The sequence below is a fragment of the Cribrihabitans pelagius genome (genome assembly GCF_048820915.1).
In the GTDB taxonomy this organism is placed as follows: Bacteria; Pseudomonadota; Alphaproteobacteria; order Rhodobacterales; family Rhodobacteraceae; genus Cribrihabitans_A; species Cribrihabitans_A pelagius.
Genome location: NZ_JBMERR010000010.1, coordinates 113,685 through 163,892, shown reverse-complemented (window position 1 = coordinate 163,892; position 50,208 = coordinate 113,685). Strand labels below are relative to the sequence as shown.

The 50,208-nt window shown below is 66.4% G+C and carries 41 protein-coding genes and 1 tRNA gene (1 of these 42 cut by a window edge); 14 read left to right on the top strand and 28 right to left on the bottom strand.

The features are described 5' to 3' along the window. The 12 genes from ACOHX0_RS11125 to pcaQ all read right to left on the bottom strand — a co-directional run. On the bottom strand, positions 1 to 138 hold a 138-nt coding region (locus ACOHX0_RS11125; RefSeq protein WP_420676758.1), incomplete at its 3' end, for a transposase. Positions 139 to 185: 47 nt separating this feature from the next. Beyond that, positions 186 to 1,712 (bottom strand): site-specific integrase, encoded by a 1,527-nt coding sequence (locus ACOHX0_RS11120; protein WP_420676751.1) that lies wholly within the window; start codon positions 1,710 to 1,712, stop codon positions 186 to 188. Between the two features lie 6 nt (positions 1,713 to 1,718). Beyond that, positions 1,719 to 1,793 (bottom strand) — tRNA-Gln (locus ACOHX0_RS11115). Positions 1,794 to 2,062: 269 nt separating this feature from the next. After that, a complete protein-coding gene (locus ACOHX0_RS11110; protein ID WP_420676750.1) occupies positions 2,063 to 2,521 on the bottom strand; it encodes a hypothetical protein in 459 nt (152 codons plus the stop codon). Positions 2,522 to 2,790: 269 nt separating this feature from the next. Further along, the gene (locus tag ACOHX0_RS11105) at positions 2,791 to 4,446 is read right to left on the bottom strand and encodes a transcriptional regulator (RefSeq protein ID WP_420676749.1); all 1,656 of its coding nucleotides are present in this window, start codon (positions 4,444 to 4,446) and stop codon (positions 2,791 to 2,793) included. Positions 4,447 to 4,853: 407 nt separating this feature from the next. Beyond that, on the bottom strand, positions 4,854 to 6,020 hold the full coding sequence (locus ACOHX0_RS11100; protein ID WP_420676748.1) for an ABC transporter substrate-binding protein: 1,167 nt from the start codon (positions 6,018 to 6,020) through the stop codon (positions 4,854 to 4,856). 42 nt (positions 6,021 to 6,062) lie between these two features. After that, positions 6,063 to 7,967, bottom strand: a complete 1,905-nt coding sequence (locus ACOHX0_RS11095; protein WP_420676747.1) for an AMP-dependent synthetase/ligase — start codon at positions 7,965 to 7,967, stop codon at positions 6,063 to 6,065. A gap of 35 nt (positions 7,968 to 8,002) precedes the next feature. After that, on the bottom strand, positions 8,003 to 8,776 hold the full coding sequence (locus ACOHX0_RS11090; RefSeq protein ID WP_420676746.1) for an ABC transporter ATP-binding protein: 774 nt from the start codon (positions 8,774 to 8,776) through the stop codon (positions 8,003 to 8,005). Next, a complete protein-coding gene (locus ACOHX0_RS11085) occupies positions 8,776 to 9,543 on the bottom strand; it encodes an ABC transporter ATP-binding protein (protein WP_420676745.1) in 768 nt (255 codons plus the stop codon). Before ACOHX0_RS11085 ends, ACOHX0_RS11090 begins: the two co-directional genes overlap by 1 nt. Next, positions 9,540 to 10,625 (bottom strand): branched-chain amino acid ABC transporter permease, encoded by a 1,086-nt coding sequence (locus ACOHX0_RS11080; RefSeq protein WP_420676744.1) that lies wholly within the window; start codon positions 10,623 to 10,625, stop codon positions 9,540 to 9,542. The genes ACOHX0_RS11085 and ACOHX0_RS11080 overlap by 4 nt, the downstream gene beginning before the upstream one ends. 4 nt (positions 10,626 to 10,629) lie before the next feature. Further along, a complete protein-coding gene (locus ACOHX0_RS11075; RefSeq protein ID WP_420676757.1) occupies positions 10,630 to 11,505 on the bottom strand; it encodes a branched-chain amino acid ABC transporter permease in 876 nt (291 codons plus the stop codon). 248 nt (positions 11,506 to 11,753) lie between these two features. Then, entirely contained in the window at positions 11,754 to 12,680 is a 927-nt protein-coding gene (gene pcaQ / locus ACOHX0_RS11070; protein WP_420676743.1) for a pca operon transcription factor PcaQ, read from the bottom strand. Between the two features lie 81 nt (positions 12,681 to 12,761). Between pcaQ and pcaC the strand changes: the two genes are divergently transcribed. The 5 genes from pcaC (at position 12,762) to ACOHX0_RS11045 (ending at position 16,766) form a co-directional block, all read left to right on the top strand. Beyond that, positions 12,762 to 13,184 (top strand): 4-carboxymuconolactone decarboxylase, encoded by a 423-nt coding sequence (gene pcaC / locus ACOHX0_RS11065; protein ID WP_420676742.1) that lies wholly within the window; start codon positions 12,762 to 12,764, stop codon positions 13,182 to 13,184. Beyond that, positions 13,174 to 13,902: a protocatechuate 3,4-dioxygenase subunit beta gene (gene pcaH / locus ACOHX0_RS11060; RefSeq protein ID WP_420676741.1), complete on the top strand. Its 729-nt coding sequence runs from the start codon at positions 13,174 to 13,176 to the stop codon at positions 13,900 to 13,902. Before pcaC ends, pcaH begins: the two co-directional genes overlap by 11 nt. Then, positions 13,902 to 14,516, top strand: coding sequence for a protocatechuate 3,4-dioxygenase subunit alpha (gene pcaG, locus ACOHX0_RS11055; protein ID WP_420676740.1), 615 nt, complete (start codon positions 13,902 to 13,904; stop codon positions 14,514 to 14,516). Before pcaH ends, pcaG begins: the two co-directional genes overlap by 1 nt. A 13-nt stretch (positions 14,517 to 14,529) precedes the next feature. Next, on the top strand, positions 14,530 to 15,360 hold the full coding sequence (locus tag ACOHX0_RS11050) for a 3-oxoadipate:acetyl-CoA acetyltransferase (protein WP_420676739.1): 831 nt from the start codon (positions 14,530 to 14,532) through the stop codon (positions 15,358 to 15,360). Between the two features lie 290 nt (positions 15,361 to 15,650). Then, the gene (locus tag ACOHX0_RS11045; protein WP_420676738.1) at positions 15,651 to 16,766 is read left to right on the top strand and encodes an S-(hydroxymethyl)glutathione dehydrogenase/class III alcohol dehydrogenase; all 1,116 of its coding nucleotides are present in this window, start codon (positions 15,651 to 15,653) and stop codon (positions 16,764 to 16,766) included. A gap of 631 nt (positions 16,767 to 17,397) precedes the next feature. Here ACOHX0_RS11045 and ACOHX0_RS11040 read toward each other — a convergent pair. From ACOHX0_RS11040 to ACOHX0_RS11025, 4 genes are all read right to left on the bottom strand, one after another. After that, positions 17,398 to 18,915 carry a SpoVR family protein gene (locus tag ACOHX0_RS11040; protein ID WP_420676737.1) on the bottom strand — a complete coding sequence of 506 codons (1,518 nt, stop codon included), beginning with the start codon at positions 18,913 to 18,915 and terminating at the stop codon, positions 17,398 to 17,400. Further along, positions 18,902 to 20,239, bottom strand: coding sequence for a YeaH/YhbH family protein (locus ACOHX0_RS11035; RefSeq protein ID WP_420676736.1), 1,338 nt, complete (start codon positions 20,237 to 20,239; stop codon positions 18,902 to 18,904). The genes ACOHX0_RS11040 and ACOHX0_RS11035 overlap by 14 nt, the downstream gene beginning before the upstream one ends. A 19-nt stretch (positions 20,240 to 20,258) precedes the next feature. After that, the gene (locus ACOHX0_RS11030; protein WP_420676735.1) at positions 20,259 to 22,193 is read right to left on the bottom strand and encodes a PrkA family serine protein kinase; all 1,935 of its coding nucleotides are present in this window, start codon (positions 22,191 to 22,193) and stop codon (positions 20,259 to 20,261) included. A gap of 203 nt (positions 22,194 to 22,396) precedes the next feature. Beyond that, positions 22,397 to 22,702 carry a hypothetical protein gene (locus ACOHX0_RS11025; RefSeq protein ID WP_420676734.1) on the bottom strand — a complete coding sequence of 102 codons (306 nt, stop codon included), beginning with the start codon at positions 22,700 to 22,702 and terminating at the stop codon, positions 22,397 to 22,399. A 178-nt stretch (positions 22,703 to 22,880) separates the two neighbouring features. Between ACOHX0_RS11025 and ACOHX0_RS11020 the strand changes: the two genes are divergently transcribed. The 4 genes from ACOHX0_RS11020 (at position 22,881) to ACOHX0_RS11005 (ending at position 30,851) form a co-directional block, all read left to right on the top strand. Beyond that, on the top strand, positions 22,881 to 25,997 hold the full coding sequence (locus tag ACOHX0_RS11020; RefSeq protein WP_420676733.1) for an Ig-like domain-containing protein: 3,117 nt from the start codon (positions 22,881 to 22,883) through the stop codon (positions 25,995 to 25,997). Between the two features lie 86 nt (positions 25,998 to 26,083). Beyond that, the gene (locus tag ACOHX0_RS11015) at positions 26,084 to 27,373 is read left to right on the top strand and encodes a TolC family protein (RefSeq protein WP_420676732.1); all 1,290 of its coding nucleotides are present in this window, start codon (positions 26,084 to 26,086) and stop codon (positions 27,371 to 27,373) included. Next, a complete protein-coding gene (locus tag ACOHX0_RS11010; protein ID WP_420676731.1) occupies positions 27,370 to 29,676 on the top strand; it encodes an ATP-binding cassette domain-containing protein in 2,307 nt (768 codons plus the stop codon). The genes ACOHX0_RS11015 and ACOHX0_RS11010 overlap by 4 nt, the downstream gene beginning before the upstream one ends. Beyond that, a complete protein-coding gene (locus ACOHX0_RS11005; RefSeq protein WP_420676730.1) occupies positions 29,673 to 30,851 on the top strand; it encodes an HlyD family type I secretion periplasmic adaptor subunit in 1,179 nt (392 codons plus the stop codon). The genes ACOHX0_RS11010 and ACOHX0_RS11005 overlap by 4 nt, the downstream gene beginning before the upstream one ends. Before the next feature lie 106 nt (positions 30,852 to 30,957). Here ACOHX0_RS11005 and ACOHX0_RS11000 read toward each other — a convergent pair whose 3' ends face one another. Then, on the bottom strand, positions 30,958 to 31,671 hold the full coding sequence (locus ACOHX0_RS11000) for a trypsin-like serine peptidase (RefSeq protein WP_420676729.1): 714 nt from the start codon (positions 31,669 to 31,671) through the stop codon (positions 30,958 to 30,960). A 638-nt stretch (positions 31,672 to 32,309) separates the two neighbouring features. On the opposite strand from ACOHX0_RS11000, the gene ACOHX0_RS10995 reads away from it, so the two are divergent. The 3 genes from ACOHX0_RS10995 (at position 32,310) to ACOHX0_RS10985 (ending at position 36,687) form a co-directional block, all read left to right on the top strand. Beyond that, on the top strand, positions 32,310 to 34,715 hold the full coding sequence (locus ACOHX0_RS10995; protein WP_420676728.1) for a methyl-accepting chemotaxis protein: 2,406 nt from the start codon (positions 32,310 to 32,312) through the stop codon (positions 34,713 to 34,715). Positions 34,716 to 35,392: 677 nt separating this feature from the next. Further along, positions 35,393 to 36,085 carry a CDP-alcohol phosphatidyltransferase family protein gene (locus ACOHX0_RS10990; RefSeq protein WP_420676727.1) on the top strand — a complete coding sequence of 231 codons (693 nt, stop codon included), beginning with the start codon at positions 35,393 to 35,395 and terminating at the stop codon, positions 36,083 to 36,085. A gap of 248 nt (positions 36,086 to 36,333) precedes the next feature. Continuing rightward, the gene (locus tag ACOHX0_RS10985) at positions 36,334 to 36,687 is read left to right on the top strand and encodes a hypothetical protein (protein ID WP_420676726.1); all 354 of its coding nucleotides are present in this window, start codon (positions 36,334 to 36,336) and stop codon (positions 36,685 to 36,687) included. A gap of 13 nt (positions 36,688 to 36,700) precedes the next feature. Here the strand turns inward: ACOHX0_RS10985 and ACOHX0_RS10980 are convergent, their stop codons facing one another. The 7 genes from ACOHX0_RS10980 to ACOHX0_RS10950 form a co-directional block, all read right to left on the bottom strand. Then, entirely contained in the window at positions 36,701 to 37,723 is a 1,023-nt protein-coding gene (locus ACOHX0_RS10980) for a LysM peptidoglycan-binding domain-containing protein (RefSeq protein WP_420676725.1), read from the bottom strand. A 10-nt stretch (positions 37,724 to 37,733) separates the two neighbouring features. After that, on the bottom strand, positions 37,734 to 38,810 hold the full coding sequence (locus ACOHX0_RS10975) for a peptidoglycan-binding protein LysM (RefSeq protein WP_420676724.1): 1,077 nt from the start codon (positions 38,808 to 38,810) through the stop codon (positions 37,734 to 37,736). Between the two features lie 131 nt (positions 38,811 to 38,941). After that, positions 38,942 to 39,571, bottom strand: a complete 630-nt coding sequence (locus tag ACOHX0_RS10970) for a hypothetical protein (RefSeq protein WP_420676723.1) — start codon at positions 39,569 to 39,571, stop codon at positions 38,942 to 38,944. A gap of 232 nt (positions 39,572 to 39,803) precedes the next feature. Next, a complete protein-coding gene (gene ileS, locus ACOHX0_RS10965; protein WP_420676722.1) occupies positions 39,804 to 42,806 on the bottom strand; it encodes an isoleucine--tRNA ligase in 3,003 nt (1,000 codons plus the stop codon). A 303-nt stretch (positions 42,807 to 43,109) separates the two neighbouring features. Further along, positions 43,110 to 43,751, bottom strand: coding sequence for a calcium-binding protein (locus ACOHX0_RS10960; RefSeq protein WP_420676721.1), 642 nt, complete (start codon positions 43,749 to 43,751; stop codon positions 43,110 to 43,112). Between the two features lie 6 nt (positions 43,752 to 43,757). Continuing rightward, entirely contained in the window at positions 43,758 to 43,931 is a 174-nt protein-coding gene (locus ACOHX0_RS10955; protein ID WP_420676720.1) for a hypothetical protein, read from the bottom strand. Between the two features lie 55 nt (positions 43,932 to 43,986). After that, positions 43,987 to 44,409 (bottom strand): hypothetical protein, encoded by a 423-nt coding sequence (locus ACOHX0_RS10950; RefSeq protein ID WP_420676719.1) that lies wholly within the window; start codon positions 44,407 to 44,409, stop codon positions 43,987 to 43,989. 192 nt (positions 44,410 to 44,601) lie between these two features. Here ACOHX0_RS10950 and ACOHX0_RS10945 point away from each other — a divergent pair, with 192 nt between their 5' ends. Further along, positions 44,602 to 45,024 (top strand): group III truncated hemoglobin, encoded by a 423-nt coding sequence (locus ACOHX0_RS10945; RefSeq protein ID WP_420676718.1) that lies wholly within the window; start codon positions 44,602 to 44,604, stop codon positions 45,022 to 45,024. A gap of 108 nt (positions 45,025 to 45,132) precedes the next feature. Here the strand turns inward: ACOHX0_RS10945 and ACOHX0_RS10940 are convergent, their stop codons facing one another. The 3 genes from ACOHX0_RS10940 to ACOHX0_RS10930 are packed head-to-tail and all read right to left on the bottom strand — an operon-like array spanning position 45,133 to position 48,040. Then, entirely contained in the window at positions 45,133 to 46,137 is a 1,005-nt protein-coding gene (locus tag ACOHX0_RS10940; protein WP_420676717.1) for a YcjF family protein, read from the bottom strand. After that, complete coding sequence (locus ACOHX0_RS10935; RefSeq protein WP_420676716.1) at positions 46,134 to 46,625, bottom strand: GNAT family N-acetyltransferase; 492 nt, start codon at positions 46,623 to 46,625, stop codon at positions 46,134 to 46,136. Before ACOHX0_RS10935 ends, ACOHX0_RS10940 begins: the two co-directional genes overlap by 4 nt. Then, positions 46,625 to 48,040 (bottom strand): YcjX family GTP-binding protein, encoded by a 1,416-nt coding sequence (locus ACOHX0_RS10930; RefSeq protein ID WP_420676756.1) that lies wholly within the window; start codon positions 48,038 to 48,040, stop codon positions 46,625 to 46,627. Before ACOHX0_RS10930 ends, ACOHX0_RS10935 begins: the two co-directional genes overlap by 1 nt. Positions 48,041 to 48,235: 195 nt before the next feature. On the opposite strand from ACOHX0_RS10930, the gene truA reads away from it, so the two are divergent. Then, on the top strand, positions 48,236 to 49,003 hold the full coding sequence (gene truA / locus ACOHX0_RS10925) for a tRNA pseudouridine(38-40) synthase TruA (RefSeq protein WP_420676715.1): 768 nt from the start codon (positions 48,236 to 48,238) through the stop codon (positions 49,001 to 49,003). Between the two features lie 51 nt (positions 49,004 to 49,054). On the opposite strand, the gene ACOHX0_RS10920 is transcribed toward truA, so the two are convergent. Beyond that, a protein-coding gene (locus ACOHX0_RS10920) for an acyl-CoA dehydrogenase family protein (protein ID WP_420676714.1) crosses the window boundary here: on the bottom strand, positions 49,055 to 50,208 show its 3' portion. The gene runs 82 nt beyond the window's last position; 1,154 of the gene's 1,236 nt are visible here — the last part of the coding sequence; its start codon lies beyond the right edge, outside the window; it ends in the stop codon at positions 49,055 to 49,057.

Below are 50,208 nucleotides of genomic sequence, written 5' to 3'. Positions count from 1 at the left end.
GCGCAACCCATTGCGGTTGATGAAGATAATCCCACTCAAGACCCGACGGTCGTCAACGCGAGGCTTCCCGTGGGACTTTGGGAAGAAGGGTTTCAGACGGGCCATCTGCTCGTCGCTCAGCCAGAAACGGTCAGACATGTTCACCGCTCGTTTTGAGCACCGTGAATCACGCGGCCAAACGGAAATCAATGGGTCCTGAGCCTAATCCACTCGACCAGGCCCAACTCTAAGAGAACTTGCGGGATGGGAACCACGCGGCGGCTGGCCACTGTTTTCCCGTCTTGCTCAACGGTCCAAGCAAAGCGCAAGCAGAATACTCCATCGTCATGCCAGATCAGGTCACCAGCCTTCAGCTGGAGGACTTCGCTGAGGCGAGTTCCCATTGTCATGATGATCAACGGCACCCAGTAGATCGCGTCTCGAATTAACTTCTTCCCGGGCCGGGTGCGCCGGTTCTGACTGAAGCATCCCCTATAGATCGGTGACGTCAGCAGTTTCTTGAGGCGGATGCCGCTCCACCGGGAACGCGTTTTGGGGCGCGTCATGCGAAGGAAGAGTGGTTCCTGTTTTCTCAGCTCCTGGCTGAAGGATTTCATTTCTTGAGCGAGAGCCGAATAGGTGAGTACCTTGGTCTTTCCCGAGTAGCCAAGGCTGGTGGCTGCTGAACGAAGGATGTCATGAATTCGGTCGAGGTGACGTTCCAGGTTCGTTTGCGTCATGCGGATCGACAGCAAGTCTGGAAGCTTCGCAAGTTGTTGTCGCTCGCTGGCACCTGGGATTGCTCGGACCTTTACATAGCATTCAGCATCATGCGCATCTGCTGCAGCGATCAGCTCATGCTTTGATATGGAAATTCCTTCCTTTTCATGGCGGTTCTTTCCATGTTTTTGGCCATGGTCCCGCGGCAGGCGGTGAAGAAAGCGGCAGAAATCGACGATACGTCTTGCTGCTTGCTCAAGGGAGACGTTCCCAAAAAACTCCAACAGCAGCCCGCCGGTAGCGTCCAGTTTGCGGCGCATTTCTGCTGTCTTTCCTCGCTTTGCAATCTCTACGGCTGTGGTGATTGATACGAATGGCGGAATCTGTCCGTCCTTCGGAACAATCTGAAAGCGCTCGAAGAGCCCGGCTGCAACGGCCAGTGGATCCTCAAAGTCTTCCAGCACTGTTAGCTCTGCTTTCCAGGCAGCTTTCAGGGTTGTAGCAAATTGCCTCGCTGCTCCAGCATCCATCGGATTTACAGGCTGTTCTCCAATTTTTGCTGCGACTTCCTTTGCAAGCAGAATGGGCCGCGACAAGTCTCTTCCCCGCAGTTCGACTTGAAGGAGCTCCAGTTCGGCACTCAGGTGCAAGATTCGCTCTTCAGCATCGAAGGCTGGGTCAGACAAGTTGCCGAGTAATTGTTCGAAATGGCTTCGAACGATCTCCCGCGAAATGGCGTGGATGGCTTCTGGCGTAGCGGGTGCAGTAGGCTCGATGAAAATCTCTCTGTCTCCTTCCTCGGGCACCGGGGAGCAGGTCTCCAGTGCAGGTGTGGGAAGGACGTGAGTCTCGTTGCGCTCGGACAGAAACGAGTTTGAGAGCCGGTTTGATTGCTTTTTTGTTCGACCAGCAGGGCTGCGGTCCGTGTTAGCTGCGCGGCTATCGCGCAAAAGCAGCGCAACCGTGCCAGCATCGACTTGAAGCCGATCTACTGATTTTGTTGAGTTTTTCATGGAAAGTGGCTGGGGTGGTAGGATTCGAACCTACGGTACACGGTACCAAAAACCGCTGCCTTACCACTTGGCTACACCCCATCGGTGAGGCGCTGTCTAAAGTTTGTTTCGGAGGGGCGCAAGAGGGTTTTGGGAAAAAAATGCACTTCTTTTCGAATTGGCCGGCGGGGCGCTTCGGCGGGGCGCGGCAGGGCTGATCCCCCAGCCGGGGCTTGGCGGGTATTCGGCGCGAATTGAGGGGCTTAGGCAGTACGGTATGGGCCCGGCACCGGCCGGATGCGGGCGCGCTTGGAGGCGCTTTTCCGGCTCGGGGAACGGTCACTCCGGCGGTCGGGCCGTTTGGCGTCCGCCTAGCCGAAACCGGAGAGGCGGCGGGCGGCGTGCAGCGGCAGCGCGGCGCCCGCGGCGGCCGGGCGGTAGCCGCTCAGCGGGTCGAAGATGTGGCGGATGCGGCCGCCCTCGCGGCTCGCGGTCATCAGTACCGGGCGGCCGTTCACGGCCTCGGGACTGACGGTCACCGGCAGGGTTCCGGTCAGCCAGCCGCCATAACAGGGGGGCCGGTCCGGGCAACGGATCACGATTTCGAAGTAATCCAGCGCCGCCATCCGGAAGATGAGGTCCGGCGCCCCGTCCAGACAGCCGCCCAGATGCTCGACCGAGACCTCGGCGCCGATCAGGTTGCGCACGGAATAGCTCCAGCGGTGCATGAAGCCCTCAACCACATCGAGAATTTCCGGCGAGCGCTCCTCGGCCTGCATATCCGGCCCGTAGTCGGAAAAGCTGCGGTTAAACGCCAGGATCGAAGTCATGCGGCCTCCAGAGTCCGGGGTGATGCGGCGGCCTATCCGCCGGGCCGGGAGCGCGGGGCGGCCCAACCGTGAGTATTACCGCGCGCACCGCAGCGCGGCTTCGTAACCGGAAGGCGCGGCCTCCTCGCGCGGCACCGCTCGTAGATGGATGTCACATGCATCTGTTGCACCATGCCCCCCCGCTATGACGCAGGGTTCCGCGCGCAGACCCGCTCACCGAAGCCGCGCGGCCGCCGGCCGGGCTGCTGCGGGCTGGGCCGCTGCGGGGGTTACTCCGGCACGCCGGCGTCGCGCAAGGCCAAGGCCCAGTCGCGCCCGGCCGGGCTCATCGCGGCGGGGTTGTCGCGCTGGTACTGCGACAGGCAGAAGCCGGGTGCGGCCTCGAGCAGGGATTTCACCGTGTCGCGCGCCTCCGCGCCGCGACCCGACAACTGCAGCGCAATGGCCTTGGAGCGCAACGGCACCGGGAAGGCGCCCTTGGCCTCCAGCGAGCGGTCCGCCAGCTCAATAGTGCGGCCGTAGTTGCGGGCCGACAAGTTGGCCAACGCGGACATCGCATCGAAATAATAGCGCTGCGGCCCCAGAGGGGTCAGGCGGCAGGCGGCATCGGTCAGCTGCACCGCCTCCTCCGGCATGTCCTGATAGGCGCGGGTGGTGCCCTTCAGCAACAGCGCCAGCGCCTCATTCGGGTTGTCGCGCAAGGCGAGATCGTAGGAATCCTGCGCCGAGTCGAAATGGAACATCAGGTTGCTGGAGATCATCCCGTTCAGCGTATGCGCGAGCGAGAAGCCGGGCGCGGCGCGGATCGCGGCGGCGGCCATCTGGCTCGCCATGCGGCTGTCGTGCTCGCGGTCGCGCGACAGGCCCTTCTCCACCCGCATCACGTGCCAGAACCCCATCCAGGTGAGCGCCAGCGGATGCTCGGGCTCCCGCGCAAGCAGCCGGGTCAGCACCTCCTGCGCCTGCTGGTACTTGGCCGCGTCCATCTCCTGCATGAGGGAGATCGCAGCCATCAGCAGCGTGTGGCTGCCCAGGGCGGACAGCGGCTTGAAGCTGGCCAGGCGCACCGCCTCCGCAGCGGCGGTCTGACCGATTTGCTGGGTGGCGTTGCTGAGGATGGTGCTGCGCCCCTCCATCAGTCCGCTCAGCGAGCCTTCGAAGCTGCGCGACCAGATCACCTTCTCGCGCACCGCGTCGTGCAGGTCGATCTCGGCCCGGAAGCGACGGCCCTCGCTGCTGCTGATGACGGTGCCTGAAACCAGGTAATCGACACCCGCCGCCGCCGAGACATCTGCAGGACGGACGCTGGCCGGGTCGAACTGGCGCGAGGCGAGATAGGAGGTGACTGAGAAGGCCCAGCTGCGCGACAGGTGGCGGGACAGCTCCTCCGACATCAGTTCGCCCAGAGGCTCCGGCGCGCCGCCGGGCGTGCGCTGCGCAAACGGCAGCACCGCAATCGACGGCAGCAGCTTGTCCAGGATCACCCGCCCCGGCGCGCGGGCGGCGGCCCCGGCAGGCACTCGCGCGAATTCGGTGCGCGCCTGGCTCAGCCATTTGCCAAAGGCGGCTTCATGCGGCAGCTCGAAGCCTTCCATGAACTCCGCCCCCGAAGCGCAGCTGTCCAGCTCCACCCGCGACAGGTCCAGCGTCACCCGCTCCCGGTTGGCCGAGATCAGCCCGGCCGCCTCCCCGCCGAGGTGGCGGCGCAGCGTCGAAAGCGCGGTGCGCAGGCTGGCCTTGGCCTGCTCCGGCTGGGCCAGGCACCACAGGGTTTTTTCAAGGAAGGCCCGGGTCCGGATACCGCCATCGGCCGTGGATAAGAGTGCCATCAGCGCCTGATGTTTGGCGCCGAGAGGAATGCCCGAGCCGTCAGGGCGGAAGACGCCAAAAGCTCCAAAACGGCAAATCTTTAGAAGAATACTCATGCCAACCCCCGCTTAGCGAATATTGCACGTCATGATTACAACACCATTACGTCAGCTTGTATATAATTATTTTGCAATCTAAAGGCGAATAGAGGAACGATTTTTCAATGTGCACTTTCGATAGATTATCGACCCAATAATCCCCAAATGCTTGATCACTGAAGCCAGCCTAGGAAATTCGGCGGAGGGCCGCAATCCGCACAGCCGGCTGCCCCGGCTTCGCGCTGGACCTGTATCCGCAAAGCCCCACAAGACCCTTGCTCCGCGAAAGCGCGACGGCTTTTACAGGCGTGCGGCGCCAAAAACGTTGGATAAAGACAAGTTTCCCGGACACCGCCGGACGCAAACCCGCGCCCTGCTCTGCCGGGAGGTGAGCAGGCCGGCGGCCCGGCCTGCCAGAGCCGTAGTTACTGGCGGCTCAATTCCTTCCATTTCCCGTCTTCGACCACGGAAATGACGATATCGTCTGCACCGCGGTGATCATCGGCCCCATAGGTAATCTGGGTATCGGTTAGCGCGTCGAAATAATCGAGACTTTCCATCCCGGCGATAAAGCTTTCATGGGTAAGATCCGGCCCTGCCGCCTCCAGCGCGCGCACCAGCGTGTCCGCAGCGGAATAGCCCAGCATCGCAAAGCCGCCCGCGGGCTGGCCGAATTCGGCTTCGTAATCGGCCATGAACTTGGCCGGTGCCTCTTCGTCGGCGCGGGCGATCAGGTCGGCCCAGCCCGAGGCGGCAAAAAGCCCGTCGGTGACGCCGCCCGGCACCGCCGCCACCGCCTCCAGGAAGCCGGCCGAGGTATTCAGGAACCTGACGTCGGTCCAGCCCAGCTTCTTTGCGGTCCCGGCCACGGTGATGCCCTGCCGCACGCCCAGCGCCAGGGTGACGATATCGCAGCCCGCCGCTTTCAGCTTGGTGAGCGAGCCGGTGAAGTCCAGCTCGTCCGGCTTGTGCGTGGTCTCCGCCGCAAAGCTGAGCCCCAGTTTATCGGCGGTGTCCTTGGTGCCCTCCTCGATCTCCTTGCCGAAGTCTGAGGGGATATACATTGTGCAGACTTCTTCCGCGCCGAACTCCCCGGCGAGGTAGGTGACCCCCGCGGCGGTCTGGTCGTAATAGCTGGAAAAGCCGATGAACTTGTTTTCCACCGGCTCCTGCAGCATCTGCCGCGCGGCGGTGAGCGGGCCGACGTTGGGGATGCCCTTGGGGTCCAGCAGCTTGAAGCCCGCCAGGTTCATCGGCGTGCCCAGCGACAAGAGCATGGCAAAGACCTGATCGCGGTTCAGCAGCTTGTTGTAGCCCTGCATCGCGCGCGGAATCTGGTAGCCGTTGTCCTCCACCACAAAGCGGATCTGGCGGCCATGCACGCCGCCCGCTGCATTGGCTTCGGCAAAGCGCAGGTTGGCGCCGTTGACGGCCGGCACGCCGACGGCGGCAAAGATGCCGCTGAGGTCATTGACCGAGCCGATCACCACCTCGCTGTCGCTCACCCCTTGCGTTTCGGCCATCGCGCCGGTGCCGCAGGCCAGCGCCGCGGCCGCAAGCGTGGATGCCAGCTTACCTCTGAGTGTCTTCATGAGTGCCTCCTCCCTGGTTGCGGACTCCTGCCCGCTTTTTCGTCAATACATGCTGTCGATCAGATCCTTGTGCTTCTGCTCTACCAGCCCGCGCTTGAGCTTCATGGTGGCGGTCAGCTCGTCATCTTCGGCGGTGAGCAGCACGTTTATCAGGCGAAAGTCCTTGATCTGCTCGACCCGGGCAAACTCGCGGTTCACCGCCTCCACCTCCTGGCCGATCAGGTCCACCACTTCCGGCGCGGCACAGAGCGAAGCGAAGTCGCTGAACGGGATCTTGCGCTCTTGCGCGAATTTCTCGACGTTTTCCTGGTCGATCATGATCAGGCAGGTCAGGTACTTGCGCCCGTCGCCGATCACCACCGCGTCGGAGATGTAATGCGAGAACTTGAGCCGGCTCTCGATCTCCGCCGGGGTGATGTTCTTGCCGCCCGCGGTGATCAGGATGTCCTTGATGCGGCCGGTGATGACAAGGCTGCCGTCCTCCTCCAGCCGCCCGGCATCGCCGGTGCGCAGCCAGCCGTCTTCGGTGAAGGTCTCGGCTGTTTTTTCCGGGTTCTTCCAATAGCCCTGGAAGGAGTTCAGGCCGCGTGTCTGGATCTCGCCATCGGGCGCGATGCGCAACTCCATGCCGGGCACAGCAGGCCCCACCGTGCCGGGGCGGTTGGCAGCCAGCGTGTTCACGGTGGCAAGCCCTGCGTTTTCGGTCATGCCGTAGCCTTCGATCAGCGGTACCCCAATGGCCCAGTACCATTCCAAGAGCGCAGGCGAGACCGGCGCCGCCCCGGTGCCGCCGCGGCGCAAGCGGTCCAGACCCAGCATCCGGCGCAGATTGCGCAGAACTGCAAAGTCCCAGAACGCGTAAGCCGCGGCCACCCGGCCCGGCACCCCCTCCCCGCGCATCGCAAACTGTGCCCGCGCGCGGCCCGACTTGACCGCCTGATTGAAGGCCCAGCGCCCTAGGGGCGTTGCCTCCTGCGCCATGACCAGCACTTGAGAATAGATCTTCTCCCACACCCGCGGCACCGCAAAGAAGGTCGCGGGGGAGACCTCCTGCATGTTGGCAAAGACCGTCTCCGGGCTCTCGGCAAAGTTCACCGTGCTGCCCGCCGCCAGCGGGAAATAGACCGAGACGTTGCGCTCCAGGATATGACAGAGCGGCAGGAAGCAGAGCTGCTCGTCACTCGCAAGGCATTCCAGAACCCGCGCGCCGGCCTCGGCAGAGGCGAGGATGTTCTCATGGCTCAGCATCGCGCCCTTCGGCGGGCCGGTGGTGCCGGAGGTATAGATCAGCAGCGCAGTGTCATCAGCCTTGGACTTGGCGATCTCCGCCTCGAAGGCGCCGGGGTGGTCGGCCTCGTACTGCTGGCCCAGCGCATAGAGCTCATCCAGGAACAGGCACTTGCTGTGGTCGAGCCCGTGCAGCCCCTCGCGTTCGAGCAGGATCACGGTCTGCACATGCGGCACCGCGTCCTCGATCTCCAGGAACTTGTCGAGCTGCTCGTCATCCTCCGCAATCAGGAAGCGGCTGCCGCTGTTGGTCAGAAGGTAGGCAAGCTGTTTGGCGGAATCGGTGGTGTAGACGCCCGAGGCAATGCCGCCCGCGCCCTGCACGCCCATGTCGGCATAGAGCCATTCCTTGCGGTCTTCCGACAGGATCGAGACCACCTCGCCGCGCTGCATCCCCAGCGCCATCAGGCCAAGGCCGATCCCCTTGGCGCGGGTCCAGTAGTCCTGCCAGGAATAGGACTTCCAGATCCCCATGTCCTTTTCCCGGTGCGAGGTGCGGCGGCCCTGTTCGGCGCAGCGGCGGGCAAACAGCTTGGCGAGCGTGTCGCAGCCATCGACGGTAACGGGGCGCTGGCCGGGGGTGGCGTTGTAGGCGACGCCGTTGAGCGTGACCTGCGGGTGAACCGGCTGGTCCCCTGCCCCTTGGCTTTCGTCCCTCATACCCCTCTCCGCCATGTTCATGCCCGCTGTGCTCCTCACCGCCAGGTCTTCTTGCGCTTCCAGCGGGTTTCGCCGCGCTGGCCCGCCGCCTGCTGGCCGAGGTAGAACGCCTTGATGTCCTCGCTCTGCATCAGCCGCTCGGCGCTGCCGTCCATCACAATGCGGCCCGTCTCCATCACGTAGCCCACGTCGGCGAGTTCCAACGCGATACGGGCGTTCTGCTCGACCAGAACCATGGTCACGCCCTCCTCGGCATTCAGGCGCCGCAGGATGGCAAAGATCTCCTGCACCAGGAGCGGCGAGAGGCCGAGCGAAGGCTCGTCCAGGAGCATGAGTTTGGGCCGCAGCATCAGCCCGCGGCCAATTGCCAGCATCTGCTGCTGCCCGCCCGAGAGCGTGCCCGCCTCCTGGCCGCGGCGTTCAGCCAGCACAGGGAAATAGGTGAATACCTTGTCGCGGTCGCGCTCGATCTCCGCCCGGCCCTTGCGGGTATAGGCGCCAAGGGTCAGGTTTTCGTCTACCGTCAGCAGCGGGAAAACCTCGCGCCCCTCGGGCACATGCACGATGCCCTTTTGCACGATGCTGTGCGGCTCCTGCCCCTGGATCGGCCGGCCTTCGAAGAGGATTTCGCCCTTCTCCGGCTCCATGATGCCGGAGATCGTCTTCAATAGCGTCGACTTGCCCGCACCATTGGCGCCGAGCACGGTCACCACCTGCCCTGCCTCCACGCGCAGGGACACCCCGCGGATCGCCATCACCGGCCCGTAGAAGCTTTCCAGGTTGCGGATCTCCAGAACCGGCGCCGCCATCATGCGGCCCCCGCACCAAGGTAGGCCTCGATCACCGCCGGATGCGCCTGCACCTCGTCGGGCGTCCCCTCGGCCAGCTTGGCGCCATCGGCCAGCGCCAGCACCCGGTCGCAGACGCCCGAGACCAGCCCCATGTCATGCTCCACCATCAGAACCGTGATCCCCATCTGGCGTCGGATGTCGTCGATCCACCAGCGCATGTCCCGCGTCTCCTCCACCGACAGACCCGAGGCGGGTTCGTCGAGCAGCAGAAGCCGCGGCCCGGAGGCGAGCGCCCGGCCCAGCTCCACCACCTTGCGCACCCCGTAGGGCAGCCCGGCGATGCGCTTGTCGCGGTAGGGCTGGAGGTCGAGGAAATCGATCACTTCCTCCACCGCGGCCCGGTGGCGGTGCTCCTCGCGGCGCACGCGCGGGGTGAAGAACAGCTCCTCCAGCAGCGTGCTGCGCCGGTGGCGGTGGCGGCCGACCAGCAGGTTCTGCAACACGGTGGCCTGATCGAACAGCTCGATGTTCTGGAAGGTGCGGGCGATGCCCAAATCGGCAACCTCATCCGGTTTACGCTTGAGCAGGTCCTGCCCGTCGAATGTGATGCGCCCGGCAAAGGGATCGTAGAAGCGGGAGATCAGGTTGAACACGGTGGATTTCCCCGCCCCGTTCGGCCCGACGATGGCATAGACCTCGCCCTCCTCGACCGAGAAGCTCAGATCGTTCACCGCCACCACCCCGCCGAATTTCAGCGTCGCGTTTTCCACTTGCAGCAGGCTCATCTCAGCCGCTCCGTCTTGAGGTAGCTTTTCTGGCGGCGGAACATGTCCTTGCGGGCAAATGGGAAGAGTTCGAGCCAGGTGCGGATCTTCAGCCAGCGGCCGTAAAGCCCCATCGGCTCGAACAGGATAAAGAGGATCAGGATCATCCCGAAGACCCCGGTCTCCAGCCCCGGAATGGCCACGCTGCCGCCCATCGCGGCATCGCGCAGGATCGCCAGAGCCTGCGGCAGGAAGGCGACGACGATGGCGCCCAGGAAGGCGCCATGGATCGACCCCAGCCCGCCGATCACGATCATCATCAACAGCGTGATCGAGATCACCAGCGAAAACGTCTCGTTGTTGAAGGCGCCCGCGTAGTAGCCCATCAAGGCGCCCGCCCAGCCGGTAATCATGCAGCTGAGCCCGAAGGCCGCGGCCTTGGTCCGGGCGATATGCACGCCCATCGCGGCGGCGGAGACCTCGCTGTCGCGCACCGCGGCAAAGGCGCGGCCGAGCGGCGCGCGCAAGAGGTTGCGGTAGAACAGCGTGCAAATCACCGTAACGGCCAGCACCAGGTAGTAGAAGCGCGCGGGCATGGTCCAGCGTTCGATCTCGAAGCCGAAGATGGTGATCATATCGGGAAACTTGCCCGACACGCCGCCGGTCCAGGGCGCCAGCAGCACGATGATGTCGTCGGCCAGGATCGACAGCGCGATGGTGGCAATGGCGAGGTAGATGCCATGCAGCCGCAGCGCCGGGATCGCGATCAGCACGCCCGCAAACCCGGTGAGGATACCGGCCAGCGGGAAGGCGAGGATGAAGGGCAGCCCGGCCTCGATCAGGATGGTGTTGGCATAGCACCCCAGCGCCAGGAAGGCCGCATGGCCCAGGCTCACCTGCCCCGTCTGCCCGGTCAGCAGCATCAGCCCTAAACCAGCGATGGCCCAGATCAGCACATTGGTGACCTCGCCCAGGTAGAACTCGTTGATCAGCAGCGGCAGCAGCAGCGCCAGCAGCATCAGCACGCCATAGAGCGCCGCGGTCCAGGCATCGGGAAACAGGCGGATGTCGTGCTCATAAGATGTCTTGAAATGGATGCGCATCGGCTCAGACCTTCTTCACGCGGACCTGGCTGAACAGCCCGTGCGGGCGGAACACCAGCACCGCCAGCAGCAGCGCGTAGGGCGCGATCTGCGAATAGCCCGCCGCCAGGTAGCGCGCCGCGAAGGGCTCGATCACACCGACGATCAGCCCCCCCGCAAGCGCCCCGGGCAAAGAGCCGAAACCGCCGATCACCGCCGCCGCAAAGGCCTTGATCCCCAGCAGCCCCGCATTGGGGTCGATCGCGCCCTTAGAGGCAAACAGGATTCCCGCCACCGCCGCCGTGGCGCCGGAGAGCGCCCAGATCAGCCCGTGCACACGCTTCACCGGGATGCCCATGAAATAGGCCGCCATCTGGTTCTGGCTCGCCGCCTGCATCGCCAGCCCCAGCCGGGTGCGCTGGAAAAACTGGTAAAGGCCAAGAGTCAGCGCCACGGTGACCACGATCACCGCCACATCCGCCAGCCCCAGCACCACGCCGCCCAGCCGCAGATCGCCCAGCGCCAGCGGGCTTTCCAGCGTCTGCGGCTCATGCCCCCAGATCAGCCCGGCAACAAAGCGGATTACAAAGCCCAGCGCGATGGTCAGGATCACCACCGCGGTCTGGCTTTCGCCAAACAGGTGCCTCAGCAGCAGGTGATTGAGCAGGTAGCCAAAGCCCGCCATCACCGCAATCGCCAGCGGAGCTGCAAGCCAGAACGGCAGATGCAGGTATTCGGCATTTGTAAGTCCAAGGGTGACAAATGCCCCCAGCATCATGAAATCGCCCTGAGCGAAATTCACCGCCTCCGTCGCCTTGTAGATCAGGACAAACCCCAGCGCGATCAGGCCATAGACGCAGCCATTCGCAAGCCCGCTCACCAAGAGCTGCAATACGTCCAACATGTCCTCCCCCGCCGATTTGGGCGGCTCAGCGCCCGGCCGTTGCCAGGCTTTGGCGCCAATTGCCGGGGCGGGATGCGCGCTTGCGCCCGTCCGCATGCCCGGGGCGTCTAAGCTCAGGTTAGGAAGATAAAATTTGAGCTGTCAATTCCAATGACCCTTGGTAATGATCCCAAAAGTTGTGTGTTATCCCCGCGCCTCACCAAGATTTCGCGCATGCAGCACGGCTTTTCCGCACCGCGGCGGAATCAGCCGCCGCCCCGCGCCTGCCGCCGCAACGCCGCGCAGAACCGCGCCGCCGCGGGCGACAGCTGATGGCCGTGCCGGATACACAGGCCCACGGCGCCCAGGGTGGAGGCGGTCTCCAAGGGAAGCGTGCGCATTGCGCCGCTCTCCAGCTCGGGGCGCACCACGCCCTCGCTGATGAACCAGACCGCCCCATGCGCCAGCACGAAGCGGCGGCCAAAGGAGGGGGAGACGGACTCCACCGGGAAACGCGGCGCGCTCAGCCCCTGCTCCAGCAGCAGCCGCTCCACCAGCGGCCGGATGATCGAGCCTTCAGCAGGCAGCAGCACCGGGTGCGCCTCCAGCGCGTCCCCCAGCAGCCCGGCTGTCCCTGCCAGCGGGTGATCCTGCGCCACCACCGCCACCACGCGCTCGCGGAACAGCGGCTCGAAGGCGGCGCCGGCCATGTCCTCGGGGGCGGGCATCCGCCCCACCACCAGATCCAGCGCACCGCGGCGCAGCTGGTCCAGCAGGTCGCGGTTGCCGCCGGTCAGCACCGAATAGCGCCCCGCCAGGCCCGCGGCACGCAAGGCGGCCAGCGTGTCCGGCACCAGCGCCGAGGCCGCTGTCGGCAGCGCGCCGATGGCGACCCGCGGGCCGTCTTCCTCGCCCAGCTCCTGCAGCACCGCCAACCCGTCGCGCATCAAGGCGAGGCTGCGCCCCGCATAGTCGCAGAACATCTCGCCATAGGCGCTGAGCCGGATGCCGCGGCCGTGCTTCTCCACCAGGGGCTTGCCACAGGCCGCCTCCAGCTCGCGCAAGGCGCGGGTGACCGCGGGTTGGGTCAGCCCCAGCCCCGCGGCGGCCTGGGTCACGCTCTGCTTGCGGGCGACCTCGGCAAAAATCTCCAGATGCCTGAGCTTCAGGCCAGAGGACAGACGCATATCCATAGTGTTATCGCTTGATGCAGAAATAGCCATTATACAGATCAATCCCGGTATGCGATACTGCCCCCGACACGGGAGAGCAAGATGACAGAAAGCCGCCACGACCGCGGCATGACGATGCGGCGCCGGGTGCTGGGCGATGCCCATGTGGACCGGGCCGAAGCCGCCCGCACCGCGCTCGACACCCCCTTCCAGGCGCTGATCACCGAAGCTGCCTGGGGCACGGTCTGGGCCTCGGACCGGATTTCCCTGCGCGAACGTTCGATGCTGACGCTGGCACTCCTGGCGGCAACCGGAAACTTCGACGAGATCCCGATGCATATCCGCGCCACCGCCAATACCGGCGCCAGCAAGGAAGACGTGCTGGAGGCGTTTCAGCATGTGGCGATCTACGCCGGCGTGCCGCGCGCCAACCACGCGCTGAAGCTCGCCAAGGCCGCCTATGCCGAAATGGAGGCGGAAGACGCCGCCGACCCGACGGAAGAAGGAGCACCCTATGCCGGATGACGGCGATTTCTACCCGCGCGACCGGCGCTGGCACCCGCCTGCCTTTGCGCCCGCCTACAAGACCTCGGTCACCCGTTCGCCGCGCCTGCCGCTGATCAGCCTGACCACCACCGAAAGCGAGCGCCGCGGGCCCGTGTTTGGCCAGAATGCCGTGGCCCCCGGCGACAGTGATCTGCTGACGAATTTCGCCCAGCCCGGCGAAAGCCCTGTGGGCGAGCGGATCCTCCTGCACGGGCGCGTCATGGACGAAAACGCCCGCCCGGTGCCGGGCACCCTGGTGGAGATCTGGCAGGCCAACGCCTCGGGCCGCTACCGCCACAAGAAGGACGGCTACCTCGGCGCGCTCGACCCGAATTTCGGCGGCTGCGGCCGGGCCCTGAGCGGCAGCGACGGCGCTTACGCCTTCAGCACCGTGAAACCCGGCGCCTATCCCTGGCGCAACGACGGCAACGACTGGCGGCCCGCGCATATCCATGTCTCGGTCTTTGGCAGCGGCTTTGCCCAGCGGCTGATCACCCAGCTCTATTTCGAAGGCGACCCGCTGATCGCCCGCTGCCCGATCGTCAACACTATTGCCGACCCTGCGGCGGTGGACATGCTGGTGGCCAAGCTGGACATGCAGGCAGGGGTGCCGCTCGACTGCCTCGCCTACCGCTTCGACATCGTCTTGCGCGGGCGCCGCTCCACCTATTTCGAGAACCGGCCGGAGGGGAACTGATGGCAAATCGTCCCGACACGCTGAAGGAAACGCCTTCGCAAACCGCAGGGCCTTACGTCCATATCGGTCTGGCTCCCGCCGCAGCGGGGCTGGAGAGACATCCGCGCCAGCTGGGCGGGGTGATCGCAGGCCCCGAGGCCACGGGTGAACGCATCCGCGTCGAAGGCGTGATCCTCGACGGCACCGGCGCGCCCGTGCGCGATGCGCTGATCGAGGTCTGGCAGGCCGATGCCGAGGGCCGCTATCCAGACCACCCCGGCGGGACCGCGGCAGGGTTTACCGGCTGGGGCCGCGTGCTGCCCGATTTCGAGACCGGCGAATGGGGTTTCGACACCGTGAAGCCCGGGCCCGTGCCGGGACCGGGCGGGGAGCTGATGGCGCCGCATATCACGCTCTGGATCGTCGCGCGCGGCATCAACACCGGCCTGCAGACCCGGATCTATTTCGACGATGAAGTCCGCCGCAACGCGGCCGACCCGGTGCTTGCCCTGATCGAGGCCGAGGCCCGCCGCGCCACCCTGACCGCCAAGCGCAGCGGCGGCACAGGCACACCCGTCTACCGCTTCGACATCCGCCTGCAAGGCGGGGCAGAGACCGTGTTTTTTGATATCTGAAAGGGGCCTGGCGATGACCAAACCCTGCATCATCTGCGTCGCCATCACCGGCTCGGTGCCGACCAAGGAAAACAACCCCGCCGTCCCCGTCACCGTGGCCGAGCAGGTGGAAAGCACGCATGAAGCCTTCGAGGCCGGCGCCGCCATCGCCCATTGCCATGTGCGGAACGACGACCAGAGCCCAAGCTCCGACCCGGAGAAATTCGCGCGCCTGATGGAAGGGCTGCAAAAGCACTGCCCCGGCATGATCATCCAGCTCTCCACCGGCGGCCGCTCCGGCGCGGGGCGCGAGCGCGGGGGGATGCTCTCCTTGCGGCCCGACATGGCCTCCCTCTCGGTCGGCTCCAACAACTTCCCAACCCGCGTCTATGAGAACCCGCCCGAACTGATCGATTGGCTCGCGTCCGAGATGCGCACTTACGAGGTGAAGCCCGAGATCGAGGCCTTCGACCTCTCCCACATCCACCAGGCGGTGAAGATGAACCGCGAAGGGCGCATTCCCGGCAAGCTCTACGTGCAGTTTGTGATGGGGGTGAAGAACGCGATGCCGGTCGACCGCGATGTCTTCGACTACTACGTGAAGACCATGCAGCGGCTGGCGCCGGAAGCGGAATGGTGCGGCGCGGGCGTCGGCGCCGGGCAGATCCAGGTCAACGAATGGGCCATCGCCGCAGGCGGCCACACCCGCACCGGGCTGGAGGACAACATGCGGCTCGACCGCGGCACGCTCGCACCCTCGAACGCCGCGCTGGTGAAGCGCGCGGCGGAACTCTGCGCGAAATACGAGCGCCCCGTCGCCAGCTGGCAGCAGGCGCGCGAGATCCTCGAACTGCGCCCGGCCTGACACCCGGCCTGATACACGGCCTGACACCCGCCGGCCCGGCCGACGCGCCGGGGGCGCAATGGCGCGGACCGGTGTTCCGCTGCCGCTTTTGACGCGGAGGCCACCCGCCTTGCCCTGTTAGGCTCCGGGCAGGCTCACGCCCGGCCCGCCGCGCTTGCGCCACCCGGCCCGCAAATGTAACGCTGGGGCAGCCGGACCGGGCCATTTCGGCCTTGTGCGGGCGTCACAATTCACGGCACGAGGCAATCCAAGGCCCGCGCCCCCGAGGACAGGAACAAAGGAATCCGATCATGATCAAGACCCGCGCCGCCGTTGCCGTGGCCCCCGGAAAACCCTTGGAAATCATGGAAGTGAACCTCGAAGGCCCGAAGGCGGGCGAGGTTCTGGTGGAAATCAAGGCCACCGGCCTGTGCCACACCGACGAGTTTACCCGTTCCGGCGACGACCCCGAAGGCATCTTCCCCGCGATCCTCGGCCACGAGGGCGCGGGCGTGGTGGTCGAGGTCGGCGAAGGCGTCACCTCGCTGAAGCCCGGCGACCACGTGATCCCGCTCTACACCCCCGAGTGCCGCGAGTGCGAATACTGCCTCAACCCGAAGACCAACCTCTGCCAGGCGATCCGCTCGACCCAAGGACAAGGGCTGCTGCCCGACGGCTCCACCCGGTTTTCGATGCTCGATGGCACTCCGATTCACCACTACATGGGCTGCTCCACCTTTGCCAACCACACCGTGGTGCCGGAAATCGCGCTTGCGAAGATCCGCGAGGACGCGCCGTTTGACAAGGTTTGCTACATCGGCTGCGGCGTCACCACCGGCATCGGCGGGGTGATCAACACCGCCAAGGCGGAGATCGGCAGCCGCGCCATCGTCTTCGGGCTCGGCGGCATCGGGCTCAACGTGATCCAGGGCCTGCGGCTGGCGGGCGCCGACCAGATCGTCGGCGTCGACCTGAACCCCGGCAAGGTGGAGATGGCCGAGCATTTCGGCATGACCGATTTCGTCAATCCGTCCGAGGTAGAGGGCGATCTGGTCGCGCATCTGGTCGAACTCACCGGCGGCGGCGCCGATTACACCTTTGACGCGACCGGCAACGTGCAGGTGATGCGCACCGCGCTGGAGGCCGCGCACAAAGGCTGGGGCGAGTCGATCATCATCGGCGTGGCGCCCGCCGGGGCCGAGATCTCCACCCGCCCGTTCCAGCTGGTCACCGGCCGCAGCTGGCGCGGCACCGCCTTTGGCGGCGCCTCGGGGCGCACCGACGTGCCCAAGATTGTGGACTGGTACATGGACGGCAAGATCGAGATCGACCCGATGATCACCCACAAGCTGACACTGGATCAGATCAATGAAGGCTTCGAGTTGATGCACGAGGGCAAGTCGATCCGCGCCGTGGTCGAATTCTGATCCGCTGCGCGGTTGCTGGCACCAGAAACGCAGGCCCTGGGGCCTGCGTTTTTTGTTGCCGTTCACCGGCTGCGTCCGGCGGGTCCATGCAGAAGACAAAGAAAAGCCGCGCGTTGCCGCCGCGCGCGGAGGCGAACCAAACGGGCGTGACTGGCAGTTTATCCCTGCCAAATCCGTGAAACGTCGCGCGCGGCGGCCTTCGGTCTTGTCCTGAGCTGGCCGGAATGGGAAGCGGCGGGCGCCTCCGGCGGGAGTAGGCGGGAGTATTTGGGGCAAGATGAAGGAGCACGCCATGACCGCGGCGCGCGGATCTGGCGCCGCGAACGGCGGGTGCAGGTGAGCAGCCGCACTAGGCGGGCGGGCGCGGGAGCGATCCGAACCGGCACGCCTAGCCGATTTATCCCGGCCAAATTCGTGAACCCTCCGGAGAGAACACCCGGTCTCAGCCAGGTCGCCGCCGCGTGGCGCGCGCCGGAGAGGGAGCTTGCAGCGCTTCGGGAGGGATTTGCCGGATGGCGCGCAGCGATCCGCCGGCTGCACCGCGGCTTGTAAGGGGGCTGCCCCCGGACTGCGTTTCGCCTTGCGCCGGTGCGTGTCACCCGTTCCGGTCCGCGCCCCGGACCGGGGCGGGTCAGCGCTTGCCGGTGACGGTTTCGACCGCGTCCAGCCGCACGCCATAGCCCCATAGGCGGCGCAGGTGCTTCAGCACCTCTTCCTGATCCTCATCCTCCAGGTGGATGCCGTCGCGCACGGTGTGGGTCAGCTTCAGCTCGCGGTCGCCGCGCAGGTCGGCGTCGGTGACCTGGATATCGGGCTCCAGATAGGCAAGGTCGTACTGCTTGGCGAGATCGCGGCGGATGGCGCGGTAGCCGGCCCGGTTGTGGATCTGGCTCACCACCAGATTGGGCAGCTCAGCGTCATTGGTAAGGGTGAACAGCTTGAACTTGCGGATCAGATGCGGCGACAGGAACTGTTGGATGAAGCTTTCGTCGCGGTAATTGGCCCAGGCGTCGCGCAGCACGCGGCGCCAGTCGGGATCGCCCGCAAATTCGGGGAACCACTCGCGGTCCTCGTCCGTCGGGTTTTCGCAAATGCGGCGGATGTCCTGCATCATCGCAAAGCCCAGCGCATAGGGGTTCAGCCCGGAGAAGCGCGGGTCGTCGAATTCGGGCTGCAAGACCACGTTGGTGTGGCTGTGCATCATCTCCATATAGGCGCCTTCGGTAATGGCGCCGAGCTCGTAGAGCTTGTTGATGATGTAGTAATGCACGAAGGTCGCGCAGCCCTCGTTCATCACCTTGGTCTGTTTTTGCGGGTACAGATACTGCGCCAGCATCCGCACGATGCGCAGGATCTCGCGCTGCCAGGCTTCCAGCACCGGGCTGTGCTTTTCCAGGAAGTAGAGCAGGTTCTCCTGCGGCAGGTTCATCGCCTTGCGACGGGCGCTGTAGGGCTCGTCCTTGATCTCCTCCAGCTTGTCGCGGCCCATCGTGCTGTCGGTCCAGATGTCGAGCACGCTCTGGCCGCTTTCATAGCCTTCGCGCACCCGCTGCATCGCGGCGAGCTCCTTGGCCGTGGGTTTGGGCGGGCGGCCGTAGCGGAACACGCCCTGGGACTGCAGCGCATGGGCCGCGTCCAGCACCTCCTCCACCGCGGAAAGTCCGTAGCGCTCCTCGCAGGCGGCGATATAGTTCTTGGCAAAATGCAGGTAGTCATGAATGCCCGAAGCATCGGTCCACTGCTGGAACAGGTAGTTGTTCTTGAAGAAGTGGTTGTGGCCAAAGGCGGCATGCGCCATCACCAGCGTCTGCATCGCCATGGTGTTTTCTTCCATGTTGTAGCTGATGCAGGGGTTGGAGTTGATCACGATCTCATAGGCCAGCCCCTGGCGGCCGGTGCGGTAGAGCGCCTCGTCGCGGGCAAAATGCTTACCGAAGGACCAATGCTGATACATCAAGGGCAGGCCGACGCAGGAATAGGCATCCAGCATCTGCTCGGCCGAGATGATCTCGATCTGGTTGGGGTAAACTTCGAGCCCGAGGTCTTCGAGCGCGATCTGCTCGATCGCGTCGCGCGCCTTCTCCATCAGCTCGAAGGTCCATTCCGGCCCGTCGAACAGCGGCTTGCGCGCCGGTTCAGCTGCCCGCATGCTGCGCCCCTTTCACCTTGGGGAGAAAGAACTCCCGGAAAATCGGATAGATATGGCCGGGCTGGGAAACCCGCTGCATCTCGAAATGCGCCGCCTGCGCCTTCACGTCCCGGTAGTTCTGCCACAGGTCCTCCCCGGCTTCGGGGTTGTTGAGCAGCATCTCCGCCGCCTCGTCGACGATCTCCACATAGGCGTAGAACTGGCAGACCGGCAGCAGATCGTTAAGCAGGAGCGCCTTGCAGCGCGCCGAATCGTTGCCGAAATTCTCCCCGTCCGAGGCCTGCGCGCCGTAGATGTTCCACTCGTCCGGCGGGTAGCGGTCGGCGACGATCTCCTTCATCTTCTCCAGCGCGGTGGAGACGATGGTGCCGCCGGTCTCGCGGGCATAGAAGAATGTCTCCTCGTCCACCTCCTGGGCATGGTGGGTGTGGCGCACAAAGACCAGTTCGGTGTGCTCGTAGCAGCGGGTCAGGAACAGGTGCAGCAGGAGGAAGAAGCGCTTGGCCAGGTCCTTCTCGCGCTCCTGCATCGAGCCCGACACATCCATCAGGCAGAACACCACGGCGCGGGAATTGCGGATTTTCTCCGGCACGAAGGTGTCATAACGCAGGTCGAGCGGGTCGATATAACCCACCACCCGGCGCTTGCGCCGGATGCCGTCGAGCCGGGCCTGCAGCGCGATGAGCAGATCCTCCTCCTCCGCGCTGCGGGGATCGCGGGCTTCCAGTTCGGCCACCTCCGCCTCCAGATCGCGCTGCGCCTGGGTGGTGGGCCGCTGCAGGGCGATGCGGCGGCCAAGCGAGTTGCGCATGGTGCGCACGAGGTTGAGGTTGTTGGGCGTGCCCGCGGTGGTGAGCCCGGCGCGGCGGATGCCGATGGTTTCGGTCTCCACCGTGGCCTTTTCCACCAGATCGGGCAGTTCCAGCCCGTCGAACAGAATCTCCAGATATTCGTCCTGGGTCAGGGTGAAGGAAAATTCGTCATCGCCCTCACCATCCTCGGACGCCTTGCGGCCGCCCTCACCCGCGCCGCCCTGGGGCCGCTTGATGGTGTCGCCGACCACAAAATCCTTGTTGCCCGGCAGCACATGCCGCCGCACCCCGCCCTTGCCGGAATGGAAGAAGCGCGGCTCCTTCAGCCCCCGGGACGGGATGGTGACCTTCTCGCCTTCGTCGGGCACGCCGCTGCCGCTCTGGATCGACTTGCCGCGGACCGACTGATCTACACGCTCCTTGATATTCTCCCGGGCCCGCCGCAGGAATCGCTGGCGGTTCCCGAGGCTCTTGCCCTTGGGGTTGGAGCGCCTGTCGATGAAATGATGCATCTGGTGGTGCGCTCCTCTGTTAGCCCGCCTTGTTGACGCGCATGTACCATTCGACCAGGCGCCGGACCTGGCGGTCAGTGTAACCGTGGCCGCGCATCCGCTCGACGAACTCCTGGTGCTTGCCTTCGGTCTTGCTGTCCTTTTTCGACCCGAAGGAGATCACCGGCAGCAGTTCCTCGACCTGGGAGAACATGTGCTTCTCGATCACGTCGCGCAGCTTCTCGTAGGAATTCCAGGCCGGGTTCTTGCCGGTGTTGGCACGATGGCGCAGGGCAAATTTCACGACCTCGTTGCGGAAATCCTTGGGGTTGGCGATGCCGACCGGCTTCTCGATCTTGCTGAGCTCCGAATCCAGCACCTCACGGTTGTATAGCTGGCCGGTGTCGGGATCCTTGTAGTCCTGCTCCTCGATCCAGGCATCGGCATAGGCGATGTAACGGTCGAAGACGTTCTGGCCGTATTCGGTATAGCTTTCGAGGTACGCCTTCTGGATCTCGTTGCCGATGAACTCCTCGTAGCGCGGCGCCAGTTCGGTCTTGATGAACTCCAGGTACTTCTGTTCGGTCTCCTGCGGGAACTGCTCGCGCTTGATCATCTGCTCGAGCACATACATCAGATGCACCGGATCCGCGGCAACCTCCTCGGTGTCGAAGTTGAACACGCCGGAGAGCACCTTGAAGGCAAAGCGGGTGGAGATGCCGTTCATGCCCTCGTCGACGCCGGCCCGGTCCTGGTATTCCTGCACCGTCTTCGCCTTGGGGTCGGTGTCCTTCAGGCTTTCGCCGTCATAGACCCGCATCTTCGAGTAGAGGTTGGAGTTCTCATGCGGCTTCAGGCGCGTCAGCACCGAGAAGCGGCTGAGGATCTTCAGCGTCTCCGGCGCGCAGGGCGCCTCGCGCAGCTCGCTGTTCTCGATCAGCTTCTCGTAGATCTGCGATTCCTCGGTCACCCGCAGGCAGTAAGGCACCTTGACGATCGACACCCGGTCGATGAAGGCCTCGTTGTTCTTGTTGTTCTTGAACTGCTGCCATTCGCTTTCGTTGGAATGCGCGAGGATCAGCCCGCTGAAGGGGATGGCGCCGAAGCTTTCGGTGCCCATGTAGTTGCCTTCCTGGGTCGCGGTGAGCAGCGGGTGCAGCATCTTGATGGGCGCTTTGAACATCTCGACAAACTCCAGGATGCCCTGGGTTGCGCGGTTCAGCCCGCCGGAGAAGCTGTAGGCGTCGGGATTGTCCTGGCTGTAGTGTTCAAGCTGGCGGATATCGACCTTGCCGACCAGGGTGGAGATGTCCTGGTTGTTCTCGTCACCCGGCTCCACCTTTGCGACGCAGATCCGGCGCAGCCGCGAGGGGTGGATCTTCACCACCGAGAACTTGTTGATGTCGCCGTCGAATTCATCCAGCCGCTGCACCGCCCAGGGCGACATCAGCCCCGGCAGCCGGTGCTGCGCGATGCCGTATTCATCGGCCAGGATCTTGCCCATGCGGACCGGGTCGAACAGGCCCAGGGGGCTTTCGAAGATCGGCGAGATCTGGTCGCCCGCCTTCAGCACGTAGATCGGCTGGTCTTCCATCAGCCGCTTCAGCCGCTCGGCAAGGGAGGACTTGCCGCCGCCCACCGGGCCCAGCAGGTAGAGGATCTGCTTGCGCTCCTCCAGGCCTTGCGCGGCGTGGCGGAAAAAGCCCACGATGCGCTCGATCGTGTCTTCCATGCCGTAAAAGTCGTGGAAAGCGCGGTAGCGCTTGATGGTCCGGTTCTGAAAGATCGGGCCCAGCCGGGAGTTCTTGGAAGTGTCGACCAGCTCGCGTTCGCCGATGGCATTCAACATCCTCTCGGCCACATTCGCATAGAGGCTGGGATCGTCGCGGCAAGCGTTGAGATACTCCTGCAGCGGCATTTCCTGCTCGCGCGTTTGGCCGTACTGCTCTGCAAAAAGTTCGGCAATGTCTTTCATCGTGGATCAAGCCTCCTGGGTTTGCTTCGCGCCGTTCCTCCTGGCGTGTTCTTCGCACACGGACAGAGAGTGGCTCTCGCGTGGGCCGAAAGTGTCCGCGTTGGTGTTTGAGTTCTGATTTCTGCTCGGCGCCTATGCTGGCGTCACGCTACCGGCTGGCTGCTCTTGGCGGCGGCCCGCGCCCGGAGTCCAGGCATTCAGCGTCAATCCTTCACGTTCGAGCTTACACCATTTACGAACTTCTTACTATCTGAAAGTGGTGTATTTTTAATTAATTGCCAGAGAGTATTGCGGGAAATTTTTCTCACTTCGCGGCGAGCGGGAAGCTGCATCGCAGCTTCTGCAACGCGGCAATCCGGACCCGGCGGCGGCGATTTCCACCCAGGAGTGCGCCGCGCCCGCAGCACTCGCCCCAGCTGCCCGGAATGCCCGGCCCGGCCGGCCCATACCGCGGGCAAATCGGCCACAGTTGCCGCGAAAGCATTGGATTTCTGCGGCAGCCGCGCCACGGGTGGCTTGCTTTCCGCCCCGCAAGCGGCCACCAAACTATAGACAAGATTTATAAAATTGTCGCAGTATGGCCGGAAAACGGCCGCAAAGACGGCATCAGGGCACAACTTCAGGCATTGCAACCCCGCTTTGTCCGCCAGCGCCCCGGCGGCAAAGGGAACAGACGAGCGGTATTACATGACAACGGTAGCATACATTACCCGCGACCCTGCGGGCACCACCCGGCACGGCAATTTCTCCGAAGGCACTCCGGCCCGCCTTAACGCGGCGCCCTTCAAGGACATCTCGCTCAACCTCGTGGCGGCCGATGTCGAAAGCTACGCGCGCCACGGCGGCGACCTGCACATCACCCTTGCCAACGGCCAGACGCTGGTCCTGGAGAATTACTTCAGCGGCGGCGCGGGCGGCGGCAAGAACCTGTTCCTCAGCGCCGACAACACGATGGTCGAGGTGGTGCTGGAGGACAAATCCAGCGGCATGCTCTTTGCCGGCTACGAGCCGCTCGACCTCTCCGGCAAGTGGAGCAGCTACGACGACATGATGTTCCTCGACGTCGACCGCATCGAGCCGGTGGTCGCGCCGCTGGCGGCAGCGGGCTTCGGCGGGCTGGGCACAGCCGGTGCTGCGGCAGGCGTCGGCGCGGCGGCGCTGGTTGCAGGCGGCGGAGGCGGCGGCGGCGGCGACGGCAACTCCACCCCGCCGCCGATCGTGCCAACTGTCGACGACCCCGACGCCTCCTACCCGGTCTCCGGCTCCAGCACAGATCCGGTCGAGATCACCGGCACCGGCGAGGCAGGTTCCGAAGTGACCGTGACGCTCGGCACCGCCACTGCGACCACGACCGTGGACGACGACGGCATCTGGAGCGTCAGCTTCCCGGTGGACGAACTGCCCGAAGACGGCAGCTACGACACCGAAGTTCAGGTAACCGCGCCGGATGGCACCGAATACACGCTCGACGGCCCCGCGGTGGTGATCGACACCACCCCGCCCGAGGCCGAGATTACCAGCGGCGCGGTCTCCACCGGCGACATCGTGAACGCCGAGGAACAGGCCGGAGGCACCGTGATCACCGGCACCGGCGAGGCCGGCGCCGCCGTCACCCTGGAGATCGAGGGCGCCGCCCGCAGCACCACCGTGGCCGAAGACGGCACCTGGTCGCTCACCTTCACCGCGGATGAGATCCCCGCCGGCGAATACGACACCGCGATCTCCATCACCACCACCGACAGCTTCGGCAACAGCGCCACCACCGCGGATGTGCTGCGCGTCGATACCGTGGCGCCGCCGGTGGCCCGCGGCACGGTGGAGGGCGACGACATCATCAACGCGGACGAAGCTTCCGACGGGGTGACGCTGACCGGCACCAGCGAGGCCGGCGCCAGCATCACCGTGGAGTTCCAGGGGCTGACCCGCAGCGTCACCGCCGATGACGCGGGCAACTGGAGCGCTGCCTTTGCCGCCTCCGAGATCGCGTTCGGCGAATACGATGCGCCCGTCACCATCACCGCCACCGACGCGGCCGGCAACAGCGAGACCATCACCGACACGCTGCGCGTCGACACGACGCTCACCGCGTCCTATGGCGAAGGCCAGGCCGGCGGCGACGACACCGTCAACGCGGCCGAGGATGCGGCCGGCGTTACCCTTACCGGCACCGCCGACCCGGACGCCACGGTCGTGGTGGAGCTGGGCGGCGTCACCCGCACCGCGACTGTCGGCGCCGATGGCAACTGGTCGGCGAGCTTCTCCGACGGTGACATCCCCGCGGGCAGCTATGACGCGGAGGTGGTGGTCACCGTTACCGACGCGGCCGGCAACAGCGAAACCATCACCGAAACCCTCGCCATCGACACCGAAGTGGCGCCGCTCACCGTGGACGCGGACCAGACCGCCGACGACGTGCTGAACCGCGCCGAACACGCGGCGGGGCTCACTCTCACCGGCACCGTGGAGCCGGGTTCGGCGGTGGCCGTCACCATCGAGGGTGTGACCCGCGAGGCTACAGTGGATGCCGATGGCAACTGGAGCGCCGCATTTGACGCCGCCGATATCCCCGGCGGCACCTACAGCACCTCCGCCGCCATCACCGCCACCGACGCGGCCGGCAACAGCCGCACCCTGACCGAAAGCTTCAGCGTCGATACGGAGCTCAACGCCTCCTATGACGCAGGCCAGGCCGGCGGCGACGGCACGGTGAACGCGGCCGAAGACGCGGCCGGCATCACCCTCACCGGCACCGTCGACCCCGGCGCCTCGGTTGTGGTGGAGCTGGGCGGCGTTGCGCGCACGGCAAGTGTCGATGCCGCCGGCAACTGGTCGGCCAGCTTTACCGACAGCGACATCCCCGCGGGCACCTACAATGCGGGCGTGGTGATCACCGCCACCGATGCGGCCGGCAACAGCGAGCAGATCATCGAGACCCTGGCGGTCGACACCGAAGTGACGCCGCTCACCGTCGAGCCGGATCAGACCGCCGACGACGTGCTGAACCGCGCCGAACACGCCGCGGGGCTCACCCTCACCGGCACCGTGGAAGCGGGCTCGGCGGTGGAGGTGACGATTGGCGGCGTGACTCGCGACGCCATCATGGATGCCGGCGGGAACTGGAGCGCCGCATTCGCGGCCGCCCACCTTCCCGAAGGCACCTACAGCACCTCCGCCACCATCACTGCGACCGACGCGGCCGGCAACAGCCGCACCCTAACAGAGGCCTTCAGCGTCGACACCGAATACGACACCCCGTCTGTTGACTCGGTTACCTTCTCGGGCGCGGACGTGCGGCGCATCGCCACCGAAGGCGCCACCGACAACTATTCGGTCAGCGCGCTGGAGGACGGCGGCGCCGTCTCCGCGCCCTCGGCAACCGTGGACGCCGATCCGGTCTTCGGCACCGAGTTCACCTTTGACGCAGCGGTTCCCGATGGCACCCATCTGGTGGTCAGCCGCCAGGACGCCGCGGGCAACAGCTCCAGCTCGCTGGTGGTGCTGGACGACAACGCCAGCAACGCTGGCACGCTCGATCACGCAGGGCTGCCGCAGTTCAACATCGACGAGCTGAACCTCGACTATGCCTCCGACGTGAACCTGACGCTGAGCGAAGCCAGCATCAACGCGCTCTCCGGCAACTCAAACACGCTCACGGTGCATGGCAGCGCCGACGACACGCTGACCGTGGCCGGTGCCACTGCCGCAGGCAACCGCACCGAGGACGGCGAGACCTACAACGTCTATACCGTCGGCACCGGCGGCACCACGCTGGTGGTGGACGAGGACGTGAACGTCGTGATCTGACCCACCCGGACCCGGCGGTTGGCGCAACAGGCGGCCGCCGGGCCCGCCCCCTACCAACGCCAAGTCTGAAAAGGGCCCCGGGCCGGATGTTACCGCGACGCTCCCTCTGCGCCATCGCACTGCTGTGCAGCCTCGCGGGCTGCGCGCAGCCTTTTGGCGGCGGCAGCGCTGCGGACGCCACCGCGCCCGGCCGGAACTTCGCCCAGGAAGGCACGGAGAACCCCTCCGAGGTGATCCGGTCCTTAAGCACCCGCCGCGCCCTCTTGCAGCCCGGAACCCCTCTGGCCGAGGTGAGCGAGGCCGCCATCGCCGCCTCCGCCCGCGCCGCCGAGGCCGAGCTGACCAGCGCCAAGCTGCGCGCCGTGGCGGCCTCCAAGAACTGGCTGCCGACGCTGGGGCCTTCGGTCAGCCTCACCGATCTGGGGGATCTGGTGGCGGGTCTGCTGATCGAGCAGGTGCTGTTCGACAACGGCCGCCGCAAGGCGGAACGCGCCTTTGCCGCCGCCGATGTGGAAGTTGCCGCCGTCACCTTTTCCGCCGATATCAACACAAGGGTCGAGACCGCCGCCGGGCTCTATGTGGCGGCGCTGCGCGGCGAGGAGAAGGCGGCCTACGGCGAACGCGCGCTCACGCGGATGCAGGCCTTCCGCCGCATCGTCCAGGGCCGCGTCGACGGCGGCCTCTCGGACCGCTCCGACCTCAATGTGACCGACAGCAAGATCAGCGGCTTGCGCACCGCCGCCAATACCGCCCGCGACGCCGCCACCGCGGCAAGGGCCGAGTTGCACGCGATGACCGGCCGCCAATTCCCCGTCCGCCCCGCCGCGCTGCAGATCGCGCCGCTGCCGCCCGAAGGCGAATTCCTCTCCGAACTGAAAGCCGGGGCCGAGGCCAGCCGCGCCATTGCCGGGGCGAAGATGGCGCGCGCGGGCCTGCTGCCGCAGATCTCCGCCGCGGGCAACGTGACCACCGACGGCTCCGGCGCAGGGCTCACGCTCGGCATGGCGCAGCCGCTTGGCCTTGGCACGCCCGCCGCCTTGAAAGCCCAGGAAGCCGCCAAGGAAGCCGCCCGCCGCCAGGTGGGCGAGGCCCGCGAGGACGCCCGCCGCAGCCGCGCCCGGCTCACCCAACGGCTCGCCTCCTTTCGCCGCCAGGAAAGCGAGACCGCCGCGCTGGTTGCGCGCAGCCGCGAGACCTACCGCCTGTTCAAGGCCCAGTTCGAGGCCGGCCAGCGCCCGGTGATGGAGGTGATCCAGGTCTACGAGGAGCTGGTCCGCCGCGAGCAGGCGCTGATCGACGCGAAATACGAAGTGGTGCTGACCCAGCTTGAACTGGCCCGCGAAATGGGCCTCCTCGCCGATGGGGACCGGATTTGACGAAGTTCACCCGCACCCCACCGCCGCGCCCGGCCAACTCCGCCCGCCCCGCCGCGGGCGCGGGGCCCGTCTTGCGTCCTGTGCCGCCCGCGCCCGGCTCGGCCAAGGCGCCGCCGCCGCGCCAAAGCGGCCCTGCAGCGCCCTCCCCCAGCCCAGCTACCGCCTCCGCCCCGGAAGTCGGCACGCTGATCGAAGGCGCCGCCGCCCGCATCCAGCACCGCGCAAGCCTGCTGGCGACGCTGGCCGCGCTCAAGGGCGCCGAGGTTCCGGTGGGCGACATCGTGAGCTACATCTGGACCGAGACCACGGGCGAGATCACCCTTGAGACTCTCGCCAAGGCGCTCGCCACCACCGGGCTGCAGCCGAAGATCCTGGAAAAGCAGGCGCTTGCCCCCGCGCTGTGGCCCGCGCTGGCGGTCATGTCGGGCGGCCAATGCGTGCTGGTGCTGGGCCAGGAGGGCGACACGCTCACCATTTATGACACGGCCGGCTTGGACAACCGCAGCGAGGTGCCCGCGGGCGAGTTCAACCCCTTCTTCACCGGCACTGTGCTGTCGGCCCGCCCCTCGCTGGCGCAGATGGCTGCGCGGCACACGCCGCAGCTGAACGCGGGCCACTGGTTCTGGAGCGAGTTCCCCAAGTACCGCCGCCAGGTGGGCGAGATCATGCTGGGCTCTCTGGTCGCCAACGTGCTCGCGGTGTCGGTGGCGCTGTTCTCGCTTCAGGTCTACGACCGGGTGGTGCCGCATCAGTCCCATGCGACGCTCTGGGTGCTGGCGGCGGGCGCCTTCCTCGCCATCGCACTGGAAGCACTGCTGAAACTCGCCCGCGCCCGGCTGACCGACTCCGCCGGCCGCCGGATCGAGCTTTCGGTGCAGCACAACCTGATGCGCCGCCTGATCGGCATGCGCTCGGACAAGAAGCCGCTGCCGCCTTCGGGGCTGTTTGCGGCGATGCGCGATTTCGGCTCGGTGCGGGAGTTCTTCACCTCCACCACCATTGCCACCCTCGCCGACATCCCTTTTATCGTGGTCTTCCTGCTTCTGGTCGCCTCCATCGCGGGCCCGGTGGTCTGGGTGATCATCGCGGGCGGCATCCTGATGCTGCTGCCGGCTTATTTCATGCAAAAGCGGATGATCGCCCTTACCCGCCAAACCCAGGGCGCCAACGCCAAGGCGGGCCGACTGCTGCACGAGGTGGTGACCGAGCTGGACACCGTGAAGACCCAGCGCGGCGAAGAGCGGGTGCTCAGGCTCTGGGACGAGCTGAACCTGCTGTCCTCGCATTCCGCGACCGAGCAGCGCAAGCTGTCCAGTGCCCTCACCTACTGGTCGCAAGGCGTCCAGCAGGCGACCTATATCACCGCGGTGGTGCTTGGCACGCTCCTGGTGTTTGCGGGCGAGTTCACCGTCGGCACCATCATCGCCACCGGCATCCTCACCAGCCGCACGCTGGCGCCGCTCACCCAGTTTGCCGCGACGCTGGCGCGCTGGAGCAACGTGAAGGCGGCGCTCGAAGGGCTCGACGCCATCGCCGAGGCGCCGCAGGAAAAGGACGCCAGCCGCAGCTACCTGCGCCGCCCGCAGCTCAGGGGCCGCTTTGAGCTGCGCGAGATCCTCTACCGCTACGACGCCGATGCCGCCCCCACCCTCGACGTGCCCGCAGTGGCGATCATCCCGGGCCAGCGGGTCGCGGTGCTGGGGGTCAATGGCTCCGGCAAGTCGACGCTGTTGAAACTGCTCTCCGGCCTCTACGCGCCCGACCGCGGCCGCGTCATGCTCGACGGCACCGACATGAGCCAGATCGACCCGCGCGACCTGCGCGCAGGCATCGGCTACCTGAGCCAGGACGTGCGCCTGTTTGCGGGCTCCCTGCGCGACAACCTGAACCTCAACCAGCTCGAACGCGATGACGAGCGGCTGATGCAAGCGCTTGATTTCGCAGGGCTCGGAAGCTTCGTGCGCGGGCACCACAAGGGACTGGACCTCGCCATCGGCGACGGCGGCGGCGGCCTGTCGATCGGGCAGCGCCAGTCCATCGGCTGGGCCCGGCTGTGGTTGCAAGACCCGGCCGTTGTCCTGCTGGACGAACCCACCGCGGCGCTCGACCAGACGCTGGAGCGCACGCTTGTCAGCCGCCTGGAGCACTGGCTGCAGGGCCGCACCGCGGTGATCGCCACCCACCGCATGCCGATCCTGTCGCTCACCAACCGGACCCTGATCCTGCAGGCCGGCCGTATGGTGGTGGACGGCCCGCGCGACCAGGTGCTCGCCCATCTCGCAGCCGCAGGAGACGGCCAATGAGCCTTGCCCTGAACGACCCCTACGGCCAGCAGGACGCCCCCCGCGGCGCCAGCCGGATCATCTACCTCGCGGCCGGCGCGGTGGTGGTCTTCCTGGTCTGGGCGGGTTTCGCCCCGGTCGACGAGATCGTGCGCGGCGAGGGCCAGGTGGTCTCCTCCTCCCGCGCGCAGATCGTGCAGAACCTCGAAGGCGGCATCCTGGCCGAGCTCCACGTCCGCCAGGGCGACACCGTGTCCAAGGGGCAGATGCTGGCGCGGCTGCAGGATACCAAGTTCCGCACCGCCGCGGATGAGCTGCAGAACCAGATCGACGCGCTGGAAATCCGCCGCCACCGGCTCGAGGCGCAGATGCAGGGGGCCGCCGATTTCACCGTGCCCGAGGCACTGGCGCAGCGCTCCCCCGGCCTCCTCGCCTCGGAACGCGCATTGCTTCAGGCCCGTCAGGCCGATCTCACCAGCCGCAGCGCCAGCGCCCGCCAGATCATGGAGCAGATGGACGCGGAGCTGGCCAACATGGAGCAGCTGCACCGCGACAAGATCGTCGCCAAGATCGAAGTGAACCGCGCCCGCAACGCCGCCACGGATGCCCGCGCCAAGTACAACGAGATCGGCACCCAGGCCGAATTGGAGCAGGCCGAGGACTACGCCCGCACCCTGCGCGAGCTGACCACGCTCCGCCAGGAGCAGCGCCTCGCCCAGGACCAGCTGGCCCGCACCGTGATTACCGCGCCGATGACCGGCACCGTGAACCGGCTCGCCGTCACCACCATCGGCGGCGTGATCCGCCCTGGCGAGGAAATCCTGGAGATCATCCCGCTCGGTGAGGAACTGCATGTCGAGGCCCGCATCAAGCCCGAGAACATCGCCAGCGTCGAACCGGGCCAGGATGCCACCGTCAAGCTCTCGGCCTATGACTACACTATCTACGGCGCGCTGCGCGGCACGGTGGATTTCGTCTCCGCCGACACCTTCGAGGACGAGCGCAATCCGCGCGGCGAGCCTTATTACCGCGTGACCGTGAATGTCGATGCCGAGAGCTTCACCGAACGCCAGCAGGCGATCGAGATCCGCCCCGGCATGCGCGCCACCGCCGAATTGCAGACCGGCAGCAAGACCGTGCTGCAATACCTGCTAAAGCCGCTTTACAAGTCGCGCGAGGCACTGCGCGAGCCCTGAGGTGCCTCCCGGAACTTCACTGCCCCCCCCCCTAAAAAGCCAAAATCCCGCGCCTTTCTGGCTGCAGGATGGCAAAAGTCTTTGATTTTAAAGCAGGATCAGCTAGTCAGCCGGCTCGTCGCATAAGGGCCAGGAGCGATCCGTCCAGCGCGCTGCCGATCGACACCCGCCGGTTGCCCATCGCCGCCTTGGCCGAGATCACTGAGACCAGCCGCGGCGCGCGGCCCGGCCGCATCTCGAACACCGGCGAGCCCGAGGCGCCGAAATCGACCCGGCAGGACATCACCAGCGTCTGGCTCTGCCGCGCCAGCACCTGGCAGGCGGATTGCAGGTTCGGCCGCGTGGCATGGGTGTAAGAGTAAGACATCACCCCCACGGTATCGCCGCGCTCGGCGCCGCCCGCGGTGGCGAAAGGCTGGATCTGGTTGCGGCTGATCGGCCGCGCCAGCCGCAGCACCGCCAGATCGCTGCCGGTCTCGTTCAGACCGGGGCGCCCGTGCCGGTATTGCGGATGCAGCACCGCTTTGTCGACCTGGCGCGCAGCCTTGGCCTGGCGTCCGCGCAGGCCCGCCTCAAACCGGATGGTCTGCGGATTGACCCGCGCGCCGGTCTGCGGGTCGAACAGGCAGTGCGCCGCGGTCAGCACCAGGTTGGGCGCCACCAGCGCCCCGGTGCACATGTTACGGCCGGAAATGTTGAGGCGGCCCACCGCCTCCCATCCGCGCATTTGCTTGGCGCCGGACTGCGTATCACCCGCAGCCGCGCCGCCCGGCATGCCCAAGGTCAGGCACGCTGCGATCACAGCAATCAGTTGTTTCATTGTCCACTCCAATTTCCCACACCGGCAAGGTCGTTCAGGGGTGCGGCTGGAATGAGGCCCGAACCGGCCGGGCCACGTCGAAAAGATGGACGGAATGTGGCAGTATTAACAAATCCTTAATCCCCCCGGTTCTGTAAGCCTCAGTATCGCAAAAAATCGGCAAAAACGGGGGATATTCCCGCCCGACTCGCGTTAACTTCTCTTAAACAATTGTAAAATTGGCGAAATATGCAGCCCTGCGATGGGCGTTTTTTACCGCTGCGGGCCTGCCGGTGCCCGCCCGGCGCGGGATTCGCCCCGCGGCGGCCGGGACATCTCCGGCAAAAGGCTGCCGCGACGGAAAATACAGCTTTCTGAAATGTGGTGCCGCGCCCGTTAACATCCGAGGCCGCCGCTGCGGCAACGGCGGGCAGCGTAAAAGCTCTGCTGCGCCGTGCTTTCAGGCCGCCGGCGCCCGCAGCCCCGCCTGCAGCCGCGGCTGGCCGCGGTAACTTCCGGCGCACGCAAACTATCGCAAAAAGTTAGGTGCGTTAACTGGCCGAAAATCCCTTTGTAGTTGATTGGCCGCTATCACGACCATCACCGCATCCGCCAGGATTCCGATCCTCCGGCCGGGTGCCTCCCTGCCGGAGGTTCCATTGAAACTTCATACTTCCCTCACACTGGGCCAGAAGCTGCCGATCCTGATCATAGGTTCGGCGCTGCTGCTGACCGTGGTGCTGATCTCCATCAGCACCGCCTATTTCCGCCGCAGCGTCCTGCACGATACCGAGGTGTTCCTCAGTTCCCTGGTGCGCGACCGCGAGCTGGCGCTCAACACCTATCTGGAAGGGGTCGGCGCCGATATCGCCACCGTGGCCGCTATGCCTTCCACTGCCAGCGCTCTGCAATGGATGGCGATGACCTGGGACGGGATCGAGGGCGAGGCAGGTGACGTGCTGCGCAAGGCCTATATCGACGACAACCCCAACTTGCCGGGCGAAAAGCACCTCTTGGCGCGCGGCGCGGGCGATCTCCCCTACCATATGCATCACGCCCGCTATCACGGGGCCTTCCGCGCGGTGCTGGACCGGATGGGATTCTATGATGCCTTCCTGATCAACCCAGCGGGGGAGGTCATCTATTCGGTGTCCAAGGAAGCCGACTTCGGCACCAGCCTGACCACCGGCCCCTACAGCGGCTCCGGCCTGGCGAAAGCCTTCCAGGCCGCCGCGAATGGCGAGCCGGGGGTGGAATATTACTCCGATCTGTCACCCTATGCCCCCAGCAACGGCGCCCCGGCCGCCTTCACCGCCATCCAGGTCGCTAATGACAAGGGCGAATACCTCGGCGTTCTGGCGCTGCAGATCCCGATCGAGCAGATCTCCCGCCTGATCACCAACCTCGGCGAGCGGACCAGGACGCTGGATGTCTACCTGGCCGGACCCGACATGCGAGCGCGCACCGCCTCCCGTTTCAACGACCGCCACGCCGTGCTGCAGGAACTGCCCCGGCTGCCGCAGATCGGCTCCGCCTTCAATACCGACCACACCCAGCTCTACCAGCAGGTGCCCGGGGCCGGCGGCAGCCAGGTGGTCGCGGCCTCCGGCCCTGTGCGCTTCCGCAACCTGCACTGGGCAGTGGTGGCCGAACAGGACATGAGCGAGGTGATGGAGCCCGCGGTCAAGCAACAGCGCACGATGATCGCCATCGCGGCCGTCTGCGCCCTAATCGTCTCCTTCTTCGGCTGGCTCTTTGCCCGCACTGTCACCCGTCCGCTGAACCGGATCTGCAAGAACATGGAGGCGGTCTCCTCCGGCGCGCTCGACACCGCGGTGCCCGACGCGGCCCGCGGCGACGAGATCGGCAAGATCGGCCAGACGCTGGTCAGCATGCAGGACGATCTGCGCCAGGCCCGCGAGGCCGAGGAAGCGCGCGCCGATCAGCAGCGGGAGCAGCAGATGGTGGTGGAAAACCTCTCCTCCGGGCTGGTCCGGCTGGCAGGCGGCGACCTCACGAAAGCCATCACCACGCCGTTCCCGCAGGATCACGAGCAGCTGCGCCATGACTTCAACCTCACGGTGGAAACTCTGAACGGTGTCGTGAAGGAAGTGGTCGGCGCCTCTGCCAGCATCCGCAACGGCGCCGCCGAGATCAGCCAGGCCTCGGACGACCTGTCGAACCGCACCGAAAGCCAGGCCGCGACGCTGGAAGAAACCGCCGCTGCGCTGGACGAGCTGACGGCCAGCGTCAAGTCCGCCGCCGAGGGGGCCCGTTCGGTTGAAGCGACCATGGGGGAGGCCAAGGCCGAGGCGGAGACCAGCGGCGAGATTGTGCAGAATGCGGTCGCGGCAATGACGGAGATCGAGCAATCGTCGAAACATATCTCGCAGATCATCAGCGTGATCGACGACATCGCCTTCCAGACCAACCTGCTTGCCCTGAACGCAGGGGTCGAGGCCGCGCGCGCGGGCGAGGCGGGCAAGGGCTTCGCCGTCGTCGCAAGCGAGGTGCGTGCGCTGGCGCAGCGATCGTCCGATGCGGCAATGGAGATCAAGACGCTGATCGGCGACAGCTCGAAACAGGTGGAGCGCGGCGTCGATCTTGTCGGCAAGACCGGCGAGGCGCTGCAAAGCATCGTCGCCCAGGTCAGCCATATCTCGCAGCTGGTGTCCGGCATCGCCGAAGGCGCTGCCGAGCAGTCCACCGGTTTGGGAGAGATCAACACCGGCATGTCCCAGCTGGACCAAGTGACCCAGCAGAACGCGGCCATGGTGGAACAGTCGACTGCGGCCGGCCACTTGCTGAACAGCGATGCCAGCAAGCTGGCCGAGCTGGTGGCGCATTTCCGGGTCGGCGGCGAGGAGGCTGCGGCAGCGCCTTCGCAGAACCGGCCGCCTGCGCCGCGCGCGGCGGCGCCCACCGCTCATGGCGGCGGCGACTGGGAGGTAGAGGCCCGCCCGGCTCCGGCCCGGCCGGCCGCCAGCGCCAGCGCCGTTGCTGCCGCCAGCGCCGCTGCGGCAGCCAAGGGCAATGCCGCCCGCGACGTCTGGCAGGATTTCTGACCCCCACTCCGGAGGCGCCGCCGCCTTCGGACACCTCCCCCCCGGAGGGTTCGCGCATCGCCGCCTGCCGCGGCGGTGCGCGGCGTCTGTCTGCCATCCGGATGCCGTCCCGCCGGTGTCCGGCCCGCTCCTGGGGCTCGACGCTGCCAAGAACGATCCGCCGCGCCCGCCCGGCGCCGCGGCGGACCAGGTGCCTGCCGGGCGGGGCGGTCTGAGGCGGCAGCGTTCTGTTGCGCCGCGCGGAAAACCCGGCGCCGGCGCCGGAGCCGATGCCCCGGGAAAAGCGGCCCGGCCCCTTTCGGCAAATACCTAAAATCCGCCACAATTGCCCGGTCCGCGGCAACAGCCTGTTAAGGCGATCCGGGCTTTATGGCGGAAGTCGATCCAGAAGGGATTTTGCCATGCTCTACACCTCCTCCTCCTCCGCCATTCATGCCAGCGGCGCCCCCGCTGCCCCGCCGCCGCCGCCGCTGCCGGAGCGCCAGCGCGGCCGTCTGCCCGGCGCCATTCTGCCCGGCCCTCTCCTGCCCGCGCCGCTGCCACTGGCGGCAGAGCGCGCAGCAAGCGCCAGCGCCTCCGGGCGCCTCGGGCAGGCGCTGATGCCGGGCTGTGGAGATTCCGCCTTGCGGTTGCACTGAACCCTTGCGGGCCTTGGTGAAATTCGCCATCACGGGCAGATGACGCCTCAGATCCGTGCCCTCCTCGTTCATCTGCTGACCGCCACCGGCGCGGTCTTTGCGATGCTGGCCATGCTGGCCGCCGCCGAAGCCAAGTGGAGCCTGATGTTCGTCTGGCTGGTGGTGGCCTTTGCCGTTGACGGGGTGGACGGGCCGCTGGCGCGCCATTGCCACGTGAAACGCTACGCCCCGCAGTTCGACGGGGTGCTCTTGGACCTGATCATCGACTATCTGACCTATGTCTTCATCCCCGCCTTTGCCCTGTTCCAGTCCGGGCTAATGGCGGGCTGGAGCGGGTGGGCCGCGATTATCGTGATCACCTTTGGCAGCGCGATGTATTTTGCCGACACGCGGATGAAGACCAAGGACAACTCCTTCTCCGGCTTTCCCGGCTGCTGGAACATGCTGGTGCTGGTGATCTTTGCCCTGCAGCCCAGCCATTGGACCAGCCTGGCGCTGGTCACGCTGCTGGCTATCGCGATGTTCCTGCCCTTGAAGTTCATCCACCCTGTGCGCACCAAGCGCTGGCGGCGGCTGTCACTGCCCCTGGCGCTGGCCTGGACCTTCTTTGCGGGCTGGGCGGCCTGGGTCGATTTTGCCGTGCCGGGCTGGGTGCATTGGGGTCTGGTGCTGACCTCGATCTACCTGCTGTTTGTCGGCATCGCGCAGCAGATCGTGCCGCCTCGGCGCTGAGCTGCGCGGCGGATGCCGCCGGCGAAGTTTCAAGGGGCGTTGCCCCTCTGCGCCTTTGGCGCATTCACCCCAGGGTATTTTTCGGTCAGAAAGTGGCGGCTGAGGCCCGGGGCTCCCCCTGCCGGGTGAACCCTCTTCTAAAGCATAGGCGGATGACCGCCTGGGCCGTGCCGCTATTCGGGCGGGGGCGGGGCGCATCGTCAAGACTTCGCTAACCTTGACCAAAGGGGACGCGAAAGGACAACGCAATGACGGTCATCGGGGCGGGCGGTTTCGAATATGCGCAGACAGCCGCGCGGCAGGAACAGCTTCAGGAGGCGGCGGATGTGGCGGCGCCGCTGCAGCAGGGCAAAAGCCAGGGGCTGGCCCGGGCGCTGGCGCGGAAAGCGGCGCTCAACGCGGATCCCGCGGCCGCCCCGCGCCGGCAGGCGGGCGGCAGCGCGCCTGCCGCCCCGGGGCCGCAGAGCACTGCCGCCGGCGCGCCCGGCGGCATGGCGCAGTTCTTCATGGACCTCGCTTCCGGCACCCAGGCCGGTCCGAAACCGGCCAGCGCGCTGGCGGCGGAGGCCGCCTACCAGGCGGCTCGCAGGGCCATGGGCTGAGGCCTGGCCGCGCCTATTGCAGCTGCGCCCAAAACAGCTCCAGATGCCGGGTCATGATCGCTTCGAAGCGGCCGCTGCCGCGCAGGCGCTTGAGGCCCGCGTTGATCCGGTAGAGATGCGCCGTGCCGCGCCAGTGGCGCTTGGAAATCACCACATGCAGCCCTTCTTCGGACAGGGGCCGCTCCAGCGGCAGCACCTCGCCGCGCAGCCCTTGTTCCACGATGGTATTGGCGCCGAGAAACAGGTTCACCGCCGCGGCATCTGCCTCCCCCGCCGCCACCATGCGGAAGCAGTCGGCGGGCGTTTCCGGCTGCACGAGGGTAATCTTGCCCGCGCTAAGCCAGCGCCGGCCTTCGCGGTCGAGATCGTGGGTGTAGTAGCCCGCCGGGCGGCACAGGGTCTTGCCTTCGGCGTCCTTGTCCCGGGTGAAGACAAAGCCGCTGTCTGCGCGCACGAACAGCATCACCGGCATCTTCATCACCGGATCGGAGAAGTGGAAGCCATCGCAGCGGGCATCCTCCGGTTGAGCCGCGCAGTCGGGCTTGAGCCAGGGGAAGCCCATGTCGAACGTTTTGTCATCGAGCAGAGGGAACAGGTGGCGCGACCAGTCATCCTCCCAGCTGATCGAATAGCTGACCGGAGCGGGGGCAAGCTCCAGCGCCGCGTTGACCAGCTCGGTCACCAGCCCCTGCCCCGGCAGCGCGCGGCCGGTGAAGGGCGCGTAGTTGCCGCCGGTGAGCAGGGTCAGCTCCGCCTTGTCCTGCCGCAGGGGCGTTGCATCCGGAGCGCTGGCACGCTCCGGACAGGGGATGAACAACTGCTGCCCGGGCTCGGCTGTGGCGCCCGCAAGCCCGGGCTGGTTGCGGTAGTAGATCATCGTCCAGCGGCTGCGGTCGCCGTAATGCGCTTCGGCAATGGAGAACAGCGTGTCGCCGGGCTGCGCCACGTAACCCACATCGCAGAGCGCCCAGGCCGAGGCGGGCGCCAGCGCCAGGCCCGCCGCGAGCCGCAGGATCAGGAAAAGCCGTTTCAGCATGCCAGTCTCCTCAGAACCCGGCCCAGATCCGGGCCATGTGGCCGTCGATGATGGCCTGGTAGCTGCCGTCCGCCTGGATCGCACGGAGGCCGCGGTTGAACATTGCCAGCAGCTCCTGCGCGCGCGGATGCGACTTGTGCACCACCGCATAGATCCCCAGCACCGACAGAGGCTGCGGCAGCACGGTGAATTGCGCTTCCAGCCCGTGTTCCTGCATCACGCTGCGGCCGGTGAATTCGTTGACCGCCACCGCATCGGCCTCGCCGCGCGCGACCATGTCGAAACACTCCTTCACCTTGTGCGGCTGCTTCAGGGTGATCTTGTTCTCCGTGATCCAGCGCCGCCCGCGCTCTTCGAGGTCGAAGGTCAGATAGCCGGTGGGCCGGCACAGCACCTTGCCCTCCATGTCGGCGTCCTCCTCAAAGGCGAAGGGCCGGTCCTTGGCGGCAAACAGCAGCATCAGGGTTTCGAACATCGGCTCGGAGAAATGGAAGTTCTGGCAGCGGTAGGCCTCGGGCATGGTTTCGCAATCGGGCCTGTACCAGGGGAAGCCCGCATCCAGCAGCGCGTTCGCCAACAGAGGGTCGAAGTGCGAGGCCCAGTCGTTCACCCAGTGGATCGCGTAGCCCTCCTGCGGGGCCGCTTTGATCATCGCCGCATTCACCACATCGGTGATCAGCCCGCCGTTATGCGCGGCCTTGGAGGTAAAGGGGGCGTAGTCGTCGCCGGTCAGCAGGTTGATCCTGCCGCGCACCGCTGCGTGGCCGGGCTGCACTTTGACCGGCACTGCCTTGGCCCGGGTGGCCGCGGTCTGCTTGCCGTCCGCCATCCCCAGCGGCAAACCGTTCAGGCAGGCAAGCGACAGTTTCATGCCCACCCGGATGGCGCCCGGCCTGGGGCCGATCTTCTCGATGTTGCGGTTGTGGATGGCGCTCCACATGCCGGCATCCTTGTAGAGCCGGTCGGCAATCACCGAGAGGCTGTCGTCCTTCTGCACGGTATAGGTGCCGCCGCAGCGGTCAGCGGCGGCGGGGGCTGCCGCCAGCGTGAACAGGCTGAGGGCGGCGGCGGCAATGCGGTTCTTCATGGGGTCTCCCCGGAACTGAGGCGGCTGGCAGCGGAGACCGCGGCCTGCGCCCGTAAAAAATTTCATGGATTCAATGGGTTTGGCCCGTCCCGCCGATGGCGGTAGCGGGGCGCATCCGGGCGGCGGCGGGCTCAGCGGCTGGTGAACAGCGCCAGCAGCGTCGCGGTATCGACCTGCCCATCGGCGCCGATCAGCACCGCGGGCACACTGACCTCGTCCGCGGCATAGGCGGCGTTCACCATGCGGTCGATATAGGTCTGCGACTGACCCTGCGCCGCTGCGGTAGCGACCATGCGGTAGAGCGGCGAGCCATTCTCCAAAGGCGCGGGCGGCGCGGCGGCGGCAGGCTGCGGCCCGGCCGATCGCGGCGTGCGCAGCGCGGCCAGCGTGCCTGCTGTGATCCGTGCGACCAGTGCATCGCCCGCCTGTTCCGGCGCCGAGGCGGCCGCCTGCGGGGCACCCGGGGTTCCGGAGGGCGGCACGAGATACGCCAGCGCGCCCGCCGCGAACATCAGGACCGCGGCGGCAAGGACCAGTCTCTGAAGGGCGCGGCCCGGGGCGGCTGAACCGTCAGCATCGCACGGGCGCTCCGTTGCATTGGCGCCCTGCCCTGCTGCGGCTTGCTCTCCCTGCGGCGCGGAGGCCGCCAGTCCGATCCTGATGTTGCCGGGCGCCGAAACCGCCTCGATCCGCAGCCCGGACCTGCCGCCTGCCGACGGCTTTTCCCGTATGGATTGTATCGCCTTCCGTGGCACCGCCATCAATTCTCCCCCCCGCAATATCGTCCCGCTGAAAAAAACACACCTAAAGATCTGCAAAAATTAACAGCTTGTTAACCAAATCCGCCAAAGGCGTCAATATCTTGAGGGGCTTTGCCGTTCCGATAACAGAACATGAAGCAAAATTCCCGGCTCTGAGCGTTGAGCCAGCGCAAAAAAAACAACGCCCGGCGGTTCATCCGGGCGTTGTATCAGTCTTTCAAAGGCGCGGATCTCAGCCCAGTGCGCTGTCGCAACGGCCGCAGACGCCCGGGTGCTTGTGGTCTCCCACGTCCGGCAGGATCTTCCAGCAGCGCTGGCACTTGTCCCCCTCGGCCTTCTCGAACACCACGGTGACGCCATCGACCTCGGGCATGCGGAAGGCTTCGGCCGGGGCCGGGTCATTGGTCAGCACGATGTCCGAGGTGATGCAGACGTCGGAGAAATTCACCGACTTCAGCGCCGCCAGCACCTCCTTCTCGCGCACATGCACCACCGGAGCGGCCTCCAGCGAGGCGCCGATCACCTTGCCGCTGCGCTGCACCTCCAGCGCCGCGGTGACCACGCGGCGGGCCTGGCGGATCTTCGACCACTTGGCGGCCAGATCGGCGTTCAGCCACTGGGAGGGGGTTTCCGGGATGTCCTGCAGGTGCACCGAGCTGTCCTCGCCCGGGTAGCGCTCCAGCCAGACCTCCTCCATGGTGAAGACCAAGACCGGCGCAAGCCAGGTGGTCAGCCGGTGGAACAGGATGTCCAGCACGGTGCGCGCGGCGCGGGCGTTCAGGGTCTCGCCATCGCAGTAGAGCGCATCCTTGCGGATGTCGAAGTAGAAGGACGACAGGTCCACCGTGGCGAAGTTGAACACCGCCGAGAACACGCCCTGGAAGTCGAACTCGCGGTAGCCCTTGCACACCTTGGCGTCCAGCTCGGCCAGGCGGTGCAGCACCCAGCGCTCCAGCTCGGGCATGTCCGCGGGCGCCACCCGCTGCTCCTCGCGAAAGTCGCCGAGCGAGCCCAGCAGGAAGCGCATGGTGTTGCGCAGGCGCCGGTAGCTGTCGGCGGTGCCCTTCAGGATCTCCGCCCCGATCCGCTGGTCGGCGGTGTAATCTGTCTGCGCCACCCAGAGCCGCAGGATATCGGCGCCGTATTGCTTGACGACTTCCTCCGGCACGATGGTGTTGCCGAGCGACTTGGACATTTTCATGCCCTTCTCGTCCAGCGTGAAGCCGTGGGTCACCACGTTGCGGTAGGGCGCGCGCCCCTTGGTGCCGCAGGCCTGAAGCAGCGACGAGTGGAACCAGCCGCGGTGCTGGTCGGTGCCCTCCATGTAGACGTCCGCGATGCCGTCCTCGGTGCCGTCCTCTCGGTCGCGCAGCACGAAGGCATGGGTCGAGCCGCTATCGAACCACACGTCGAGCACGTCGAAGACCTGGTCGAAATCGTCCGGATCCACGATGCCATCGAGCACCCGCGCCTTGAAGCCGTCCTGGTACCAGACGTCGGCGCCGTGCTCCTCGAATTCCGCGACGATCCGCTTGTTCACGTCTTCATTGCGCAGCAGGAAGTCCTGGTCGGTCGGCAGCGCGCCCTTCTTGGTGAAGCAGGTCAGCGGCACGCCCCAGGCGCGCTGACGGGACAGCACCCAGTCGGGGCGGCTTTCGATCATCGAATGCAGGCGATTGCGGCCGGTCTGCGGCCACCACTTCACCAGCTCGTCGATCGAGCGCAGCGCGCGTTCGCGGATGCTGCTGCCCATCTCGCCCATGCCATCGTCCAGCTTGCGGTCGACGGAAGCAAACCACTGCGGCGTGTTGCGGTAGATCACCGGCGCCTTGGAACGCCAGGAATGCGGGTAGCTGTGCTTGATCTTGCCACGCGCGAGCAGCCCGCCAACCTCAACCAGCTTGTCGATCACCGCCGTGTTGGCATCGCCCTCGCCGCCCTTGCGGTTGAGGATATACTTGCCGCCAAAAAACGGCAGATCCTTGCGGAAGGAGCCGTCGTTCATCACATTGTAGGTGATCACCTGCTCCAGCATGCCAAGGCCGCGGTAGAGCTCGAATTCCTCCATGCCATGGCTGGGCGCGCAATGCACAAAGCCGGTGCCTTCGGTATCGGTGACGAAGTCCGCAGCGCGGAAATCGCGCAAGCCGTCCCACTCACCGTTGGAGCCTTCGGCATGGGCCAGCGGGTGCAGGAGCGACAGGCTCGACAGCTCGTCAGCGGAGACGCCGCGCAGGCGGGTGTAATGCTCCCCCTTCAGCCGCGCGCGCTTGAACACGCCTGCGGCCAGGTTGTCGGCCAGCAGGTAGCGCTCGCCTGCCTTGGCCCAGCACTCGTCGGGCGTGCCCGTCACCTCATAAAGCCCGTAGGAGATGTCCTCGCCGTAGACCACCGCTTTGTTCGAGGGCATGGTCCAGGGCGTGGTGGTCCAGATCACCACATGGGCTCCTTCCAGATCCTGCGCCACAATCGCCGAGTCGGCGCCGGCATAATCGGCGTCCTCGCCGTCTGCGGCGACAAAACCGCCCGCCTCGGCCACCTTGAACTTCACCCAGATGGTGAAGCTTTCCTTGTCGTGATACTCGACCTCAGCCTCAGCAAGGGCGGTCTTCTCGACCGGCGACCACATCACCGGCTTGGAGCCCTGGTAGAGCGTGCCGTTCATCAGGAACTTCATGAACTCATCCGCGATCACCGCTTCGGCATGATAGTCCATGGTGATGTAGGGATCGGCCCAGTTGCCGGTGATGCCGAGCCGCTTGAACTCTTCGCGCTGGATATCGATCCAGCCTTCGGCGAACTTGCGGCATTCGCGGCGGAAGTCGACCACGTTCACGTCGTCCTTGTTCTTGCCCTTCTTGCGGTACTGCTCCTCGATCTTCCATTCGATCGGCAGGCCATGGCAGTCCCAGCCGGGCACATAGCGCGCATCGTGGCCCATCATCTGGTGGCTGCGCACGATCATGTCCTTGATGGTCTTGTTCAGCGCGTGGCCGATGTGCAGGTGGCCGTTGGCATAAGGCGGGCCGTCATGCAGGGTGAAGGGCGTGCGTTCCGCGTCCGTGCCCTTGCCGGCGGCGGCCTTCTCGCGCAGCTTCTCATAGACGCCGATCTTGGCCCAGCGCTCCAGCCAGGCGGGTTCGCGCTTGGGCAGGCCTGCGCGCATCGGGAAATCGGTCTTGGGCAGGTTTAGCGTGTCTTTGTAATCAGGCGTCTGGGGCGTGTCGGCGCACATCGGGGGCGTCCTTTGGATAATCAAGGCTGGAAATTTGGATATTCGGTTCGGCGCGATGGCTCAAGCGCCTTTGCCCGGCGGCTCAACAGTTCAGAGCGCCGGGGATATAATTCGAATAATGATAGCCGAGAGCAAGAACATGAACCGCCTTATAGGCCGTGCCCGCACAAGGGTAAAGCGGCAGATGTGCCGCAGCTTGGCGCGGCGCCGCAGTTCGCCTGCGTGAACGCCTTTCCTGGAAACAAGACTGCCGCGGCCCCGCACAAGCAGGGCCGCGGCCTGTTTGCTGCCCGGCTAGTCCGTTCAGAAAATGAAATCGCCGGAGTCGACCAGATCAGTGCTGACATCCAGCAGCACGATTTTTGTGCTCCCGAATTCGATCCGGCTGGCCGAGCCGCCGCGGGCTTCTGCCACGGTGATGTCCTGGAAGCCGAGCCCAAGGCCGCTGAGATTGATCAGATCCATGCCGTCTTCGAAGCCGCTGACGGTATCCCGGCCTTCGCGCAGGTCGTTGTAGACGAACTCGTCCCAGCCGGCGCCGCCATCCAGCATGTCCCAGCCATTGCCGCCGGTCAGGAAATCATTGCCGGCATTCCCCCTGAGGTCATCGCGCCCGGCACCGCCGAGCAACGCATCATCGCCGGCCTTGCCCCGCAGCACGTCGTTGCCGTCATCCCCAAAGGCACTGTCGTCGCCCTTGCCGCCCTTCACGGTGTCATCGCCGTTGCCGCCGGACAGCCAGTCATTCCCGCTGTTGCCCTTCACCAGATCGCTGCCGTCGCCGCCGCGCAGCACGTCATTGCCGCGGCCGCCCGCAATATCATCGTCACCGCTCTCGCCATTCAGCCGGTCGGCGCCGCCGCCCGAGACGGTGTCGTCGCCCAGTCCAGCGTTCAGTTCATTGTCGCGTCTTCCGAAGCTGAAAGTGTCCGAGGCGATGTCCATCTGGTCTTAGAGGATATCCAGAGCCTGCCTGCGGTTTGTCGCCTCGATTTCACCCGCGGCCACAGGCAGGAGGCCGACAAAACCGTCCTGGCTGCCGTCAATCTCGCCATCCGTACCGGCGCCAAAGCCGGGGCCGACATTCTGCCCGTGCAGCACAATCTCGCGGAACTCCAGCGGCATCAGGTCCTCGGCGGTATAGTCGGTCCCTGAGACGGGGCTGAAGAAATTGCTGTCATCATCCAGCCGGTAATTCTGAATGAACGTCAGAATTACCGTTGCTGTCGGTCAGCGGCAAGGCGCCATCCCTGCCGACCAGCGGCAGCAGAATGTCGCCATAGGCGCCCAGCCCTTCCAGCACCTCGATAAAGCCGTCCACGTCGGCATCATCGCCAAGATCCGGCAGGCGGGCGTCCGACGGGTTCCCGTCGTCGTCGAATGTGCCATGCACATGCTGGGCATGCCGCACGTCCGGCGTCAGCCCTTCGGCAGCGATGGAGATATTGAGGTAGCGTGTTCCGTCATCTTCGGTGTTCACCGCCAGCACCGCCGAGCCGGTTATGCCGGAATTGTTCATCGCCGCCAGATCGACCGACCAGAACGCGTCGGCGCCGCGCAGGAATGTGTCAAAGGAGCCGAAACTCGATGCCAAATGGACCATGGTATTTCTCCTGATTTCCGCTTTCGATCCCTTAGTCACGAGTCGGGCTCCGCAAAAGTTTCACTATAAGTTAATAAATTTTGAGTGATGCAAAGCAGCAGAAGGCGCCCGCCGCATAAGCTCGCCCGGCCTCTTTCGCTTCGCTGCACTTCCGCCTATTTGTCACCCTGTCCCAGCAGACCGGAGCAGGTGATGGCCCAGACCGAAACGCAAAACCCGCTGGCGCGGTTCGACATCACGGGCGAAGAGATCTCCCGCGTGGTTGCTGTATTCTACGCCCGCGTGCGCACGCATCCGGTGCTGGGGCCGGTGTTTGCCGCCCATGTGGAGGACTGGCCGGAGCATGAGGAGAAAATCGCCCGCTTCTGGCGCAATGCGATCCTGCGGGAGAAGAGCTACAGCGGCAATCCGATGCGCGCGCATGTGACCCGGACGGATGTGCAGGCGGAACATTTCCCGCTCTGGCTCGGCCTGTTCCACGAGGTGCTGCGGGCCGAGCTGCCCGAGCATACCGCGCTGCAATGGGGCGCGCTGGCGGACCGGATCGGAGAGGGATTCCGCACCGGCATCGTGGCAATGCGCCAGCCCAAGGACGCACCGCCCAAGCTGTTCTGATCCCGCCGCAACCGGCGCCCTCCCGCGCCCGCGGGTGCCCGGCTGCGCCGGGATCCCTTGCGGGTTTGGGCCGTGCTCGGGCTGCGCCCGAGCCTGGGGCGCGTGTGGTTATTTGTCTTTGGAAAACAGGCCGGTGAGCGCGCGCTGCACCACGCGGCGGGTGCTGGGCCTCATGGCGCGGGAAAACGGCATCGGGCGGCAGACTTCCATCGCGGCGATGCCGACCCGGGCCGAGAGCGCGCCGTTTACCAGCCCTTCCCCGAAGCGGCGGGAGAACTTGGCGGCGACGGAGCCGCCCAGCACCGGTTCCAGCAGGTCGTCGCCCGCCGCCACCGCGCCGGTGGCCGCCAGATGCGCGAGCACCGCGCGGGTGAGACGCCAGGCACTGAAGAAGCCGGGCCGTCCGCCGTAGATCGCCGCCACCCGGCGGATCATCCGCAGGGAGGACACGAGCGCTGCCAGCACATCGGCCAGCGCCATCGGCACCAGCGCGGTGACCGCTGCCACCTGCCGCGCCGCGGCTTCTACCTCACGCAGGGCGGCGGTATCCAACGGCGCCAGCAGTTCGGCCTCGGCGAGCTGCAACAGCGCGTCGGCATCCATTACCTCGGCCTTGTGCTCGTCCAGGCGGGCACGCTGCCAGGAGAGGCCGGCGCGGCCTGCGTAATGCGCCTCAAGCGCGGCGGTGAAGCGGCGGGCGGAGGCAAGGTCGCTGACCTCCGCCGCCTGATGCCGCAGCGCATCCACCCGCTTCAGGCGCGACAGCGCCGCGAGTTCGCGCAGAACCAGCATAAGGCCAAGCAGCAGCAGCAGCCCCAGCGCCGCGCTGACTGCCCAGCCCAGCACCGGCACGCGGTCCACAAGGCCGGTTGCAAAGTCCCAGGCCGCGACCGAGACCATCGCCGCGATCAGCGCCCCCAGCAGCCCCCAGAACCAGCGGCTGAGCCGCGAGGGCCTGCGGGCGGCGAGCCGGGCGGCCTGCTCCATGGCGGGCGGTAGCGCCTCGCCTGCGAGCGCGCCTTCGGGATCGGGCACGGGCGCGGCCTCGGCCACCGGGGGAGCACTTCTGGCGTCCTCGGCGTCGAGGTCGAAGAGGACCGGTTTCTTGCTCATGCCGCGGCCTCCCGCAGGATCCCGCGGGCCGCACGCCACTCATAGGCGATGTCGGGCAGCGCCTCGGCATTGCCGGAGCCGTCCCCCTGGCTGGTCTGCACGAAGCCCTGCCGGCGGTAGAAGGCGCGGGCACGGGAGTTGGCGGCGAAGGTGCGCAGCCTGAGCCGGGGTGTTGCGGATTTGGCGGCGCTCAGGAGCGCCGCGCCAACGCCCAGGCCACGGGCGCTTGCAGCCACGTAAAGCGCGCAGAGCTCCGCGCCGTCGCGGGCAGAAAAGCCCAGCACGCGGCGGCCGCGCGCGGCCACGGTGACCCAGCCGCGGTCGATCATCACGCCGCAGAAGGAGATCGTCTCGGCGCTGGAGTAGAGATCGGGCATCCAAGGCGTCTCGGCCTGGAAGGCGTGCAGGATCTCTCCGGTGGCGCCGGCATCGAGCGCGGTGGCGCGGCGCAGGGTCACGGGGCCCGGTTTGACGGTGATTTTGCGCATTACAGCACGTCTCCGAACAGGAATTCAGCGGCGCGGTCGAGCCTGATGTGCGGCGGGCCGCTGCCGGGTTTCAGGGTCAGAGGCGCCGGTGCGAAGGCCATCGCCTGATACTCGCCGTCGAGCCAGCGCGCAGCACCCTCGCGGGCGGGCGCGAGCAGCCGGGCCGGGTCCTCCGGCAGCGCGCCGGGGTAGAAGGCGGCCTGGCGTCCGGTCTCCAGAAGGGTGCCGCGCACACAGGGCAGCTCGCCGCCCTGATGCGGGCGCATTTCCTCGGTTGTAGTGCGCAGGGACGCCATCGCCAGCGCCGCGGTCTTAGCCCCGGCAAAGCGGGCGCGGTCGCGGGCCTCCCGGGTGAGCGCCTCGATGATGGCGGTCATCTGCGGGTGCTGGGCGTGGTGCAGGTGGTCGGCCTTTGTGGCCGCAAAGAGGATTTTCTCCACCCGCTTGCCGCCCATCAGCCGGGTCAGAAAACGGTTGCGGCCGGGGCGGAAGGCCGAAAGAATGTCGCCCATCGCGTGGCGCAGATCCTCCACCGCCTGCGGGCCGGAGTGGATTGCAGAAAGCGAATCGACCAGCACCACCTGGCGGTCGATGCGGGCGAAATGGTCGCGGAAGAAGGGTTTCACCACCTTTGCCTTATAGGCTTCGAAGCGGCGCTCCATCTCGCGCCAGAGGCTGCTGCGCGCCGCGCCGTCAATGGGCGGCAGCGGCGCGAAGGTGAGCACGGGCGAGCCTTCGAGATCACCGGGCAGCAGGAAGCGGCCCGGGGTGCAATCGTAGAAACCGGCGGCGCGGGCGGCGTGGAGGTAGTTGGTGAAGGCGGCCGCAAGGGCCTGCGCGCGCGGCTCGTCCCTTGGGGCGGCGGGATCGGTCTGGCGCTGCTCGGCCAGGAAGGCCTGGGCCTCGGGGCGGGCTTCGATGCGGGTGAGCACTTCGGTGGACCATCCGGCGTAGCTCTTGTCCAGCAGCGCGAGGTCCAGGAGCCATTCGCCGGGGTAGTCGACGATATCCAGGTGCAGCGTGCGCAGCCCCTGCAAGCCCGACAGAAGCCCCGCGGGCCGCACCCGCAAGCTGAGGCGCAGCTCGGAGACCGCGCGGGTGCTGTCCGGCCAATGGGGCGACGGCCCGGTCAGCGCCGCGAGGTGGTTTTCATAGTCGAAGCGGGGCACGGTGTCGTCGGGCTGGGGCTGCAGGAAGGCGGCCTCGATCCGCCCCTCCCGTGCGGCGGCCAGTTGCAGCATGCGGCCGCGCTCCAGCATATTGGCGACGAGCGACGTGATGAAGACGGTCTTGCCCGAGCGCGCCAGCCCGGTGACGCCCAGCCGCAGGGGCCGGTCGAACAGCGCCGAGGAGACGCTGCTGGAGAGGCTCTCCACACCGCTTAGCACCCCGTCTGCAAGGGAGGTAATCACCACGTCTCCGGCCCCGCTCTGCCCGTTGTTGTTCGGGTCAAGATAGGCAGAGGGGCGCCGGGATGCCACCCAAGCCGCCGCTGCCATTGCGGAAATGCGGCGAAGCGCGGCCTGGGGCACACAGGGGCACGCCCGCCGGGCGCTGGCGGCGCACCGGGAGGCTTGCCCCGGCCGCAGCGGCGCGGTACTTGCCCCGCCATGCCGCGTTTTGCTCTCAAAGTCGAATATCACGGGAAGCCTTTTGCCGGCTGGCAGAGGCAGAAGGACCAGCCCTCAGTGCAGGGGACGATCGAGGCGGCGCTTGCGCGGCTCGAACCCGGCGCGCACACCATTGCCGCCGCCGGGCGCACCGATACCGGCGTGCATGCGCTGGGTCAGGTGGCGCATTGCGACCTGCGCAAAGAGTGGGACCCGTTCCGCCTGTCGGAGGCGCTGAACTATCACCTGAAACCGGCGCCGGTGGCAATCGTCGCCTGCGCGCGGGTCGAGGATGACTGGCACGCGCGGTTCTCGGCCGTCGAGCGACAGTATCTCTTCCGCATCCTGATCCGCCGCGCGCCTGCCACCCATGACGCAGGTCAGGTCTGGCAGCTTGGCCATGAGCTGGACGCCGCGGCCATGCAGGAAGGGGCTGACATGCTGCTGGGCAACCATGATTTCACCACCTTCCGCTCGTCGATCTGCCAGGCGGCGAGTGCTGTGAAGACGCTGGATGAGCTGCGGGTGGAGCGGACCGCGGGGCTGTCGGGTCCGGAGATCCATTTCCACGTGCGCGCCCGCAGCTTCCTGCACAATCAGGTGCGCAGCTTTGTCGGCACGCTGGAACGGGTCGGCGCCGGGGCGTGGAGCCCTGAGGACGTGAGATCCGCGCTGGAGGCGCGCGACCGCGCTGCCTGCGGACCGGTCTGCCCGGGGCATGGGCTGTACCTCGCCCGGGTCGGCTATCCGGAAGATCCCTTCGCCTGAACGGCTGCCCGGCCGGGCGGGCGGCTGTCTGTTCGCGGCCGCCCTGCCCTGTTAGATCTTCTCCTGCGTGTGCTTGCGCAGCTCGGCCCTGGCGACCTGGCGGCGGTGCACAGCGTCGGGGCCGTCGGCGAGGCGCAGGGTGCGGACGTGGGTCCAGGCGCGCGCCAGCGGCGTGTCCTGCGAGATGCCCTGGCCGCCGTGCATCTGCACCGCCTCGTCGATCACCTTGAGCGCCACCTGCGGCGCCACCACCTTGATCTTGCTGATCCACGGCGCGGCGGCGCGGGCGTCGCCCTGATCCATGTACCAGGCGGCCTTGAGGCACAGGAGCCGGGCCATCTCGATCTCCATCCGGCATTCGGCGATGATGTCGTAATTGGCGCCCAGCCCCGCGAGCGGCTTGCCGAAAGCCTCGCGCGCGAGGGACCGCCTGCACATCAGCACCAGCGCCGCCTCCGCCTGGCCGATGGCGCGCATGCAGTGGTGGATGCGGCCGGGGCCGAGGCGGCCCTGGGCGATCTCGAAACCGCGGCCCTCGCCCAGGAGCAGGTATCCGGCCGGCACCCGCACATCGGTGAAACGCACGTGCATGTGGCCGTGCGGCGCGTCGTCGTCACCGTAGACCTGCATCGGACGCAGCACCTCGATCCCCGGCGTGCCAGCGGGGACCACGATCATCGAATGGCGCTGGTGCTTGGGCTGGTCGTCTCCGCCAGTGCGGACCATCACGATATAAACCTTGCAGCGGGGGTCTCCCGCGCCGGAGGCCCACCATTTCTCGCCGTTCAAGACGTAATGATCGCCGTCGCGCACGCAGGACATCGCCACGTTGGTGGCGTCCGAGGAGGCGGCATCCGGTTCGGTCATCAGGTAGGCGGAGCGGATCTCCCCCTCCAGCAGCGGTGCCAGCCACTCGCGTTTCATCGCATCGGTGCCGTAGCGCTCGAAAACCTCCATGTTGCCTGTGTCGGGTGCCGAGCAGTTGAAGACCTCTGCCCCCAGTGGCGTCTTGCCCATCTCCTCGGCGAAGCAGGCATACTCCACTGTGGTGAGGCCCTGGCCGCGGGCGCTGTCCGTCAGCCAGAAGTTCCACAGGCCCTGTTCCTTGGCGCGCGCCTTCAGGCCTTCTAGGATCTCCGCCTGCCGGGGGGTGTATTGCCAGCGGTCGCCCTTGCCGATCTCGGCGTGGTATTCGGCCTCAAGCG

Bases quoted from the DNA above. Each gene is read 5' to 3' on its own strand.
- ACOHX0_RS10955 (WP_420676720.1), bottom strand. From the start codon at position 43,931: ATGCCGCTGGAGTTCCGCGAGATTGTGCTGCACGGGCAGAATGTCGGC.
- ACOHX0_RS11090 (WP_420676746.1), bottom strand. From the start codon at position 8,776: ATGGCGGCGCCGGTTCTGGAGATCCGCAACCTGGAAAGCTTCTACGGG.
- pcaQ (WP_420676743.1), bottom strand. From the start codon at position 12,680: ATGGATATGCGTCTGTCCTCTGGCCTGAAGCTCAGGCATCTGGAGATT.
- ACOHX0_RS11035 (WP_420676736.1), bottom strand. From the start codon at position 20,239: ATGCATCATTTCATCGACAGGCGCTCCAACCCCAAGGGCAAGAGCCTC.
- ACOHX0_RS11120 (WP_420676751.1), bottom strand. From the start codon at position 1,712: ATGAAAAACTCAACAAAATCAGTAGATCGGCTTCAAGTCGATGCTGGC.
- ACOHX0_RS10990 (WP_420676727.1), top strand. From the start codon at position 35,393: ATGACGCCTCAGATCCGTGCCCTCCTCGTTCATCTGCTGACCGCCACC.
- ACOHX0_RS11105 (WP_420676749.1), bottom strand. From the start codon at position 4,446: ATGAGTATTCTTCTAAAGATTTGCCGTTTTGGAGCTTTTGGCGTCTTC.
- ACOHX0_RS11005 (WP_420676730.1), top strand. From the start codon at position 29,673: ATGAGCCTTGCCCTGAACGACCCCTACGGCCAGCAGGACGCCCCCCGC.
- ACOHX0_RS10985 (WP_420676726.1), top strand. From the start codon at position 36,334: ATGACGGTCATCGGGGCGGGCGGTTTCGAATATGCGCAGACAGCCGCG.
- ACOHX0_RS11050 (WP_420676739.1), top strand. From the start codon at position 14,530: ATGACCAAACCCTGCATCATCTGCGTCGCCATCACCGGCTCGGTGCCG.
- ACOHX0_RS11085 (WP_420676745.1), bottom strand. From the start codon at position 9,543: ATGAGCCTGCTGCAAGTGGAAAACGCGACGCTGAAATTCGGCGGGGTG.
- ACOHX0_RS10970 (WP_420676723.1), bottom strand. From the start codon at position 39,571: ATGGCGGTGCCACGGAAGGCGATACAATCCATACGGGAAAAGCCGTCG.
- pcaC (WP_420676742.1), top strand. From the start codon at position 12,762: ATGACAGAAAGCCGCCACGACCGCGGCATGACGATGCGGCGCCGGGTG.
- ACOHX0_RS11015 (WP_420676732.1), top strand. From the start codon at position 26,084: ATGTTACCGCGACGCTCCCTCTGCGCCATCGCACTGCTGTGCAGCCTC.
- ACOHX0_RS11030 (WP_420676735.1), bottom strand. From the start codon at position 22,193: ATGAAAGACATTGCCGAACTTTTTGCAGAGCAGTACGGCCAAACGCGC.
- ileS (WP_420676722.1), bottom strand. From the start codon at position 42,806: ATGTGCGCCGACACGCCCCAGACGCCTGATTACAAAGACACGCTAAAC.
- ACOHX0_RS10935 (WP_420676716.1), bottom strand. From the start codon at position 46,625: ATGCGCAAAATCACCGTCAAACCGGGCCCCGTGACCCTGCGCCGCGCC.
- ACOHX0_RS10960 (WP_420676721.1), bottom strand. From the start codon at position 43,751: ATGGACATCGCCTCGGACACTTTCAGCTTCGGAAGACGCGACAATGAA.
- ACOHX0_RS11100 (WP_420676748.1), bottom strand. From the start codon at position 6,020: ATGAAGACACTCAGAGGTAAGCTGGCATCCACGCTTGCGGCCGCGGCG.
- pcaG (WP_420676740.1), top strand. From the start codon at position 13,902: ATGGCAAATCGTCCCGACACGCTGAAGGAAACGCCTTCGCAAACCGCA.
- ACOHX0_RS11045 (WP_420676738.1), top strand. From the start codon at position 15,651: ATGATCAAGACCCGCGCCGCCGTTGCCGTGGCCCCCGGAAAACCCTTG.
- ACOHX0_RS10975 (WP_420676724.1), bottom strand. From the start codon at position 38,810: ATGAAGAACCGCATTGCCGCCGCCGCCCTCAGCCTGTTCACGCTGGCG.
- ACOHX0_RS10980 (WP_420676725.1), bottom strand. From the start codon at position 37,723: ATGCTGAAACGGCTTTTCCTGATCCTGCGGCTCGCGGCGGGCCTGGCG.
- ACOHX0_RS11080 (WP_420676744.1), bottom strand. From the start codon at position 10,625: ATGCGCATCCATTTCAAGACATCTTATGAGCACGACATCCGCCTGTTT.
- ACOHX0_RS10945 (WP_420676718.1), top strand. From the start codon at position 44,602: ATGGCCCAGACCGAAACGCAAAACCCGCTGGCGCGGTTCGACATCACG.
- ACOHX0_RS11020 (WP_420676733.1), top strand. From the start codon at position 22,881: ATGACAACGGTAGCATACATTACCCGCGACCCTGCGGGCACCACCCGG.
- ACOHX0_RS11095 (WP_420676747.1), bottom strand. From the start codon at position 7,967: ATGAGGGACGAAAGCCAAGGGGCAGGGGACCAGCCGGTTCACCCGCAG.
- ACOHX0_RS10940 (WP_420676717.1), bottom strand. From the start codon at position 46,137: ATGAGCAAGAAACCGGTCCTCTTCGACCTCGACGCCGAGGACGCCAGA.
- ACOHX0_RS10950 (WP_420676719.1), bottom strand. From the start codon at position 44,409: ATGGTCCATTTGGCATCGAGTTTCGGCTCCTTTGACACATTCCTGCGC.
- ACOHX0_RS11000 (WP_420676729.1), bottom strand. From the start codon at position 31,671: ATGAAACAACTGATTGCTGTGATCGCAGCGTGCCTGACCTTGGGCATG.
- pcaH (WP_420676741.1), top strand. From the start codon at position 13,174: ATGCCGGATGACGGCGATTTCTACCCGCGCGACCGGCGCTGGCACCCG.
- ACOHX0_RS11110 (WP_420676750.1), bottom strand. From the start codon at position 2,521: ATGACTTCGATCCTGGCGTTTAACCGCAGCTTTTCCGACTACGGGCCG.
- ACOHX0_RS11040 (WP_420676737.1), bottom strand. From the start codon at position 18,915: ATGCGGGCAGCTGAACCGGCGCGCAAGCCGCTGTTCGACGGGCCGGAA.
- truA (WP_420676715.1), top strand. From the start codon at position 48,236: ATGCCGCGTTTTGCTCTCAAAGTCGAATATCACGGGAAGCCTTTTGCC.